The following is a 57,671-nucleotide window of genomic DNA, read 5'->3' as shown; positions in this document are numbered from 1 at the left end:
TTAAGTGAGCTTAGCCTTGCTGAGCTACAAAGCTTTAGTGACTTAATTCATGATGATGTCTTTGAGTGCTTGACGCTAGAAGGCTCGCTAAACGCCCGTGATCATATCGGTGGTACAGCGCCCAATCAAGTCAAAGCGGCGATTGCTCGTGGTCGTGAGCGGATCTAAGTTTGGTTTGATATAGAAATGAAAACCGTCATATGTGAGTGTGGCGGTTTGTTTTTTTAAAGGGTTGTGTGGGTGTGAAAGACCAAAAAAAAAGGGGGGCTGCTAAGTTTTTAAATAACAATCAAGCGACGGTTTTAGATGTATTTGTTATATTAATTTTAAATAAATAAATTTTTAAAAATCTTGCATTTTTTGCCACTTGGCATCAGGCATCTCCTGATCCCCGCTTTCCCACCGCGCCACTTGGCGAAAGCCAGATTTCAGCCCAAATTTTTCGGCAAGCTGGGTTTGGGTCAAGCCAAGCTTTTTACGCAGTGCGGCGATATTCTCTGGTGATTTGATCATAGCAACCGTGTCGGACAGCAAAAGCTTAATCACTACCATTAATTCGTCATTGTGCATCTGCACAAAATGGCGGTCATCGCTTGGTCTGATCCAGCCGTCTATGCGACTGTTTGATAGCTTAAGCTCGCTTGTTTTGATTTTGTCTTTTAGATCCTTAATATTGATGCCAAGCGTCTGCATGGCTTGGCAAAGCACATCATTAGCGCTAAATACATCATTGCTATCACGCAGCATCATGTGCGGTGCTTTGGCGCTAAGCACGCTCTCATCTTGCACTAGCTCGACTTTTTTGGGCTTGTTGACATAGTCACGGCAGACAGCTCGATAATTGGCGTATGCAGTAGCTTTGTCATTGATCACTTGGCTTGTCGCGCCATCGATGATGATTTTATAAGTCATAATTTTCGCAAATTTAAAGGTTTGTAATAGTGTAGCATAAAAGATCATTTTAAACTGAACCCAAAAGCCATACAGCCTTTGAAGGTTGTCAGCAAACTATTTTTGAACAACTTCTAGGGGTGTTAACTGGTATTATGTAAGTGATCGTTGCACAAGTACAGACAGCGTAGTGATCGCGTTTGCGATGCCTGTAGAAGCAATGACGATCACACGATAATATTTGTTTTTTTGTAGTTTCAAAGTTTCAGCCATCACTATCTGTGATTTTTTTGAAAAAAATCCAAAAAAATTTGCCACTTTTTGCTCGGCATATCTTGCTCGCCATTTTCGCATCGCCTTACTTGTCGATTGCCAGCCACGCCCACGATGTCAGCGACTTGTTGCTGAGTCAGCCCCAATTGCGATCTCATGCTTTTTAGGCCTTGTGCGGTAAAGCCAAGATTTGCCCGCTGTGATTTTGCTTGCGCGTATTGTGCCAAAATTGGCATCAGATACTCAAGCTCATCATTGTACATCTGTACAAATCGGCGGTTATCCTTGGGATAAAACCAGCCATCAATACGACTGTTTGACAGCTCAAGCTCACTATCTTTAATCAGCGATTTGACTTCTGGAAAACTTAAATCCAGCGTCTTAACGAGCGTCATCAAGACATCATTCACCGCGGCACTGTCGGGATGCTCCAGCAGCATTAGACCGCTTGGCTTTTGGTGCAACAATTCGGCATCGCTATATAGTTGCACATGATTCGGCTTATTTTCAAAAAGCCTGGCTGTCGCACGATACAAAGACCATGCGACAGTTGATTTGTCGGTTTGTTTGACAGTATTGCCGTTGATTTTAATGCTGTACATATGCGTGGCCAAAAATGATTTAGCTTGATTGTAGCACAAAGTGTGATAGCTTTGTGCGCTGATGCTAACTCAATTGTTGACTTGTGGCACTAATCAAATCTGTTGGAATGGCTGACACATCATTGATTTTGGTTTGACGGCTTGTCATTTACAGACTGAAGTAGATGCTATCAAAAAGCCGATGCTTAATAGGGTCTAAGCGACCTGTGCGGTCGTGAAGTAGCAAGTCAGCTACAAGCTGATGTCATGCAATTTCTAAGCGACCTGTGCGGTCGTGAAGCTTTGGGGTTTTGCGCCTCTGGTACATACAAATTTCTAAGCGACCTGTGCGGTCGTGAAGAGTATATGACTGAGCTGATGTACCAAGATACATTTCTAAGCGACCTGTGCGGTCGTGAAGTCGACCGCTGTTATCACCATTATTCGGCATCTTTTCTAAGCGACCTGTGCGGTCGTGAAGTGACAATATCGAGATCTTGGGACAATATTGGTTTTCTAAGCGACCTGTGCGGTCGTGAAGTCGGTGGTGCTGGCTGTAGCACTTGCACATTGTTTCTAAGCGACCTGTGCGGTCGTGAAGTGCCAAGTCATGAAACTGTGCCTTTTTGGCAGTTTCTAAGCGACCTGTGCGGTCGTGAAGTGGCCTATCCATCGGCTATAGCCTTGATAAATTTTCTAAGCGACCTGTGCGGTCGTGAAGATAAAAACCGTGCCAACGCCCTCAATCTCGGTTTTCTAAGCGACCTGTGCGGTCGTGAAGGAATATCAATTTTGGCAAACCACCAACCATGATTTCTAAGCGACCTGTGCGGTCGTGAAGAGACAGCTGACGGTCAAAGATTTGCGCGCCTATTTCTAAGCGACCTGTGCGGTCGTGAAGCAATGCGACAATGCTGCTTAATGATGTCTAGTTTTCTAAGCGACCTGTGCGGTCGTGAAGTTCATCTTTGATGTTCGCCAGCACGCCAATGTTTTCTAAGCGACCTGTGCGGTCGTGAAGAGCTTTAATGCGTTTTGTGATGAGCTGATACATTTCTAAGCGACCTGTGCGGTCGTGAAGGGCTATGACAAGCACGGCAATCCTTTTGATAATTTCTAAGCGACCTGTGCGGTCGTGAAGACTCTCCCCAGTTAGCATGTGCGACATCCACATTTCTAAGCGACCTGTGCGGTCGTGAAGAAGAAGTTCAGAGAATTATTAACACCGAATTTTTTCTAAGCGACCTGTGCGGTCGTGAAGTGCGGTTAGTTGTTTCATCGTAAAATCTCCTTTTTCTAAGCGACCTGTGCGGTCGTGAAGTGTGTCGTGCTTTTGACCGATTGGCGGTGATTTTTCTAAGCGACCTGTGCGGTCGTGAAGGATAGGCGTAAGCGTCGTTTTTCGTTTTGCATTTTCTAAGCGACCTGTGCGGTCGTGAAGCTGTTTTTGATAAGTCCAAGATGGCATCTTGTTTTCTAAGCGACCTGTGCGGTCGTGAAGGGGGATGTGTGCGTGCTATGCTGGGTGAGTGATTTCTAAGCGACCTGTGCGGTCGTGAAGGTTTGGATATTGCATCTTTTGCTGATGATTTATTTCTAAGCGACCTGTGCGGTCGTGAAGAATCCAATTATACCATCTGACTTGTCTTTAATTTTCTAAGCGACCTGTGCGGTCGTGAAGTGGGTGAACTATTTTAATGCTGACATTAGCAATTTCTAAGCGACCTGTGCGGTCGTGAAGGAATTGATTAATGGCGTAACCCAAGAAGTGTTTTTCTAAGCGACCTGTGCGGTCGTGAAGGAAAATTGGGCAAAGTTTATATCAGAGTTTAATTTCTAAGCGACCTGTGCGGTCGTGAAGTGGGTATTGCTGAAATGCTGATTTTAGAGTATTTTCTAAGCGACCTGTGCGGTCGTGAAGAGTAGATGGAGAGTTCTTTACTATCGATGGTATTTCTAAGCGACCTGTGCGGTCGTGAAGTTTATTATGAAAAAGTTTAAAGCTGGCGATAATTTCTAAGCGACCTGTGCGGTCGTGAAGATAGGGATATTTTAAAGCATTTACACGATTTATTTCTAAGCGACCTGTGCGGTCGTGAAGTCAATGAAGACCTTTCTAATGTTGTAGATATTTTTCTAAGCGACCTGTGCGGTCGTGAAGATCAGCAACCAATGCAACAAGCACCGCAACAATTTCTAAGCGACCTGTGCGGTCGTGAAGCGCTTAAAGTCTAGCATGATGATGGTAATGCATTTCTAAGCGACCTGTGCGGTCGTGAAGTTTCTTTTACTTGGCGTTCAGTGAAAGACAAATTTCTAAGCGACCTGTGCGGTCGTGAAGCAATCCACACACGCAAATGGCAAGACAATCAATTTCTAAGCGACCTGTGCGGTCGTGAAGGTAAAAAATTGGTATCTGATTTGGCAGCTGTATTTCTAAGCGACCTGTGCGGTCGTGAAGGGATTTGCCAGTTGCACAAGAGAATAAAAGCTTTTCTAAGCGACCTGTGCGGTCGTGAAGTGTGGCGTGAATTAAACTATTAACAGTAGAACATTTCTAAGCGACCTGTGCGGTCGTGAAGATCTTGATGCGACAGAGAGCCGTTACAGTCACTTTCTAAGCGACCTGTGCGGTCGTGAAGCTCACCGCTCCACCACGCCTGCAAATGACGATTTTCTAAGCGACCTGTGCGGTCGTGAAGGCTTTTGCCCTTGTACTGGTCTAGCTTTCGATTTTCTAAGCGACCTGTGCGGTCGTGAAGGATACAAGGTGCTAAAGTCAATGCAAGATGATTTTCTAAGCGACCTGTGCGGTCGTGAAGATTTGGGATTTGCCTACATTGTACCTTACAAATTTCTAAGCGACCTGTGCGGTCGTGAAGATGAACATCCAAGCGCTCGGCAATTTCGCTTTTTTCTAAGCGACCTGTGCGGTCGTGAAGACATTGACCGATGAAGAAAAAGAGATTTTGCATTTCTAAGCGACCTGTGCGGTCGTGAAGTGGACTTCATCGTCAAATCTGCACAAGTGTTCTTTCTAAGCGACCTGTGCGGTCGTGAAGATAACTATGTGAAAAAACTGGTCAACCATATTTTTCTAAGCGACCTGTGCGGTCGTGAAGATATTTACGCCATGCTTAAACGCTCTTTTATGTTTCTAAGCGACCTGTGCGGTCGTGAAGATGTTCATGAATTCTTCCCTATCGCAGTAGATTTTCTAAGCGACCTGTGCGGTCGTGAAGTCCAAGTTTGGCGAAGAGATGCCAAAAAATTTTTTCTAAGCGACCTGTGCGGTCGTGAAGGGCTCTACAACACCCTTACACGCTCTCACTTTTTTCTAAGCGACCTGTGCGGTCGTGAAGATGCGCTCGCTATATAGGCTCATTTGATAAGTTTTCTAAGCGACCTGTGCGGTCGTGAAGAATTATTCGCCTGATGTATTCTATAAACCACATTTCTAAGCGACCTGTGCGGTCGTGAAGGATAAGTCTAAAATTACATCTTTTGGCACTAGTTTCTAAGCGACCTGTGCGGTCGTGAAGTGGGTTAAGCAAATCAGCGATGCAACAGGGCATTTCTAAGCGACCTGTGCGGTCGTGAAGGTGGCTCAATGCAATTTCCGCTTGAGTATCATTTTCTAAGCGACCTGTGCGGTCGTGAAGCTGCTCCCTGTTCAGGCTCTTTGTAAATGTGCTTTCTAAGCGACCTGTGCGGTCGTGAAGTCTAGGGCATCTTTTGCAAAGTCGCTGAGCTTTTTCTAAGCGACCTGTGCGGTCGTGAAGAAAATAAATTTGGCAACCAAATTGGCATTGAGTTTTCTAAGCGACCTGTGCGGTCGTGAAGATAGACTGCGTGTATCAGTGATGGCATCCATACTTTCTAAGCGACCTGTGCGGTCGTGAAGTCGGCGGCGGTATCGGCAACCAAATCTTGGCATTTCTAAGCGACCTGTGCGGTCGTGAAGTCGCTTTTGCTTTTGGTTTTTAAGCTCGATTATTTCTAAGCGACCTGTGCGGTCGTGAAGTTACAGACAGCTCAGCTATGGGCAGTTGCATTTTTCTAAGCGACCTGTGCGGTCGTGAAGATGGCTAAAAAGAAACGCAATAAGCCACGCAATTTCTAAGCGACCTGTGCGGTCGTGAAGGCAAATCGCCTATATGCTGGCGGTGTGCCATCTTTCTAAGCGACCTGTGCGGTCGTGAAGTGAATTTCAATTCATGCGCCACTATTTTAATTTTTCTAAGCGACCTGTGCGGTCGTGAAGGTAACGATGGTAACGGTGATGGTAACACTATTTTTCTAAGCGACCTGTGCGGTCGTGAAGTAAAACACAATTATTATCTTTTGCGATTTGTTTTTCTAAGCGACCTGTGCGGTCGTGAAGGCCCATGAGATCGATTTGGTCGATGTCTCAATTTTCTAAGCGACCTGTGCGGTCGTGAAGTGTATATCGAAGGCTCAATCCACACACGCAAATTTTCTAAGCGACCTGTGCGGTCGTGAAGTATGCCTTTGCTTATTTATGGGCTTTTGGCATTTTTCTAAGCGACCTGTGCGGTCGTGAAGTCATTGTAATGGGATAAACAAAACCCCAAACGTTTCTAAGCGACCTGTGCGGTCGTGAAGTGGCAGAAATTGCACAGCAGTACCTGCGTAAATTTCTAAGCGACCTGTGCGGTCGTGAAGGGGTTGCGTATCGTTGCTCTTGCTGTTGCATTTTTCTAAGCGACCTGTGCGGTCGTGAAGAAATCCGAGCTAACCAAATGCAAATGCTAGGCTTTCTAAGCGACCTGTGCGGTCGTGAAGATCTTGCCAAGGGCTCGCAAGTATTTATTAGCTTTCTAAGCGACCTGTGCGGTCGTGAAGCCTTGTAAAAATTGGTGTAAAATTCCGCTTTTTTTCTAAGCGACCTGTGCGGTCGTGAAGTCCACCACTGCCAAGGGCGTGGTAGAAAAACTTTTCTAAGCGACCTGTGCGGTCGTGAAGGCTGACCGCCTAGCATTTGCATTTGGTTAGCTCTTTCTAAGCGACCTGTGCGGTCGTGAAGATCGCTTATTTTCAGCTGCTAAATGGCTATGATTTCTAAGCGACCTGTGCGGTCGTGAAGCGAAAAAAGCACAGCTGGGCAAATCGACAGACTTTCTAAGCGACCTGTGCGGTCGTGAAGTTTATTAATTTTAGCTTGTTTGCTGATAAAGTTTTCTAAGCGACCTGTGCGGTCGTGAAGCCTTTGCAATCTTGCCGTTTTTGTCAAAAATCTTTCTAAGCGACCTGTGCGGTCGTGAAGGATAACTATGTAAAAAAATTGGTTAATCAAATTTTTCTAAGCGACCTGTGCGGTCGTGAAGGGTTGGCATCCACTTTAGCGTTAGGCATTTGCTTTCTAAGCGACCTGTGCGGTCGTGAAGAATCGTGTACTAGAACCTTTCCAAACGATTAATTTCTAAGCGACCTGTGCGGTCGTGAAGAGTAATTATAACCGAAAAAATTAAGAAATAACAGTCATTTATGATGGATTGACCCTTTTTACCCAATCAAAATTTGACTAGTTATAACTTATTGATTTTATTAAGTTTTTAAATAGTTGAAAAAATAAAGGTTTTTTTACATCCATCATCATTTGACGGCAAATTTAGTATAGCATAAGTGATGTGGCAGATGAAAAATGTAAGCTTATCATTTGATCACATCATCGCTTGACAGGCTACAATGAGTGTGATTAAATTAAATTCATCATCAAGGAAATTGACGCCATGGATACGCTCAAACCCAAGGATCTCAAAGCGATTTTGCACTCAAAACGCGCCAATATCTTTTACCTAGAACATTGCCGTGTGATGCAAAAAGACGGTCGTGTGCTGTATCTGACCGAAACCAAATACGAAAATCATTATTATAATATCCCCATCGCCAACACCACCTGCATTTTGCTTGGCACAGGGACATCCATCACCCAAGCCGCCATGCGAATGCTTGCCAGCGCGGGTGTTTTGGTCGGATTTTGTGGGGGCGGGGCGACGCCATTATTTTCAGGCTCAGAAATTGAATGGCTCAATCCACAAAGTGAATATCGCCCGACTGAATATGTCCAAGGCTGGCTGTCATTTTGGTTTGATGATGCCAAGCGACTCACCATCGCCAAAGAATTTCAATACAAACGCATTGAATTTATTCAAAAAATTTGGTCAAAAGACAGGCAGCTACAAGAAGCAGGCTTTCATGTTGATGACTCTGACATTGTCGCAGCTTATACTTTCTTTAAAAATAAAATCCCCACGATCAGCACGGTCAATGAGCTGCTGCTCACCGAAGCAAATATGACCAAACAGCTCTACAAAGCTGCCGCCACACGCTGTCAGATCTCGTTTGAGCGCAATTTTGATGCAGGCGATCTTGCCAATAATTTTTTAAATCACGGAAACTACCTAGCTTATGGCCTCGGGGCGACGACGCTTTGGGTGCTAGGCATTCCGCATGGGTTTGCGGTGATGCACGGTAAGACTCGGCGAGGGGCATTGGTGTTTGATGTCGCGGATTTGGTGAAAGATGCGATTGTGCTGCCGTGGGCATTTGTGTGTGCCAAAGAAGAGTTTAGCGAACAAGAGTTTCGGCAAAAAATCTTGCAAAAATTCACCGAGCATAAGGCGCTTGATTTTATGTTCGAACAAGTGAAATTGGCGTCTCAGTTTTTTAAACAAGGGAAATAAAATGATTGTTACCTTTATTTCTCAATGTGAAAAAAAGGCACTCCCACGCACTCGGCGAGTATTAGATGCGTTTGCCAATCGGATTGGCGATAATACTTGGCAAACGGTCATCACCGAAGACGGTTTGGCAATGGTCAAGAAATTGCTATCTGCCACCGCCAGTAAAAGTACTGCGGTGAGTTGCTATCGTTTTCATACGCGTAAACATAGTGAACTTTTGTGGATTGTGGGCAATCGCCATAAGTTTAATGAATGGGGCTGGGTGCCTGTCAATCGCACCAAACGTAATATTTTGCATAGTGAGTGGCAAAATGATTGGCAATATATCAGTGCCATTCAAATTATGGCGACTTTATCAGCGTTATTGCATGATTTGGGAAAATCAACGCTTGGCTTTCAACATAAATTAACGCAAGGTAGCACACAGGGCGACCCGTATCGTCATGAATGGATTTCTTTAAAAATGCTGTTGTGGCTAACAAAGGATTGTCAAACAGATACAGCATGGTTAGAACGGTTTGTAGAAATTGATGATTGGTTGGCAAAACAAAAATCATCATTAACTCGTTATTTGCAAACGGATAAATTGGATTTTGCGGATTTGTCCAAATTACCGCCATTGGGCGGGTGGCTTTCTTGGTTGATTGTCAGCCATCATCGTTTACCGCCTTTGACGGATGTGTTTTTCGGTCATAAAGAGCGTCATCAATTTCAATATCACCCGACATCACGATTGTATTTTGAGCGGTCTTTAAGCAAAGTTTATGCTGAATTAAAAGCCCATAATTATTGGGTCAGAAATCCTAAAACATTGGATACTGGCGGCAGGCAGCTCAAAGATTTTTGGCAATTTGAAGAGCGCGTGATTGACAGTAAATCTTGGCAAGGTAGTGTCAAACGCTGGGCAAGAAAAGCCTTACAAGACCCGACACTACAAGCATTATCAGCAAAAAATCAGCCTGTTGATAATGCTATTTTGCTCTATTTATCAAGACTGTGTTTGATGGTTGGCGACCACAATTATTCATCATTAAAAGATAATGATGCTCGCCGTGTAGCAACCCAATCTGCACTTACCCTATTAGCCAATACCGACCGCAACACCCGAAAACCCAAGCAATATTTAGATGAACATTTGCTTGGGGTGGCGTCATTTACTGCACATTTTGCACGCCATTTGCCAATTATTAGCGAGCAATTACCCACACTCATCAAACATCGTCCATTAAGTAAAAATACCGATATTGACCGATTTGCTTGGCAAAATCATGCTTTTAAAATGGCAAAAAATGTACAAGCCGATAGTGATACACACGGCTTTTTTGGGATCAATATGGCATCTACGGGCTGTGGCAAAACGATTTGTAATGCCCGTATTATGTATGCGTTATCTGATGAGAAAAAAGGAGCAAGATTTACCATTGCGTTGGGACTTAGGGTTTTGACCTTACAAACAGGATTAAGTTTACGCAAAGATTTGCATTTAAATGACGAACAACTGGCAATTTTGGTGGGCGGTAGTCAAGTGCGTCAATTATTTGCGATTAATCAACAAGAACAGGCATTAGAGCAGAACACAGACGACCAATCAAGCACCACATGGGGTAGTGAATCGGCAGATGAACTGGTCGATGGGATTGTGGATTTTACCCCCAATTTCCATGCGTTAGATGAACTCAATATTGATACCTTGCTTGGCGAGCGTAAGGCACGAGATTTGTTATTTTCGCCTGTGGTTACTTGCACCATTGACCATTTAATGCAGGCGAGCGAATGCAAACGGGGCGGTGGATATATTGCTCCGATACTTCGCTTGTTAAGTAGCGATTTGATTTTAGATGAGCCTGATGATTTTGACCATCATGATTTGCCTGCATTGGCACGACTGGTGCATTTGGCAGGAATGTTTGGCTCAAAAGTGTTGCTTTCATCGGCAACACTGCCGCCCGATTTGATGACAGGATTATTTGAAAGCTATCTAGCAGGACGAAAATTATTTAATCAAAGTCAAAATAAACCTACACCACAGGTGGTGTGTGCGTGGTTTGATGAGCAAAAAAATGGTACGACCATTGCCCATTGTAGCGATACACAAAATTTTAATGAACATCATCAAACCTTTGTGCAAAAACGTGTGAAATTCTTGCACGAACAGCCCATTCGCCGTAAAGCAACCATTTTGCCTGTTGAGATTGCATATCATCAAGACAAAAAAGCCCAATTTTATACAGATTTGGGGCAAAAAATCATTGATGGTGCAATGGCATTGCATCAATCTTATCATACAGTCAATGAAAAAACAGGGCAATCCATGAGTATTGGCTTGGTTCGGATTGCTAATATCAAACAATTGGTACGGCTTGCATTTTATCTAAAAAATGCTCAAGTGGATAAGGATACACATATTCATGTGGCGTGTTATCACGCTCGGCAGTTATTGGTTTTGCGAAATCAGTTGGAATACGTATTAGATAAAGTCTTAAAACGCAATGAATATGATGAACAGGCGATTTTTGAGCATGAAGAAATCCGTCAGGCGATGGCTAAAAGCCCTGCAAAACATCATATTTTCATGGTATTGGCAACGCCTGTGGCAGAAGTGGGACGAGACCATGATTATGATTGGGCGATTGTTGAGCCAAGCTCCATGCGGTCAATCATTCAGCTTGCGGGGCGAGTATGGCGACATCGTCCTAAAAAACAGGCAATGAATAGCAATATCTTGATATTCAATCATAATATCCGTTATTTACAGTATCATGGCAAGCAGTTGGTTTTTACAAAACCAGGGTTTGAAACCGAGAAATATAAGCTTACAAAACATGATATGACTACGCTGATTGACAATAATACCTTAAATCAAATTGACGCTCGTCCACGCATTTGGACACAAGAAATCAAAGATAAGCCTGAAACATTGGCACAGTTAGAACATGGCTTGATGAACCATTTATTTCATCAAGACAAAACCAATTATGTCAATGCCTATTGGCGAGAAGTCGGCTCATCCAATCGGATACATACGCACCTGCAACAAGTATCGCCATTTCGCCATAGCGATGAGCAACAACAAGAATGGGTGCTTATTCCCAAGCAACTCACAGAAGAGCATGACGATGGCTTTTGTGTGTATGCCGTAGAAGATATTCAAAAAAATGGGTTAAGACATGCCAATACACAAAATGCTTATATTCAGACCATGAATTTTGATTATGAGCATTCACAAATCAGCACTTGGCTTGTGGGCAATGTATATGATGAATTGCAACAGTTACAAACGCATTTGCCTGAACAAAGTTTATCGTATCTGGCAATCCAATTTAGCCGAGTGATGTTACCAAGCGGACAAGGGTATGATAAATGGTATTTTTGCCCATTTTTGGGTATTGTGGCGGAGCGGTTAAGTGCCTAGCTATTGCTTTTAAAATATGATTTAATATGAAATTATAGAAATTAAGGAAGTTTTCGTGATGATAACAAACGACCTTGCTCAAATGGCAGTCAGTAGATTTTTAGAGCAACAGATTGACGCTAAGTCAGAAAAATTGCAAAAACAACTGATGAAAGCCCAAGAAGATGGCAATCATGCTGTCATAACAGAATGTCAGGCTCAAATTGACGAAATCAAACAGAAGTTTGAACGTACACATTGGCTAGATGTTGCTGTAAATAGCATGGCAAAACAGCTTAAATTTGGTACGCACATTTCCAAAGGCATTCACCCTGATGCCAAAGGTGATAATGTCAATTTTGTCCCCAAACAACAACGACCTAATACCTTGGTGGGCACACATAATCTTGCCAATCCTGCATTAGATGCTAATGGCAACGCAGCAGCCCTACCATTGGCATCATTTTTTGATTTTGATGTCGGGCAAGGCGTCAAAGTGCGTGATTTGATTTTGGCTGATAATGAGCAATTTATCGCGTCTTTGTCTGATGATAAAGAGACAGCAAGTTATTATCACGCCTGCTTTAAACAAGTCTTACAAAGCACAATGGAAAATCCAACAACCCATGAACGCAACAAGCAAATGCTTTGGACAGTCAATGATAATACAGCCAATCATTTAGATGAACTGCAATATATCAACATTATTCCGTTATATCCATCTGCTTTGTCTTATGAAGTTTACTTAAAAATTAATCAGTTAAGATATTCTGATGAAAATAAAAAAGCATTAGAAAATCGTTTTAAACTCAATGCCACGCATACACCATATGTCAGCATGAAAGATTTAGCGACCGTACAATTAGGTGGTTCAAAACCACAAAATATTAGCCAGTTGATGAGCCGACAAGGTGGTCGCAATTATTTATTGCCATCATTACCGCCGAAAATTGCACAAAGCCGTGAATTTGCGTTATCTAAATTTGCAGAAAATTTCTTTCATAGCAAAACTTTAAAATATCATATTCGTGATGATTTTGAATATGTCATTCAAGTGGTGAAAGATGCCAGAAACAATGTAGATGTGCGTGATAAACGCAAAGATGCAATAGACCGTATGTTGCATACCATTTTTGCCATTGCACATACATTGCAAGAAAAGTCCGCAGGTTGGTCAAAAGATTATGCTTTGCCACGCTCGCAAAAAATATGGTTAGACCCTTACCGTGCAGATTTGGACGACGAAGAAGAATTTGCCCAGCACAAAGATAAAAATGAATGGCAAAAAGAGATTTTGGAAGACTTTGCGTCATGGTTTAATAATGAGCTGAGAGAGCAATGCCAAAATTTAAAATATGATATTGCTGATGCAGAATTTATAGAGTGGAAACGAGAAATTGAAGATATGCAAGGGCATTATCAGCGTATGGGCAAGGGGGTGTTTTTATGAATGAAAAAATTCCAGTTGGTTACATCTATTTTCACAAAGTGGTGATTTGTGATGCCAATGCTATTTCTAGCCCTTTAACTTTTGGCTTTCCTGCAGTAACAGGCTTTACAGGTGCATTTCACGCTTTATCTCGCACCATGATGGCAGATGTCAGATTTGCTGATTTGGCATTGGGCGGTGTGTTGCTTGCGTGTTATGACTGTACGCCTAAAACCTATCGCACCAGTAAATACCGTGATTACACGTTTAATCAAACCCGAAATCCGCTTAAAAAAGATGGCAGTACAGCATCTATTGTGGAAGAAGGTAAATGTAATTTGGTGATGAGTTTTGCTCTAGAAGTATTGGCAAATGACCTAATTTCTGAACAACTAAGTCAGGAATTAACCCAATTTTTATCGCAAGCGATTTTCAAACAGCGAATTGCAGGCGGTAGTGTGATGGGCATTGCCAAAACAGACCCTGTACGATATTTTGATTTTGAAAAAATACAAGAACTTGTACCATTATTAATGCCTGCATTTGTATTGATGGACGCAAGTGTCGAGTTTAGCGAGTTGATTGCCCAAGCGCAAAGTCAAAACCCTAAAACGACACCGCTTGATGTGCTGTTAGATGTTTGCACACTACATCATATTCCTGAATTGGATATTGATGGCAATACCAAATGGCATACCCAGTCTATTAAAACAGGATATGGTTGGCTTGTCCCCATGCCGATGGGCTATCAAGCAATTAGTGAGCAGTTTGACGCAGGCAAAATGGCAAATGTGCGTAATCCTGAATATCCAAGCCAATATGTAGAAGCCGTTTATGGTTTGGGTAAATGGGTGTATCCACACCATTTAAAAGATAACATTGAAACCGCATTTTGGCGGCAACAGTATGATGAAACTGGACTGTATTTACTAACGCAAGCGACATCATCATAAATATTTTTAATGAAATTTAAGGAGTTTGTTTTATGAGCAAATTAACAACTGCAAGTGTATTGGCGTTTGAACGCAATTTGGACATTTCTGATGGTTTTATGGCACAAAAAAATAGCCAAGATGAAAAAAGCGTGGCGACTCCTGTGCGTATTCAAGAAAAATCCATTCGTGGCACAATCAGCAACCGTTTGAAAAATAGCATTACTGCTGACCCTGCCAAATTAGATGCCGAAATTGAAAAAGCCAATTTACAAAAAGTGGATTCAGCGTCTTTATTGGAAGAAAATGATACATTGATTGTATCATGGACGTGCAAAGTATTGCCTTTTGATGGCAAGCCAAATGTGTGTAATGACCAAGCCTATCAAAGCAAATTATTGGCAACAGTACAAGATTATTTACAAGAACACGGCGTTAAAGAATTGGCACATCGTTATGCGACTAATATTGCCAATGCTCGTTGGTTATGGCGTAACCGTGTGGGTGCAGAAAAAATTACGGTATTTGTAACGTGTAAAATTGCAGATAAAGAACACACTTTAATCTTTGATGCGAAAAACATTTCGGTACACGATTTTGCAACTAAAAATGATGAATTGGCCACTTTGGCAAATTGGATTGAACAGGGTTTAACCAATCAAGCTTTTGTGATTTTGAATATTAAAGCCGAAGCGATTGTCGGGTTTGGTCAAGAAGTGTATCCGTCACAAGAATTGATTTTGGATACAGGTAAAACCAAAAGCAAAGAGTTATACAAAATCAATGATAAAGCGGGTATGCATTCACAAAAAATTGGCAATGCCATTCGCACTATTGATACATGGTATCCAGATGCACAGTTTCCGATTGCGATTGAGCCATATGGTGCAGTAACGACCATGGGTACAGCTTTTCGTCAACCTAAACAAAAACAAGATTTCTACAGCTTATTTGATGGTTGGGTGTTGAAAGATGAAAAACCAAGCGTCGAAAATCAACATTATGTGATTGCAGTATTGATTCGTGGCGGTGTGTTTGGTGCAAGTGGGAAAGAATAATGCAATTTTATCAAGAAATCACCTTATTGCCTGATGTAGAGCTTAGTCCATATTTTTTATGGACTAAGGTTTACACCCAACTTCATCTTGCCTTTGTTGAACAGCAAGATGATGATGGCAAAATCGCCTACGGTGTCTCATTTCCGCAGTACCGCCTAAATGCCGATAAGCAAATTGGCTTTTTGGGGTTTAAAGTGCGTATTTTTGCACAAACAGAGCAGGCGTTGCAGACATTAAACCTCACAAAATGGCTGGAGCGGCTCACCGACTATGTGCATATGACCAGTATTCGTGCTGTGCCTCAAGATAAAATTACAGGTTTTTCACAGTATTACCGAGTAATTCCAAAAATGCCTTTGGATGAGCGTATCAGCCATCAGGCGGCTCGCCATGGTGTATCGCTAGAGGCAGCTGCCGAGCATCTAAAAGGCTATCAGACCCAAGCGACCATTGAGCCATTTATTCGTATGCCAAGCCAAAGCACAGGACATGACTTTGCCCTACGCATCGGCAAAAAGCCTACCGATGGCATTGGCGATGGCAAATTTGGCACCTATGGACTTGGTCGCAGTGCAGGCGTGCCTGAGTTCTAAGTCCATGATGTGCATTGATTGAGACTTGAAGGTCCACCTTCGAAAGGTGTAAACTTGAGCGCCGATTTAAGTCCAACTTTACCAATGGGTAAATAAACGATAGGTCTGCTGGCCTATCGTTTGTTTTGGAGTATTTAATATGCTGTTTATGCTGATGACAGCGCTAACGCCTATCGTTTTGATGGTGTTGCATCATCGATACACCCATGATTCTTTGCCGACATGGGCGCTGTTTTTGGTATGTGTATTTGCCACTTGGCTTGTCATTCAGCTTGGCGTGTGGATTGTTGAGATGCAGCGCGAAGCGCATTTAGCCAGCTTTGATTTGAATGGGGATGGGCTGTTTAGTGGTGATGAGCTGACCGCAGAACAGCATATGGCGATGATGGCAACAGCAAATGATACCGCTCAAGCACTTGCACCGGTGACGGGTGCGATTTTTGCAGTCGTGTATGTTGGTGGACTACTGATTGTGCGTCAGCTGATTCGGTTGATCAAAAATGTATAAAAAATGGTGGCGATGGCTAATGATCACCACCAATATAACCTGCTGATACCTAAATAAGCCGATTATTTGATGAGCTTAAAGACAATGATTTAAGCCAACGCATCCACAATTTTACCATGAATGCCTTCAAAGCCACCGTTTGACATGATAATGATGGCATCGCCTGCTTGAGCATGGGTTTGGATATGAGAGATGATACCATCAATGCTATCAAGCACCAGCTGATTTTTTGCATCGCCAATCGCATCCACCAAGCCCCAAGTCAGACCCTTTGGTTCATACCAAATCACCTGATCGGCAAGTGATGCTGATGGTGCTAAGCTGTCGCGATGACTGCCCAGTTTCATCGTATTTGAGCGGGGCTCAATGATCGCCCAGATACGGCGGCCTGCTAGACGTTTTTTGGCACCATCTAGCGTGGTCGTGATGGCGGTCGGATGATGGGCAAAATCATCAAAAACCAAGATATCACCCACATCACCGATCAGCTCCATGCGGCGTTTGATACCACCAAAAGCCGATAGTGCCGCACATGCAGCTTCGACACTCACGCCGATGTGATGAGCGGCAGCGATGGCGACCAGGCCATTATTGACATTGTGTAGGCCGCTCATACCCCAATGCACTTCACCACTCTCATCACCAAAACGCACACCAAACACTGAGCCATCCGCTTTCATCAGCGTTGCCTGCCAGTCGGCATCAGCGTCGATAGCGGTGCGTAGCACAGGTGTCCATACACCTTTGGCTAGTGTCTGTTCTAGGCTGTCGGTATCAGATGGCATGATGATCTGCCCTGAGCTTGGGATCATGCGAATCATATGGTGAAACTGTGTCTGAATGGCGTCTAGATTGGCAAAAATATCCGCATGATCGTATTCAAGATTGTTCAAAATCGCTGTCGTTGGGCGATAATGCACGAACTTAGAACGCTTATCAAAAAATGCCGAATCATACTCATCCGCTTCGATGACAAAATACTGCTCGCCCAAGTGGCTAGAATGGGCAAAAGCACGCTGTAGGCGCTCATCTTCGGTAGCAACCAATGGCACGCCACCAATCAAAAAGCCAGTATCAATCCCAGCGTGCTGCAAAATCCATGACAGCATGGTCGTGGTCGTGGTCTTGCCATGCGTACCTGCGACAGCAAGCACATGGCGATTTTTTAGCACTTGTTCATAAAGAAATTGTGGGCCAGATGTATAAGGCAAGTGCTGATCGAGCATATACTCTACCGCTTCCATGCCGCGCTTACAGGCATTGCCCACCACCACAAGATCAGGGGCAGGGTTTAGATGCTCAGCTTTGTACCCTTCCCAAATCTCCACACCAGCGTCCTGTAGTTGTGTGCTCATCGGAGGGTAGATGTTGGTATCTGAGCCAGTGACAGTATGACCCAGATCACGAGCCAGTAGGGCAAGCGATCCCATGAATGTGCCACAGATACCAAGAATATGAATGTGCATAATTGACCTTTAAAAAATATAAAACTGCAATATCGGTGTGGTTAAATTAGGGTTGGTTTTTTAAGATTTTTTTCAAAATAAACCCTTGTACCACCAAAGCAAAGACAAACATAATCAGCGCTTGAGCGGGGATGGATAGCCCAAGTACCGTCCAGTCGATGATGGTGCAGTCGCCAGGGGCTGCCAGTACTTTTGAGAAGACATCACCCATCGGCATGGTCTCAAGCATATAGTTGAGACCTGGGCCGCATTCGACCATCTCCATGGATGGGAAATAGTGAATCCAGGTATGGCGAGCGGCGACGCCAAGCCCCCACAGCGTGCCTGCCATACCACCGAGCCAAAATAGCAGACGCAATGTTTTGCCTTTTGGGTTAAAGATGGCTGCCAAAAACGCAAACACGCCCAAAATCCACAAGCCAATCCGCTGAAAGATGCATAGCGGACAGGGGTCAAGGAACAAATAATTTTGTAGATAAGCAATGACAAATACACTGACCACGACCGCCATGACGATCAGTAGGGCATTTAGGGTGCGATAACTTAGGTTCATGAGGCGCTCCAGTTAGCGATAAGCTTGTACATAATCATAAAAATCGACGGTATCTGCCGCTTCTAGGCGTGCTTGTTCGGCGACGGATTCGGCGGCGATGGCATCAAATTTGGCTTCATCTTCACGGCTTAACGCATGGCGTGATAGCTCGGCTTGATGCTTTTGCGCCAGTAGCTTGCCCAGCGCCCATGTGCCACCTGCTCGGCGTGAGTCGGCTTCGATTTGGGCTGACAAAGTAAAGTCAGGATTGGTGGCCTTGCCTTGCATCATCGCCAGTGCAGTGCGATAGTCATTGCCACCGTGATGCGCATCAAAGGCATCGGCGATGATTTGCATCTGAGTCAGATGATGGACGATCCACTCATGCAGGCAAGCATCGCCAGTCTCTGTACTGATGCTGATGCCATGCTTGCGACCGTGATTGACGACGGTTTCGATGTTTTTATTGAGCTGTTTTTCTTCATCTGGCAAGAGTGCAGGCGAGTCTGTGAGAAGGCAATACAACGCCAAGACTTCCAAAAAGCACGCCGTCGGCACGCTGATGCCGATATCGACATAGGGATCCAAATCGATCGCACGAAATTCCACATAAGCAATGCCGCGCGCTGCCAGCGCTGCCGTTGGTGTCTCGCCAGATTTGGTGGCTTGTTTTGGTCGGATGGGGCTGTAGTATTCGTTTTCGATTTGTAGAATGTGGCTATTAATCTGAATTGGGTTGCCGTTTTCATCATCGACGCCGATGGCCTCAAAGTCCTTAAACGGCGTACCAATCGCCTTACGCAGTCCTGCGATATATTCATCCAGATCATTATAGCGAATATCTAGATCTTCTTGGACGCTGTTGGTGTAGCCAAGCTTACCCATGCGTAGGCTGGTACCATTTGGCTGATAATAGCTGCAAGTCTCGCCAAGCTGCATCAGATGATGCGCACGACCACTCAAAAATGTCCCACAGACAGCAGGGCTGGCACCGAGTAGATATAGCACCAGTGGCGTTAGGCGTTTAAAGTTACGAATCAGTGCCAGATATTTGGCGTTTTTAAAGCTTGCCAAATCCTTGGTATCACCATCGGCAGCATGCCATGCCGTGAATAGGTCATCCCCGATGGATAAATTATAATGTAAGCCAGCAATTGTCTGCATCTTGCGACCATAACGCACGCCAAGCCCTGAGCGATATAGGGTTTTGAGCTTGCCGATATTGGATGTGCCATAGTCTGCCAGCGGGATGTCGCTGTCGGTATCGGACGACATACATGGCATCGACATCGGCCACATCAGCTCATTATTCTCCAGCGAGCGATGTACCAGCACATGTAGATCGCGAAGCATATCCAAAGCTTCTTTGATCGATGGCTTGGGATCGGTGATGAGCTCAAGCAGATTTTCGGAATAATCAGTGGTGATGTACGGATGGGTCAACTTTGAGCCAAGCTTGGTCGGGTGAAAGGTCTTGGCAGAATAGCCATCTGGCTGCATGCGTAGGCCTTCTTTTTCGATGCCGCGTTGCATCCCTGAGACCAGATGCGGGACAAACCAAGTAGGTAGGGTGAAGCTTGAGTGCGTCATGGTGTGATTCTTATATGGTGGTTGCTTGTTAATTAATGCTTGTTATTATAAAGACAAGCAAACCGCTTGGCAAAATAATTTGGAGTGTTATTGTGTGCTGCTTTTGCATATCAATAGGCAAAAACTGCACACAAGCGCTCAGATAGAGAACGATGAACCGCAGCCGCAGGTGGTGGTGGCGTTCGGATTATTGACAATAAAGCGAGAACCTTCAAGCCCTTCGGTGTAGTCGATGGTCGAGCCTGCCAAGTACTGATAGCTTAATGAATCCACCACCAGTATCTCTGTGCCGTTATCAAAAGTGGCATCATCATCGCCCAATTCTTCAGCAAAATCAAAGCCATAGCTAAAACCAGAACAGCCGCCGCCCGTCACATAGACACGCAGCATCAAAGCATCATTGCCTTCAGCGGCTTTGAGCTTGGCAAGTTTGGCGGCAGCATTGTCTGTCAAGGTGAGACCTGTATTCATAATTACCCTGTCATCCATCATCAAAAGTTGTCATTTAAATAAGACCGATTGTCAATTATACAAGGTTTTGGTGTGGAAAATAAGTGCTTTTTGGTAAACTTGGTAAGTGGTCATTGCAGAATCTGTCAGTAAATGAAGCTTGCCATCATCTATCTGCCATTGCATAAAACTGATTGATGGTTCTGCTTGGGCGGCGATCATTCATCAATCATGCAAAAAGCGGTGAAGTGGCAAGCTTCACCGCCGGTTAAAAGATGAATTATTTTATGAGTGATTAAACAAGCGTACCCATTTTGCCGCTGTGATAGTCCTCATAAGCTTGACGCAGGCGTTCTGGGGTATCCATCACAAAAGGGCCATCAAATAGGATCGGGCCTTCGGCAGGCGCACCGCCCAAAAGTGCCAACTCAACGGGCGCATCACCAGCGCTAAGCTTCACCGTATCGCCTGCGCCAAAGACCGCCAAGCCCTCAGAGCCAAGCAGCTCGCCATTACCAAGTGGCAGCTGCCCTTTGGTGACATACACGCCAAGCTCTTCGGCGTCGATGCTGAGCGCCACTGTGGTGTTCGCTGGCAGCTTGATATAAGCAAACACTGGCTCACTGACCGTCTGTAACGGACTTCTGATGCCATCGACCACCCCTGCGATGATGCGGATCTCAGCGCCGTTTTTATTGAGTTTGGGGATTTGGGCTTGGCGCAGCGAACGATAGCTTGGCTCGATGAGTTTTTTATTTGGCGGTAGGCTCGTCCACAGCTGTAGGCCGTGTCTTGGACTGGTTGGCTGTTCGGCATGGATGATGCCACGACCAGCACAGATGTACTGCGAGTCGCCTGCTTTGATGGTGTCAGAAAAGCCAAAACTGTCACGATGCGCCACGCCGCCCTCGATCAGATAGCTAAACACCTCGATGCCTGCGTGCGGATGTGGGCGATCGCCGATACCACGCAACCCTTCATGGCGATAATGGTCAATGAACACAAATGGCCCAAGCGATGTGCGCTGATGTAGCGGCAAGGCACGCCACAGCAACATCTCGCCATCATCGATGTGTTTGTTGGCAGAATAGATGGTGGTCAGTTGTCTTAGTTTCATGGTCATACTCCGTGTGATTTGTTAGTCATAGTGTAAGGGCTGATACGCCGCCGAACAATAGCACATCGGACAACAGCCAGTTGCAAAAATGCAAAGATAAATCCGAGGGCAAAGCAAAAAAATCGGTGAAGGGATAAGCTTCACCGGTGGAGTGTTCTAAGGTATGGTTATTATGGTTGTTTTTTGTTGTTATGGGCATAGTGTACGCCCAAGCATCACAGTGAACAAGGGGCAAATTTGCAACAACGACTTGCAAATTTGCAAAGTTGCTACCGTGTTACAATCCATCCCACGCCATTTGGCTAAAGTTGATGATTTTTGGATGGCTTGGACGCTCGCTCTGCTGTTGTAGTGCTTTACTGCGATGCACCAAAAAGTCCAAAAGATGATTGCGGATTTTATAATAATGCGCATGATGGTGGATATTATCCCTGTGGCGAGGCCTTGGAATGGTATTTTCTACAATCTCCGCCAAAAACGCCCGTGGGCCATTGCTCATCAAAAATATGCGGTCAGCCAGCAAAATCGCTTCATCAATATCGTGGGTAATCATAAACACCGTCTGCTGTGTTTCATCAACGATATTGACAAGCTCATCTTGAATCACCCCACGAGTCAACGCATCGAGCGCCCCAAACGGCTCGTCCATCAGTAGTAATTCAGGCTGTGTGGCAAAAGCACGAGCAATCCCCACACGCTGTTTCATACCCCCTGACAGCTGGCTTGGCTTTTTGTCTTTGACTTTGGCAAGTCCGACCATGTTAAGATAAAAATCAATTTTTTGAGCAAGGTCGCTTGTGCTGATGGTTGGCGTTTTGGCTTTTAGGGCAAAGCCGATGTTGTCGCCGACAGTCAGCCATGGTAGTAGCGCATGACTTTGGAACACCACGCCACGCTCAAGGCTGGGTTTCACCACTTCTTTGCCATTCATGAGGATACTGCCTGATGTGGCGTTTTCAAGTCCTGCCAAGGCATTTAGAATTGTTGATTTGCCACAGCCTGAATGTCCAATCAAGCAGATGAACTCATTTTTATAAATATCAAAATTGACATTTTCAAAGACATTCTCGCCATCGCCGTAGCGTTTGGACAGACTGCCAACTTCAATTAATTTGCCATCATTATTCAACATAGCTCACCTTTTTTTGTAGCACGCCAAACAGCATATCCAGCACCATGCCCACAAGACCGATGAGTAGCACAGCAAAAATCACATTGGCAAGCGATAAATTATTCCACTGATTCCACACAAAATAGCCAATGCCTGTACCACCCACGAGCATTTCGGCAGCGACAATGACAAGCCATGCAATGCCCATAGAAATGCGCATACCCGTAACAATGGTCGGTGCGGCGGCAGGAATGACAATCTTGGTCGCAGTCTGCAAGGGCGATAATTCCAGCGTCTTGGCGACATTACGCCATTCACGGCGGACAGATGCCACCCCAAAGGCGGTGTTGGTCAGCATCGGCCAAATAGAACAAATAAAAATCACAAAAATGCTCGATGCATTAGAATCCTTGATGGTATAAAGAGCAATCGGCATCCATGCAAGCGGTGAAATCGGCTTTAAAATCTGTACAAACGGTGTGGCAGCAGCGCCCAAAATCGGCGACATACCGATGGCATAGCCAAGCGGAATCGCCACCATCATCGCAAGCAAAAAGCCTAACAGCACTCGCCCGATAGAGTACCCAAGCTGAATGCCGATGCCCTTATCGTTTAGGCCGTTATCATAAAAGGGATTGGATAGGTGCTTGGCGGCTGTTTGCCCAAAGTCGCTCGGCGTAGGAAATTCGCTCTTTTGGCTTGCGACCAATGCACCAGGCTCGGTAAATTCAGGAATATCACCCATCAGTACGCTGTACTCAAGTTTGAGCGGGTCGGTCGGTGCATAGACCTTTTGTGGCAAGGTCGCCCATTGCCAGACGCCAAGCGTCGCAAGCACGATGAGCAGGGATAATAGATAGCCTTTGGTTTTGGTTGTCAGTTTCATACGCTCACCTTTTGACCGATGGCAAAGGAATTGATGTACTCATCAGGACGGCTTGCGTCAAAGTCTTTGCCCATCACGGTGATTTTCGGCTCGTTTTCTTTGACGGTGTAGCCCATTTCTTGCATTTGTTTTTTGGCATCGGTGAGCATAAACACTTGATTTGCGATGTCTTGATAATTGATGTTGTCTTTTAGATAGCCCCAGCGTTTCATTTGAGACAGCATCCACACTGCCACCGATTGCCACGGCATCACATCAAAGCCCATGCGGTCAGGGAAATCTTGGACATTGCCCACGCCATCAGCAAAACGCCCCATGATGGACTGGCGTAGCACCAATTCAGGCTGACCTAAGTATTTGGCAGGCGAGAGTAGTTTGGATAAGTCTTTGCGAATGCTTGGCTCATTTGCCATGACATTGGCTTTGATAATCGCCCGATACATCGCCAAAAAGGTCTGCGGATTTTCATTGATGAACGCCCCCGAAGTACCAAACGAACAGCACGGATGACCCAGCCAAATATCACGGCTAAGCGTGTGAATATAGCCTGCTTTATCCCAAACGGCACGCTGATTGAACGGCTCAGGTCCAAAAAAGCCGTCAATGTTGCCTGCTTTTAGGTTGGCAATCATATCAGGTGGTGTGGTAAGTCTTAGTTTGACATCTTTGTCAGGGTCCAGTCCATGCTCTGCTAGAAAATATCTGAGCAGATAATTATGAATGCTATGCTCAAAAGGAATGGCGAAGGTAAAGCCTTTCCAGTTGCGTGGGTCTTTATTATCAGCGTGCTTGAGTGCCATCACCAGAGCCTGACCGTTGGTGTTTTGGATGGCGGCGACTTTCATGTCTTGTTTGGCTGAGCCTAAGCCAAGACTGATGGCAAGTGGCATCGGCGCTAAAAAATGCGTCGCATCAAGCTCTCGGTTCATCATCTGGTCACGCACGAGCGCCCATCCCGCCCGCTTATGCAAATTGGCCTTGATGCCTTGCTCTTCATAATAACCTAAGGGGTCAGCCATGATGAGCGGTGTTGAGCACAAAATCGGCAAAAAGCCAATGTCCACGCTCTTTTTTTCAGGTTTTAGCACATCAATGGCGGCAGCTTCTTGTAGGCTTGACAGTGGCAAGACGCTGGCGATGGCGGCAAGGGCAGCGCCTTTACCCACCGATTTTAAGAACGCGCGACGAGTCGGCTCATGCGGAAACAGCGCCTTGACTACCACCGCTTCAATCATGTCGGTGGCGGTGTGTTCGCTGCGGCTGTCGTTTTGGACATGGGCAAATCGCTCATCGAGAAGCAAGCTTTGATTACACTCGCTTTGGCTTCTATGCTTGCCACACGAGCAGCCAAATTTGATCAGCTTATCATCAAAGGGGCGAAAAATATTAGGCATAATAAATACTTAGAATAAAAAAACAGCACCATGTTACACCGAGTAGGTCGGCATGGTAAATTCACTTTTAGGATATGGTTATAACTTCAGCTCAATCTTGGCAGTCGTCACGCCATCACGCTCTTGGGTCATCACAAACAGCGTGTCGCTATCATCAGTGATTTGCCAGTCGCAAGTTTTGTCAGGATTGCCTGTGACCGAGACGATGATGGACTTGGTCTTTAGGCGTACCAGTGGCGACTTGTGTTGATAGCCTGCGTGTGGCAAAGACAAGATTTCGTGGCTGATGGCGGCAGCTTGTTCACGCAGTGGCGCGACAAAACGGCATGGCTTACCGTCAATCACGATACAGTCACCGATGGCAAAAATATGTGGATTGGAGCTACGCAAGGTATGGCTATCGACGATGATACCTTGTGGGGTGTGCTCGATGTTCGCCATGCGTGCCAAGCGATTATCGGTAATAAGTCCTGTGCTTGCCACGATTTCATCGACAGTGATGATGGTGTCATCAAGCTTGATTTGATAGCCGTCCGCAAGCTTGTCGATGCCATGCACCGTGGCACTGCCATGATAGCGGATGCCGATGCCAGAGAGTGCGTCTTGGACTTTTTGCCCTGCAATCGGTGGCAGGATTTCGGCAAGAGGCAACTCATCACGGTTGATGAGTGTGACCTGATGACCTGCTTTGGCGATGTCTTCAGCAAGCTCCACGCCAATCATACCAGCACCGATGATGGCGATGTGTTGGTTTGGGCGGGCAGACAGTTTGGCTTGTAATTGACCAAACATATCAATGTGATTAATCCGCCAGACTTTATCAGCAGGCAGGCTTGGTGGTAAAAATGGTGTCGCCCCTTGAGCAATAATCAAATGGCGATAGCCAAAATCACCCCGTGTCGTGCGTACCAGCTGTTTATCGCTGTCAATGGCGGTGGCAAAGGTATGGGCAATCAGGTTGACATCGAGCGTTTTGGCAAGGTCAATCGCTTTTTTGGTGATGAGCACATCAGGCGTTTTGTTTTGGCTGATGGCAATGGACAGCTGTGGCTTCATATAACGGTCGCCACTGTCAGCGGTGATGAGCGTGATAGGGATGCAGTCATCAAGCTTGCGTAGCGCTTCAATCGCTGTCCAACCTGCCGTACCACCGCCGATGACGATGACGCCATTATCCGCACAGGGCTTGGCGATGACTGCCAAGGTTTCTCGCTGAACAAAGGGCTCAAAGTCTCGTTTGGTCACGCCACACAGTGGGCACATCCAGTCGTCAGGAATGTCTTCAAAGCGAGTGCCAGCAGGCAGTCCACCATCAGGGTCGCCCAATTTTTCATCATAAATCCAGCCACAAGCACGGCACAGATATTGTCGCCATGCGCCACGACCATCGGTTGGGTTGCCGTCTTTGTCCATGTTCATAGGTGCTATCATGTCACTCATTGCTCATTCCTTAGGTTGGTGATACATCGCTCATCAGCTGCTGCGATAGACTGCGTAGGTGCTTGATGGCAGGCGTGACAATCGCCACAAAATGCGCTTCACGAATACGACGCTGTGGTGCGGCAGTCATCAGATAGCCCTTTGCCCCTTGGTGTAGTAGCGCAGCTTGGGTGGCGGTGAGTGATAATTGTGCCCCTTGGATACGAGCATCTAGCACATCTAGGAAAAATTCTTTGTGCGACTCAAACGGTGTCTTGGCAAGGTCAAGCGTGCGTGCCACAAGCTTATCTAGCGACTCTTGCAATGTGCCTGCTTGGTCTTCTAAGTATTGATTGACATGGCAAAGCTGAGCATCAACAGCGGTGATGTCATGAATCGCCCCTTGGATGATGCCTGCACCAATGCCAAGTTGCATCAGTACAAACGCCCCACGAATACGCTCAATAAAGGCTTTGGCAGGGTCGGCGATGATGGTCTCTGTCGGCACAAAGTATTGATTAAGCTCAATTTGCCAAGTGCTTGAGCCTTCCATACCGCTAAAGGTCGGGCAGGCGTTCAGTTGCCATTGTCCACGGCGTGCTTCATCAAATTTAAGTAAGAAAAATACATCTTTATTTTCATCATCCACGCGAGCGATGGCACCGCAGTATTGGTTCGGCGCAATGTGGCTAATCCATGGCAGTGTACCCGACACCACATAGCCGCCATCGACTTTGGTCGCTCGCAAAATCATCGATTCGATATTGGCAAAGGTTTTCATTGGATTGGACAATGCCGTACCGCCAAAGCTGTCGCCCACGATATGACTTGGCAGGATATTCGCCTTTAAAGCGGTATTCTCTGATTGGTCAAGATACAGACCGCACACTTGATGACACCATGACAAAAAGCCTGTCGTGCCGCAGACTTCCCCAATCTTGGCAGTGGCAAGAATGGCATCGCCAAAGCGACTACCTTGGCTAGACAGATGTGCCGAAAACGCCCCAAGGCGAGCCAGCTGTGCCATCTCAGCAGTTGGATAATAGCCCTTATCAATGGCGATGGGGTCAAGTGATTGTTTAGCGCATTGGCTGATATTATTCAGAAAATCGGGTGATTGCCATGCCAAGATGGTATCAGTGGCGGGATTAATGGCTGAAGTGTCGGCAAAATATGAGTCAAACGAATGCATACAAGACCCCAAGTGGTGCAATGGCTTAAAATTTAAATAAACAGATTATTATAGACAGGTGCGTGGCAAATTTCTTATTCTGTTTTTGACTAAGGATAGGTATTTATCGGTACATCATTTGGATATCAATACAACTAAGTCTTATTTGGCTATTGAGTTGCCTACTTATCAGGGTGCGAAGTGTGGTTGCTTTTCTATGTCTGAATGTTTATGATAGCACCATCTGCAAACCAATTTATTGATAAGCAATGAAACAAATATTTTTAACCCCTCATCAATCAAAATATTACGCTTGGCTGCTCACCCGTCAGGCACAAAGCGGCAGCATGGATTCGCTGGCAAGCACTTTGGTTGATTCACAAGTGGATTTAAATCCGCATCAGGTTGATGCCGCTTTGTTTGCCTGTCAGAATCCTTTGTCGAAGGGCGTGATTTTGGCGGATGAAGTTGGTTTGGGTAAAACCATTGAGGCAGGTTTGGTGATTTTGCAGCGCTGGGCAGAGCGCAAGCGCCATATTCTGATTATCACCCCCGCCAATCTGCGTAAACAGTGGCATCAAGAATTGCAGGAAAAATTCGGTTTGCAAGGTATGATTTTGGAAGCCAAAAGCTATAACGCCGCCAAAAAAGAAGGCGGCAACCCTTTTCGCCAAAATATGCCGATTATCTGTTCCTACCAATTTGCCAAAGCAAAGGCACAAGACATCAAGGCAATCGGCTGGGACTTGGTGGTGATGGACGAAGCGCACCGCCTGCGCAACGTCTACAAAAAAGGCAATGTCATTGGCAAAGCCTTGCAAGAAGCGCTGGCAGATGTTTCCAGTAAAGTCCTGCTCACAGCCACACCGTTGCAAAATTCCCTGCTTGAACTTTACGGCTTGGTCAGCATGATAGACGGGCGCATTTTCGGTGATTTGGAGAGCTTCCGCAGCCAATTCGGCACCAGAGCCACCGAGCAAACCTTGGCAAGCCTGCGCCAGCGCTTAAATCCCGTGTGCAAACGTACCTTGCGTCGGCAGGTTCAGGCCTACGTTCCCTATACCCAGCGCCTTGCCATCGTGCAAAGATTCACGCCATCCGATCAGGAACAAGCCTTCTCTTCACTGGTTGCCGACTATCTGCGCCGCCCAAATCTGCAAGCCATGCCCGAAGGTCAGCGACAGCTGATTTCTTTGGTGTTGTGGAAATTGCTTGCTTCCAGCAGCCGCGCCATTGCAGGCGCTTTGGATACCATGAGCAAGCGCTTGCAAGGCGTGTTGGACAAATCCAAGCCACAAGATTTGGTGGAAATCCTCGATGAAGACTATGAAAGTCTCGATGAAACCGCCGAAGAATGGGAAGAAGAAACCGAAACCAATATCCTGACGGCAGACCAATACCAAGCCATTGCCGATGAAATCGAAGAACTCAAACACTTCAAACACCTCGCCGAAAATATCCGCGAAGACGCCAAAAGCCGTGCCTTATTAACCGCACTTGAACGCGCCTTTGCCGAACTTTCCCACTTGGGTGCCGCACAAAAAGCCATCATCTTTACCGAATCCAAACGCACGCAAGATTATCTGCTGCAATGCCTGTCTGAAACGCCTTACGCAGGCAAAAACGGCGAAGGCATCGTTTTGTTCAATGGCACCAACAGCGATGAAAAAGCGCAAAAAATCTATAAAAACTGGCTCAAACGCCACGAAGGCAGCGACAAAATCACTGGCTCCAAAACCGCCGACACCCGCGCTGCGCTTGTGGAATATTTCAAAGAGCAAGGCACGATTATGATTGCCACCGAAGCTGGCGCAGAAGGCATCAACCTGCAATTTTGCTCGCTCATCATCAACTACGATTTGCCGTGGAACCCGCAACGCATCGAACAGCGTATCGGTCGTTGTCATCGTTACGGGCAAAAGCACGATGTGGTGGTAGTCAATTTTGTCGATGAAAGCAACGAAGCCGACGTACGCGTGTATGAACTCTTGGAGCAAAAATTCCAACTCTTTAACGGCGTATTCGGTGCCAGCGACGAAGTATTGGGTGCCATTGGCTCCGGCGTGGACATTGAGCGACGCATTGCCGATATTTACCGACATTGCCGTCTGTCCGAAGACATTAAAGTAGCTTTCAATGAGCTACAACGTGGGCTATCGGATGAAATCAACCAAAACATGGTTAAAGCCCGCCAAACCCTTCTGGAAAATTTCGACGAAGAAGTGCGCGATAAACTGCGCATCCGCGACCAAGAAAGCCGTGATGCACTCAAAAAATACGAACGCATCCTGCTGGATTTAACCCAAAGCGAACTGGCGGAATACGCCGATTTTGATGCAGAAGGGTTTACGCTCAACAGTCTGCCTGAAAACCTTTCAGACGGCCTAGGCACCGTTGCGTTAGGGCGTTACGAGCTGCCGCGCAAAAGCGGTGAAGCCCATCTTTACCGCATGGGCCACCCCTTGGCGCAAGCCATCATCACCCAAGCCAAAAACCACGCCTGCCCGAGAGTGCGCCTGCAATTTGACTATCAGGCACACGGCAGTCGCATCAGCACGCTGGAAGCCTATCGCGGTCAAAGCGGGCAGCTTGTCGCCAAACTCATCAGCATCAGTGCATTGAAAGACACCGAACAGCATTTGCTGATTGCCGCCGTTACTGACAGCGGCGAAGCCTTGGCAGCCGACGACCCCGAAAAACTCTTGAAACTGCCCGCCCGTGTGCTTGGTGCAAGTGCACAAACAAGCATTCAGACGGCCTTATCCGCCGATATCGACCACCGCCGCCAACAACTGCAAAACGACGCAACAAACCGCAATCTGGGTTACTTTGAGCAGGAAGTACAAAAACTCGACGACTGGATGGACGACCTCAAACATGGCTTGGAGCAAGATATCAAAGAAACCGACCGCGAAATCAAAGAAGCCCGCCGCACCGCCGCCACCGCCGCCACGCTGGAAGAAAAGCTTGCTTGGCAGAAAAAACAGCGCGAACTGGAAAACAAACGCAGCAAACAGCGGCGCGAACTGTTTGACAAACAAGATGAAATTGAAAACCAACGCAACCGGCTGATTGAAGAGCTGGAAGAGCAGTTAAAGCAGCAGGTTGATGAAGAAGAATTGTTTTTTATTGAGTGGGAGATAATTTAAATGAGTAAACGAATTGAAATGCGAGGTTCAGTATGGAATCAATGGGATTTACATATCCATACGCCAGCATCTTTTCATTGGAATGGTGAAAAATTTAATGGCGATAAGGCTCATGATGATCAGTTGATTGATCAAATGATTGATGCGCTAAATAAAGCAGAGCCAGAGGTTTTTGCCATCATGGATTATTGGACATTTGACGGTTGGTTTAAATTAAAGAACCGTTTAAATGAACCTGATGCACCTGAATTGAAAAAGGTTGTTTTTCCTGGTATTGAATTACGTTTGGTTGCACCAATGAAAGGTCGACTTAATGCTCATGTGATTTTTTCTGACACAATTGAAGACCAAGACTTACAAAATTTTAAATCTTTCTTGAATGTTGCTATTTTAGACGAACCTCTATCGGATTTGGCATTGAAGAAATTGGCGAGACAAGCTGGAAGTGACAAAATCGCAAAGCATAGCCTTAATATGGATGAAATAAACGGTTCAGATGAGGAGGCTCTCAAAGCTGGTTCTATTATAGCTGAAGTCACAGCAGAGTCTTATAAAAAGGCAATTTCAAAAGTACCAAATTGTCAGGCTATCGGATTTATGCCATTTGATACTAATGATGGTTTAAGTGAGGTAGACTGGTCTGAACATTATGCTTACTCAATGTCTTTATTTCAAAGTTCGCCAATATTTGAGACGCGAAAACTTGACTTAAGAGATGCTTTTGTTGGAGAGAAGACAACAAATAATCAAAAATATTTTCGTAATTTTCAGGAGGCGCTTGGTAACATTCCTCGTCTAGCTGTTTCAGGTAGTGATGCACATTGTTTTATTGGGCAATCTGAGGATAATGACCGTAGGGGCTATGGAGATTTTCCATCAAATAAAAAAACATGGATAAAAGCGGATTGCTCTTTTGATGGGTTGCAGCAAGCCATTCTAGAACCTGCTAAACGCTCTTATATTGGTGAAAAACCTCCAAAACTTCAGGATATCGATTCTAATAAAACTTTTTATATTAACTCCATTGAAATTAATCGAACAGGTAACAAAACCAACATTGGTGATTGGTTACATGGGTGTGACATCCCTTTAAATCCTGATTTGGTTGCCATTATTGGGAACAAAGGAAGTGGAAAGAGTGCATTGGCAGATGTTATTGCTATGCTAGGTAATTCTAAACAATCGAAACATTTTAGTTTTCTAAAAAAAGATAGATTTTGTGGAAAATCTGGAGAACCGGCCAACCAATTTGAAGGAATGCTAACTTGGCGTGATATGAGTACGGAGTCAAGAAAACTTGACGAAAAACCTGCTGAAGAAAAGGCAGAACAGGTTAGATATATTCCGCAAGGTTATTTTGAAGAATTGTGTAATGAGCACACTTCGGGAAAATCAGATTTGTTTGAAAGAGAATTACGAGCAGTTATATTTTCCCATGCCGATGAAGAAACACGATTAGATGCACTTGATTTTGAGCAGCTTGTGGAAAAGCAAGAGCAAGTTCTTAGAAATAATTTGGCTGAATATAGAAAAGATTTATCTAATTTGAATCATAGAATTGTTCGTATAGAGGAACAGCTTCAGCCCGCAGAAAAGAAAAAATTAGAAGAGCTTATTTTGCTTAAATCTAAGGAAATAGACGAGCATGAAAAGATTAAACCCCAAGAAGTCGATTTGCCTTCAGGAGAAATGACGGAAGAGCAACGCCGAGTATCGAATGGAATAACTGAAATAACCCTTGAGCTTGAACAGTTAACTGGTGAGAAAAAACAGTTAGAGGGCAGGAATCTTGAATTGGCGAAAAAGAAAAGATCTATAGAGAATATTACAGAGCAGCTACGAATCATTAATCGTTCTATAGAGCAAGCAAAGCAAAGTGTATCTGATGATTTAATTAATCTAGAATTGGCTTGGAGTGATTTGATTGAAATCAATCTTAAACAGGATGTTCTTGAGCAGAAAGAGAAGAGAATTGTTGAGGAAAAATCATTTATCGGCATTGAACTTAAGAAAAATGTAGAAAAACAAGAAAGTCTGACTCATGAGAAGGGACAGCTAACTAATATGCTTAATGCTCCGCAGCAACAATACGAGAAATATCAAAAAGAGCTGGCTGAATGGAATGTTAAGATGGCACAGTTGCAAGGTTCTACAACAGAGCCCGATACAAAAATAGGCTTGGAAACAAGACTTAATCAGATTGAACAGTTGCCACAAAAACTTAAACAACTAAAACAAGACCGACTTAAATTAACGAAAGATATTTTTGATGCTTTGGATGCGCAGAGGAAGTCAAGGGAATCATTGTTTAAACCAGTTCAAGAATTGATTCAGAAAAATGAATTAATCAGAGAGGATTACCAATTAAAATTCCTAGCAACATTGGTTACTTCTGCAGAAATGGTATCAGATCAATTGTTTGCACATATTAAGCAAAATTCTGGTGAGTTTAGAGGTAAAGATGAAAGTATTGCTGTTGTGAAACAATTGTTTGATCATTATGAATTAAATAGTTCGCAAAATGTATGTGAATTTGCAACTGCATTAGCAGATAAGATTGAAACTGCATCGAAGGGAAGTAATTCTGATTCGGTTGGCATATTTAATATGCTAAAAAGCAATCAAACTGCAGAAGGTGTCTATGATTTGATATTTGGGTTAGGATTTCTGGAACCTAAATATTCACTACTCTTTCAGGAAACACCAATTGAACAACTTTCCCCTGGGCAAAGAGGAGCTTTGTTATTGATATTTTACTTATTGGTAGATAAAGGGAAAATGCCGATTATCTTAGATCAGCCTGAAGAAAATCTGGATAACGAAACGGTTTACCGATTATTGGTACCTGTACTCTCTGAAGCGAAGAAACATAGGCAAATTATTATGGTGACGCATAACCCAAATTTGGCAGTTGTCTGTGATGCAGAACAGATTATCCATGCGCATTTTGATCGAAGTAATAATTTTAAAATAACTTATCAAGCAGGCGCTATTGAAAATCCGACTATTAATCAGATGGTTGTAACCATCCTTGAAGGGACTAAACCTGCATTCAATAATCGTTCAGGAAAATATCACTCATGACTAAACAAAAACTAGAACTCACTTGGATAGGCAAGGACAAGCGCCCGAAGCTTGAAGCGCGGATTTTGTTGGAGGATGCGGAGAAGTCGTATCATGCGCCCACCCGTTCGGAGCAGGCGATTTTTGATAATCGGTTGATTTTTGGCGATAACCTGCTGGCGCTCAAGGCGTTGGAGCAGGAGTTTGCGGGCAAGGTGAAGTGTATTTATATTGATCCTCCATATAATACTGGAAATGCATTTGAACATTATGATGACGGGTTAGAGCATTCAATTTGGCTGGGGCTGATGCGAGATAGATTAGAAGTAATGAGAAAATTACTTAGTCCTTCTGGATTTATTTGTTGTCATATAGATGATTCCGAAGGTCAATACCTTAAAGTGTTGATGGATGAAGTTTTTGGCAGATCCAATTATCTTGTTACTTTGTATATCCAAGTTCGTTATGCAGATAAAACACTCAAGCAGGATATGGCTTTTCATAAGCAAATTGAGCAGATTCATATTTATAGAAAAGAATATGGAGCTGAACCAAATTTTAATGTGAAAGATTTATCTTTCGATAAATTTTGTTATTACATAGAAGAAACCGGTGAAGGAAAAGAAGTTATTTTGGGTGGTAAGAAAGTAACTATTTTTTCAGCTGATAATTGGTCTATAAGAAAAGGTGAGGGAACAGTTGATGGCTTAAAAGAAATATGGGCTACAGGATCAATTTTAGATGGTAATTCATCGGGGCGTTTCTTTAGAGATTATTTAACGGGTCGAAAATCAGAAGATGGTTTGGGGGTGTTATATAAGGTGGAAAATATAGGAGATGATGGTAGGGGATACCGTTATTTTTCTGGGCCAGCTAGAGCAACTGCAACAAAAGGAAAATACTATCAAGGGGTGCCTCTAAATAAATTGGAAGAGGATAGTCAACCACAAACCTTACCAATTGAAAATTTTTATGATTTAGCAGGAAGTTTTGGAAATTGCAGACATGAAGGTGGAGTTGATTTTAGATCTGGTAAAAAGCCAGAAGTGTTATTAGAAATTATTTTGAAGCATTTTTCATCAAAAGGCGACCTAGTCCTAGACTCTTTCGCCGGTTCTGGCACCACCGGCGCGGTTGCCCATAAAATGGGGCGGCGCTGGATTATGGTGGAGCTGGGCGAGCATTGCCACACGCATATTATTCCGCGTTTGCAAAAGGTGATTGACGGCACGGATCAGGGTGGGATTTCCAAGGCGGTGAACTGGCAGGGCGGCGGCGGTTTTCGTTATTACCGCTTAGCGCCGACCTTGATTGTGAACGATGCGTGGGGCAATCCGATTATCAACCCCGAATATAACCCTGAAATGCTTGCCGAAGCGCTCGCCAAGCTGGAGGGCTTTACTTACAAACCATCTGAAACCTTGTGGTGGCAGCATGGCTACTCCAGCGAGCGCGATTTTATTTATGTAACGACACAAACTTTGTCTGCCGAGCAGTTGCAGGCGCTGTCGGACGAGGTGGGCGAAAATCAAAGCCTCTTGGTATGCTGTGCCGCTTGGCGCGGTATCACGGCAGCGCAGGCGGCGGAGCGTTTCGCTAATCTTTCTTTGAAAAAAATCCCGAAAATGGTACTGGCACGCTGCGAATGGGGGCACGATGATTACAGTTTGAATGTTGCCAACCTGCCGATGGCGGAGCCTGAACCAATGCCGTCTGAAAAGCTGCCTGAAAACCGCGCCAAAACTGCAAAAGGCAAAAGTGCGGTCGAAAATCAGGAGGATTTGTTTGCGGGGGGAAGCGGGTGATGAGTAAAGAAACTCCGTTATTGCCCGCCGATTACGGGCAATGGCTTACTGAAATCAAAGGGCGGGTGCTGGCGACGCGGCAAAAAGCGGTTTTGGCGGCAAATGCCGAGCTGGTTTCCCTGTATTGGCATATCGGGCGGGATATTTTGGAGCGACAAGCGGCACAGGGCTGGGGCAGCAAAGTGATTGACCGCTTGGGGCGTGATTTGCGTGAAGCGTTTCCAGAAATGAAGGGGTTTTCGCGCGCGAACTTGCTGTATATGCGCGCTTTTGCCGAGGCTTGGACTGATGAACAAATTGTCCAACAAGCTGTTGGACAATTACCGTGGGGGCATAATGTATTATTGCTTAATCGGGTAAAAAATGCCGAAGCCCGTTTGTTTTATGTGCAAAAAGCCTTGGCGGAAAGTTGGTCGCGCGCCACTTTGGAAATCCATATCAAAAACCGTTTGCATGAACGGCAAGGGCAGGCGGTTACCAATTTTACCGCCCGCTTACCTGCGCCAACTTCTGCTTTGGCACAAGAAACCCTAAAAGACCCTTATTTGTTTGATTTTTTGGGTTTGGGGGAGGAAGCGCATGAGCGCGATATTGAGCAGGCATTGGTGCAGCATATTACCCGTTTTTTGTTGGAATTGGGTAGTGGTTTTGCTTTTGTGGGGCGGCAATATCGTTTGGAAGTCAACGGCGATGAGTTTTTTATTGATTTGCTGTTCTACCACACGCGTTTGAAATGCTATGTGGTGGTGGAATTAAAAGCCACGGCATTTAAGCCGGAGCATGCAGGGCAGTTGAATTTTTATTTGGCGGCGGTCGATGCACAAGTTAAAGCCCCTGATGACCACCCCACCATTGGTTTGTTGTTGTGCAAAACGCAAAACCGTTTGGTGGCGGAATATGCTTTGTCTGGTATCGATAAGCCGATAGGCATTGCCGAATATGAATTGGTACGAGCCTTGCCGGAACCGTTAGTAACTAATTTGCCGACAGTGGAACAGCTGGAAAGCGAATTGTCTGATTGGCAGGATGAAGACGGGCAAGTTTCCGAAATTTCCGGATAGTTCAAATAAAGACAAGAGATAAAAATGACCACAAGAATTCAAAACCATATTAACGGGCGCTTGTCATTGCGTGCGCCGCAGGCACAAAGTCTGGCGAAACTGAAACAAGCGCTGGATGCCGCGCCCCAAATGCTGAAACATGAGCGTGATGTCGCGGCGGTGCTTGAAACGCTAAAAGCCGAATTTCCGACCTTGCAGGAGTTTGAACGAGATTTTCCGTCGCTGTGTTTTGCCTTGGCAACGGGGGTAGGCAAAACCCGCTTAATGGGGGCGTTTATCGCCTATCTGCATTTGGCATATGGCATCAACAATTTCTTTGTGCTGGCGCCGAACCTGACGATTTATAACAAGCTGATCGGAGATTTTTCGCCCAATACGCCGAAATATGTGTTCAAGGGCATTGGCGAATTTGCTATCAATCCGCCACGTGTGATTACTGGTGATAACTACGAGCAGCAAAGCATCGGCATGGCGGATTTCTTCACCGAGGTGCGGATCAATATTTTCAATATTTCCAAAATCAATTCCGAAGTGCGCGGCGGAAAAGAGCCGCGTATCAAGCGGATGCGTGAAGTATTGGGCGATAGTTATTTCAACTATCTGGCGAATTTGCCCGATTTGGTGCTGCTGATGGACGAATCACACCGTTACCGCGCACAGGCGGGGATGCGGGCGATTAATGACTTGAATCCGCTTTTTGGGCTGGAGCTGACCGCTACGCCGTTTGTAGAATCCACTAGAGCGCCGATTCCGTTTAAAAACGTGGTGGTGGATTACCCTTTGGCGCGGGCGATGGAAGATGGTTTTGTAAAAATGCCAGCGGTGGTTACGCAGCGCAATTTCAACGCCAAAAACCATACACCAGAAGAGATTGAAAAAATCAAGCTGGAAGACGGTGTACGCCTACATGAAAGCACCAAGGTGGAGCTTTTAACCTTTGCGCGGGAAAACGGCGTGGCGGTGGTGAAACCCTTTATGCTGGTGATTGCCCGCGATACCACGCATGCGGCGCAGCTTTTGGCATTGTTGGAATCCGAAGCCTTTTATGGTGGACGGTATGCAGGCAAAGTAATTCAGGTGGATTCGAGTAAATCAGGCAAAGACGAGGAAGAGATGATTGCGCGGCTGTTGGCGGTAGAAAGCGTGGACGAGCCGACCGAAATCGTGATTCATGTCAATATGCTTAAAGAAGGCTGGGACGTTACCAATCTTTATACCATTGTGCCGCTGCGTGCCGCCAATGCGCGCACTTTGATTGAACAAAGTATCGGGAGAGGGTTACGTTTGCCTTATGGTAAACGCACTGGCATGGAAGTGGTGGATAGACTTAATATCGTGGCGCACGACCGCTTTCAGGAAATCATTGATGAAGCCAATAAAGGCGATTCGGTATTGCGCTTGCAGCAGGTGATTTTGGAGCCGGCGGGAGCGGATGAACAAAAAGTGAGCGTTACCGTATCCAGTGGCATAGAAAGTCGTTTGGGCCTGTCGGATAGGCCGTCTGAAAACGATGTTGCGCATAACGCAGAAGCGTATCAGCCGATATTTACCAGTGAGGCGGAAAAGCAGATTGCCCGCAAGGTGATGGAAGCTGCCGCCCGATACGAAGCCCGCCCGCAACAAGCGCCGACTTCGCAAGCCCTATTGAAAGCGGATATTCAGGCAAAAATCACCGAAGAGGTGAAACAGCAATTGCAAGGTATGCAAGATGAATTATTCGTAGATGAATTACCTGATGTTGCCGCGATTGTTGCCAGGACAACACAAGTGTTAGTGAGTCAAACTATTGATATTCCAAGGATTACTGTAATACCAAGTGGAGAGATTAGTACAGGATTTTATCCATTTAGCTTGGATGTGAGCAATCTACATTTACAACCAGGGGCACGCGAGATTCTGATTCACAACCTGCATACCGATGAACAAAGCAGTTTGTCTGCGGAGCTTGGTTTGGTTGAAAAACGTCCTGAAGACTATATTGTGCATGCACTGGTTGATTTTGAAGATATTGATTATTTTACTCAAGCAGAACTGTTGTATGATTTGGCAGGACAAATGGTACAGCATTTACGCAGTTATCTTTCCGAAACCGAAGTGCTGGATGTGTTGGATAAAAACCGCCGCCTGATTGCGCGGGAAATCCATGCGCAAATGATGGTACATTTCTGGGAAAAAGCCACGCATTATGAAGTAAATGTTAGTCGTGGTTTTACGGCACTTAAACCCTGCCATTACACCGCATCGGCAAATGAACCAGTACGTTTGGTTCGTGATACAGTGACGGATAAAAGCCGTATTAAACAAATGCTGTTTGGCGGATTTCAAAAATGTCTGTATCCATTACAAAAATTTGATTCCGATACTGAGCGTCGTTTTGCAGTAATTTTGGAACGTGATGCACAAAAATGGTTTAAACCCGCTTTGGGGCAGTTTCAGATTTATTACAAGCTGGCAGCAGTACAAGCCGAATACCAGCCCGATTTTGTGGCAGAAACACAAAACGATATCTTGATGGTAGAAACCAAAGCCCGTACCGATATGCAAAACGCTGAAGTGCAAGCCAAAGCCGAAGCTGCAACTGCTTGGTGCAAACAGGCAACAGACTATGCTGTGCAGCACGGCGGCAAACCGTGGAAATATCTGCTGATTGCCCACGATGAAGTGGATGAAGCAAAACGATTGGAGGATTTTTTGAGGTTTGAGCGAAAATATGACCAAAAATTGGGTATTTGATAGGCGACGCTTCAGCAAAGACAGCTTTGTTGTGTGGCATCGCATAAAATATGATTATTAAAAAACACCTTGGCCTTGAACCGCACCCCAAAAGTTAGACAACCTTTGGGGTGTTTTTTGGCATTCATCGCCATCAGCCATCACTGATGGATTATCCCAACTTATGGCGCATACGCCTGTAGTTCTGGGTTGATGTCGTTTTGGGCGACATTGTTGGCATAGTTGCACAACGTTGCTAGTGCCACGCCCAGCACCACATCTAGGATGTTTTGTTCGCTGTAGCCAGCTGCTTTGATAGCTGCCAATTCTTCATCAGACACTTTGCCACGCTTATCAATCAGCTGCATGGTGAACTGTGCCAAGGCTTGATATTTGGCGTTGTCTTCGATGGTGGTACGAGCACGCAGGGCGTTTAGCACGTTTTCAGGCATTTTTAGCTTTAGAGTACCGATTTTGGTATGACCTGCTACACAAAAATCACAGCCATTGTGCGCTGCTGCGGTGATTTGTACCACTTCGATTTCTTCAGGAGTTAGGCTGGTACGGCTGTTGATTTTGCTAACTTCTTGATACATTTCAAGTGCTTGTGGCGAGTTTGCCAACACGCCGATTAGATTTGGGATAAAGCCATTGGCTTTTTGCACCATTTCCATACGCTCTTTGGCTTGCTCTGGGGCGGTTTCTAGGGTGTTGACGGTTAGACGAGCCATCTTGTTTTCCTTATAAAAAGTTAAGTGAAAGATGGGCTTAGTATAGGGACGGTAATGGGCTTTTGCAAGGGGCACAGGATAAATTTATCAGTGATGGCGGTTTTGTTTATAAGGCAAATGTGCTAAAATAAGCCATTATTTACCAGTAGATACACAGCATGATTGAATTTAAAGATGTGGCGGTGCGCCGAGAAGGGCGACTGCTATTTAGCGATGTCAATTTACAATTACACAAAGGGCAAAAAATCGGTCTGACAGGCAATAATGGCACGGGCAAATCCACCTTGTTTGCCACCATCTTGGGTGAATATGCCACCGACCTTGGGCAAGTGTCGATGCCGTCGTCATGGCAGATCGCTCATATGGCACAAGAGATTCACGCCACCGATATGCTTGCCATCGACTATGTACTGTCTGGCGATGCCGAATGGTGGCAGCTCAATGACAAAATCAGCCGCCAAGATACGCTGTCTGCCGACGAGATTGCGCCGATTTATCAGCGTTTTGAAGAGATTGATGGCTATCGCACCCGTGCTAAGGCGGCGATGATTTTATCAGGGCTTGGTTTTGGCGAAGCTGAGCATACCAAGGCGGTGGCGATGTTCTCAGGAGGCTGGCGGATGCGTCTAAACCTTGCTCGCACCTTGATGCACCGCGCTGATGTGCTACTGCTTGACGAGCCGACCAACCACTTGGATTTGGATGTGATTTTGTGGCTTGAAGAATGGCTGCAAAAGTTCGATGGGCTCGTTTTGCTGATCAGTCATGACCAAGCATTTTTGGATGCGATTTGTGGGCATATTTTGCACATTGAGCAGGGAAAAATCACTTTATATACAGGCAATTATAGCCAATTTGTCCGTACGCGCGCCGAAAGACTTGCCCAAGAGCAACAAGCCTACGAAAAACAACAAGCCGTGCGCGCACACCTAGAAGACTACATCCGCCGTTTTCGTGCCAAAGCGACCAAAGCCAAGCAAGCCCAAAGCCGTATCAAACAGCTTGACCGTATGACTGAGCTGAGCCCTGTGATGGCGGACAGTGCGTTTAGTTTTAAGTTCTATGAGCCATCACACATGGCATCCCCGCTGATCAGTCTAGATAATGCGACCATCGGTTATGATGGCGTGCCGATGATTTCTAAGGTAAACTTACAAATCACTCCAAGTGTCCGCATGGGTATCCTTGGGGCAAATGGTGCTGGCAAATCCACCTTAATCAAAGCATTAGTCGGTGAGTTGCCACTGATTAGCGGTGTGCATAAGGTGTCAGAGACATTGAAGCTGGGCTATTTTAATCAGCATCAGATGGATAGCCTAGATGATGATGCCACGCCGATGGTGATGCTAAGACGCATTGCAGGGCAGACATCGGATGCGGATTTGCGGGCGTTTTTGGGCAGTTTTGATTTTCGGGGTGAGCGGATTGATACGGTCAGCCGACTGTTCTCGGGCGGTGAGCGAGCACGGTTGATGCTGGCATTATTGGTGTGGCAACGCCCCAATGTTTTGGTGCTCGATGAGCCGACCAACCATCTGGATTTGCAGATGCGAAATGCACTGATGCTTGCACTGCAAGACTTTGCGGGCGCATTGATTTTGGTGTCGCATGATCGTGATTTGATCTTGTCGGTGTGTGATGAGCTGTGGCTTGTGGCAGATGGTCGCTGCACTGAGTTTGTCGGTGATATGAGCGACTATGCCGAACATCTCAAAAAAGCTCGCCAAGAGCGACAGCTTGCCCACAAAGAACAAAAAGAAGTCGCTAAACCCGAGTGCGTCACACCACAAGCACAGACCCCTGCCAATGATGGGCTGAGTAAAGAAGAGCGACGCAAAAAAAATGCCCAAATCCGTGAGCAGACCGCACCCCTGCGTAAGCAGATTGCCAAGCTGGAAAGCGAACTTGAGATGCTAGGTAGCAGACTTGATGTCATCGAAAATGATCTGTCTGACAGCGGTCTGTATGATGATGCCAATAAGGCTAAATTATTAGAAAAACTGAACGAACAAAGTAAGCTTAAAGATGAGATTGAGACGGCAGAAGAAGCGCTTTTGATGGCGAAGGATGAGCTTGAGACGCTTGAAGCGGACTTGGCATAACAAGAAATGATGGAATAAGATGACAAAACATTCTGGGCAGTCTGATCATTTTATTGATTATTATCAATTACTTGGCGTGCCGAAGTTGGCAGATGTCGCCACCATCAAGCGTGCCTATCGCAGTCAAATCGCTCGCCATCATCCCGACAGAGCTGATGGCAGGCAGGATGATGAGATGGCAAGCCTGCTCAATACTGCCTATGCCACGCTCAAAGATGCCGATCTGCGACAACGCTATGATGAGCGGTGGCTTGAGCATCAAAGCAGACAGTGGCTACTCGCCAAAAAACAGCAGGTAGCAGATACGGTGGGTACATTTGCCAAACAGCAAGTTGATAAGCTTGGCAAAGTCGTCAAATCCAAAATGCCTACATCTGTACAAGACAATATCGCAAGCGGTGCAGGGCGTATCGCAGGGCAAGCCATCAAGCACGCCAAGCGACTGTGGCGACAGCTTAATCATACAAGCGAGCTACCCATTTGTCAGATTAGCCTACAGCTGGCCTATCATGGCGGCGAAGTGACCTTTACCGTGAATCATCAGACATGGCAGACGACGCTACCTAAGGGGCTGACCACAGGCGATACCATTCATCTGACTCGTGGTGCTGACACGGTCACGGTGCAGATTGCCATCAACGAGCCCAATGTCATCGTGCGTGGGCTGGATGTCTATTATACGGTCGCCTTGAGCCGTCACGACATCGATACAGGGGCACAGGTGCTCTTGCCACCGCCACTTTCGCTACAGCTTGGTGTGCCTGCTCATGCACATTATCCGACCAGTGTTCGCCTAAGCGGTCGGGGCTTGCCAAGTAGCGATGGCGCAGGCGATTTGGTGGTGGTCTTTGAAGTACAAGGCTAATGTATGCTCGATGCTGTATAAAATTTAGCCAAACAAATCATTCTGCCCTAGAAAAATCACCCCATCGCCACCATCAACAACCAACCGCACAATTTCCCACTGATTCAGAGATACCCATGCCGACACACTTTCATCCACCATTATGGCTAAAAAATCCCCACCTACAGACGATTTTGCCGAAATTTTTGGTCAAATTTGAGCCAAATTACACACGCACCCTAATCAAAGATTCACTCAATCAAAGCGATGTGGCGTTTGATTATCTTTTGACCGACGAAACCATCGGCGATGATGGTAAATATCACACGCCACTGGTGGTGCTGTTTCATGGCATGGAAGGCTCAAGCCAAAGCCACTATGCACGCACGCTAGCAAAGGCGGTGCAGGCGCAGGGCTATCATTTTGTGGTGGTGCATTTTCGCTCATGCGGTGGCGTGGCGGTGTCAGGCGATGTGTTTTATAACGCAGGCGACACCAAAGAAGTGCATCATTATTTAGAATATCTATCCAATCAATTTGCCACTATTTATGCCATCGGTGTATCGCTAGGCGGTAATGCCCTAGCCAAATACATGGGCGAATACGGCACATCGGCACTATGCCAAAAGGCGGTCGTCGTCTCGGCACCGGTGGATTTGGCATCGGCATCGGTGGCGATGGAGCGACTGCTTGGGCGGCACATCTATACGCCATATCTACTAAACCCCATCGTCAAAAAAGCACTGGATAACCGCCTAAGTGCCGATGAAATTGAGCTGCTCAAGCGTGCCAAGCGTATGGGCGACTTTGATGAAGCCTTTACCGCACCACGACACGGATACCGCTCAAAGAATGACTATTACCGTCAGGCGTCAGCACTGCCTTATCTGATTGATGTGGCGCATCCGACGCTGATTATCACTGCCAAAGATGATCCGTTTTTGGGCTTGACAGCGACGGCAGGCGATGTGTCGGCGGATGTCACTTTGCTTGATACCAAGCACGGCGGGCATATTGGCTTTTTGGATTATGATTATAAAACTCGTCAATTTGATCTGAGTTTCGTTGCCAATTCCGCATTATCATTTTTTAATAATAATTAATAACTATCCATAGGCAAAGCGTGATGCGTATCTTATTTATGGCGGTGATTGCCATCTTATTTCAGCTGTGCACCTATGCACTGGCATCAGGCGTGCAGTGGCTTGTGCGTCCGTGGGCGTCCGATGCGATGCTAAAGGCAGTGATGATTGGGCTGTTTGTCATAAGCAACATCATCTTGGCGCTACTCATCACAGGCTCGTTTCGCTTGGGCATGAGTTATCTTAGCATGATGTGGATTGCGGTGATGGCGATGGCGCTGACTTTGGCGCTAGGCTTTGTGGCGTCCAAAGCTGGCATCACGCTTGGGCATAGCCTGAGAGTCTTTGGCGTGGCAAGCTTTATCGGCTTGATTGCACTTGGTCTGTATAATGTCTATACGCCAACAGTTCGCCACCTGAGCATCAGCATTGATAAGCCGATGCCAGTGCCTGTGCGTATCGCTGTGGTGAGCGATTTGCATTTGGGTGAGCTGATCGGGATTGGTCATCTGGATAAGCTAGCTGGGATACTCAATGATGAACAAGTGGATCTGCTACTGATGCCAGGTGATGTGATGGATGATGACACGGTGGCGTATGACGCCCATGGCATGGCAAGTCATTTCAAGGCGGTGGTCGATGCGACAGGCTTTGGCGCGGTGGCAAGTCTTGGCAATCATGATCTATATCGCAGACAGGTGCAATCGGACATCGTGCACGCCATCACTGACACAGGCACGCTGCTACTCGATGACAAAACTGCCCAAATCGACATCCAAAAAGATGGCAAGACCACAAGTCTGTCCGTGATTGGGCGATTTGATGATCATGTTGCCGCGCGATTGCCGACTGCTGAGCTGGTCAAACAGGTCAAGACGGATCAACCAGTGATTCTACTGGATCATCGCCCAAGTCAAATCGATGAAAACAGCCAATTGCCCATCGATCTGCAAGTCTCGGGACATACGCATAATGGGCAAATTTTCCCTGCCAATTTCATCGTTGCGATGATGAATCGTATTGGCTATGGCTACGAACAGGTGGGTAATATGCACACGGTGGTCTCATCAGGCTATGGGCTGTGGGGTGTGCCGCTGCGTCTTGGGTCGCAGTCTGAAGTGTGGATCATCGATATGGTGGGTAGTACACCAAAATAACAACCTTGTCTTGAGCGAGCAAAATTGGCTTTACATTTTATAAAATCTCGCTAGAATGAATGGGCGTATTGTGATGATACGCCCAATTTTATTAAGGGGAATATGATGACCAAACTGTATGGGTTAAATGAGGCTGTCGTGCCAAACCAAGAGGGCTTATTTGGTGAATTTGGCGGTAAAATCGGCCATCCTGCACTTTCGGCAGCGATGCAAGAGATCGAAGATGGCTTTCGTGCGATGATTGCTGATGATGGATTTTTGAAAGAAATCGAAGTGCTGCAGCTACACTATGTCGGCCGTCCAAGCCCGATTTATCATGCACGCCGACTGTCTGAGCATCTGGGCGGTGCGCAGATTTATCTTAAGCGTGAAGATCTGAACCACACAGGCTCGCACAAGATTAATCACTGTCTGGGCGAAGTGCTACTTGCCAAACGACTTGGCAAGAAAAAAGTCATCGCTGAGACAGGTGCAGGTCAGCATGGTGTGGCACTGGCGACGGCAGCGGCACTGCTTGGGCTTGAGTGTGAAATCCACATGGGTGTCGTGGATATCGCTAAAGAACATCCGAATGTCTCTCGCATGAAGATTCTGGGTGCAACGCTGGTGCCTGTCTCTCGTGGCGCTGGCACACTCAAAGAAGCGGTAGATAGTGCGTTTGAAAGCTATTTGAATCAGCTGGATGACAGTATGTTTGCCATCGGTTCGGTGGTGGGGCCTGCACCTTATCCTGAGATGGTGGGGTATTTTCAGTCGATCGTCGGACATGAGGCGCGCCGTCAGTTTGGCGAATTGACAGGCGGACTGCCTGATGTGGTGACGGCGTGTGTGGGCGGTGGCTCGAATGCTTTGGGGCTGTTTAATGCGTTCTTGGATGATGAGTCAGTGCGTAAAGTCGGTGTTGAGCCAGCAGGCGAGGGGCTTGATAGTCATCATCGTCATGCAGCGACTTTGACTTTGGGCGTCAAAGGTGAAATCCAAGGGTTCAAATGCTATGTGCTGCTTGATGAGAATGGCGAGCCTGCACCAGTGCATTCGATTGCATCAGGTCTGGATTATCCAGGTGTCGGGCCGCAGCACAGCTATCTTAAGGACAGCGGTCAAGTGGAATATCAATCAGCCACCGACCAAGAGTGTCTAGATGCCTTTATGCTGCTATCACGCATGGAAGGCATCATCCCTGCACTAGAGAGCTCGCACGCGGTGGCGTTTGCTATCCGTGAAGCCAAAAAGCTTGGCAAAGACCAAAAAATCCTGGTCAATCTATCCGGCCGTGGCGATAAGGATTTGGATTTTGTATTAAGTCAGATTGAGGTGTGACTTGATAGATAATAAAAAAGCGGAAAAGTGAGTTTTCCGCTTTTGTTGTCTTAGCTATGTCAGTCTTTTAGTCCAAGCACATCTTGCATGGTATAAAGACCAGCTGGCTGTGTGGCGACCCACTCAGCAGCTCTGACCGCACCTGTGGCAAAGGTGGCACGGCTTTGAGCTTTGTGGGTGATGGCGATGATTTCACCATCCATGATGAATTCGACCGTATGCTCACCGATGATTTCACCACCACGGATGGCGTGCATACCAATATCCCCCGCTTGGCGTTTGGCAGCACCATGACGGCCGTGCACTAGGGTATTTGGCAGGTGCTGACCACGAGCGTCGGCGACGGCTTTTGCCATCATCAGTGCTGTGCCTGATGGTGCATCAATCTTGTGCTTGTGGTGGTGTTCGATGACTTCAACGTCAGCATCCATGCCCAGTACACGCGCGGTGGTTGCAAGTAGGTTTAGTGACAGATTGACGCCAGTTGAGTAGTTGCCCGCATAGACGATGGCGATATGTTCGCTGGCGGCCTTGAGCTTGGCTTCTTGGGCATCAGACAGACCAGTGACGCCCATCACCAATGGCACTTTGTGCGCAAGACAAGCATCAAGCACTTCATCGAGCGCTTCAGGTAGGCTAAAGTCAATCAGCGCCTGCACGCCATCAAGCTCAATGGTAGATAGCGGCACGCCTGTTTTATTCACTCCGATAAATTCCCCAGAGTCTGCACCGATTAGGCTTGAGATACTGCGCACAAACGCGCCTTTAAGCGCTGTATTGGGATTGTTCAGCGTAGCCTCAATAAGCATTCGACCCATACGACCTGATGCGCCCATGATACCGATATTGAGTTGACTCATAATGACATCCTTATGATGGTTGTTTTGATGCGTTTGATTATACCCATTTTAATTGGTTTTTTCATCCAATTTTAATACACTGAGCGCCTGATCGATATCTGCCATCAAATCACTGACATCTTCTAGCCCGATACAAAACCGCACCAGATAGCCATCGGCAAGATGGTGATGAGCAAGCCGACGCATTTTTTTGATGTCATACAGCATTACAAGACTCGTCGCTCCGCCCCAACTAAAGCCAATTTTAAATAGCTTTAGCGCATCGACAAATCGGCAGACATCCGCCCATGAGTAGCGCTTGTCCATGATGACACTGACTAGCCCTGCGCTTTTGGCAGTTGGGCAGTTTTGTCGCCAAAATTGATGGCTGGCATTGTCTGCCGCCGCAGGGTGTAGCACTTGGGCGATTTGTGGTCGATTTTTTAATAAATCTAATAATTCTAAGCAAGTCTCCGACTGCTTGGCATAGCGCATCGCCATACTTGGCAGGCTGCGATACACGGTGGCGCAGTCATCAGCGGAGACGCTGATACCTTGTCTTGCGTGCGTGAGTAGTAGCTTGGTGTGCAACGCCTTATCCTTGGTCACCACACTACCCATCAACACATCGCCGCCGCCGCTTGGGTATTTGGTCAAGGCGTGCACAGCAATATCCACAGCAAGGGCTTCATCACCGATAGCAAACGGACTAAAGGCAATCGATGCGCCCCAAGTGTGATCGATCGCTGTCAAGATGCCATGTGCTTTGGCTTTTTTGATGAGTCCTTGTAAATCAGGAAATTCTAGCGTCACTGAGCCTGCTGCTTCTAGCCAAATCAGCTTACACTGTGCCGATGGCTCAAATGTGCTGGCATCCAGTGGATCATAGATTTTTGGGATGATGCCATAGTTATTTCTTAAAAATTCTACATGATCAGAGTTTGGGCCATAGACATTATCAGGCAACCACACTTCATCACCTGTGCCCAAAAACGTGCTATTCACCAAATTAATCGCCGACAGACCACTTGGCGCAAGCAAGCAATACTCACCGCCATCCATCCGTGCGATCTGATCAGCCAATGTATAAGTCGTTGGCGTGCCATGCGTGCCATAGCTATAATCATAGCGATCTGTCCAATGACGGTTAAACAGCTGAGCGGTGTCCTTGAACACGATCGTCGATGCTCGATAGACAGGCGGCTGCAAGCTTTCAATCATTTGGGGTGCATGACGAGGATCGTGGATAAGTGTGGTTTGGTTTTTCATATCCGATTTGCCAAATTGACCAAATAAAAAGCCATCATACTGAGGTGATGATGGCTTTGTCAAATGCTTAGATGCTAAATACTTAGTCAAAATAATTAGTCAAACAAGTCTTTGACATCGTCTTTGAGTCTGTCAAAAAGACCTTTTTTCTGCTCGCCGCTATTTTTCTCGCCTAGGCTGGCTTGCAGCTGTCGCATCAGCTCTTTTTGTTCAGAGGTCAGATTAACAGGTGTCTGCACCACGATACGGCAAATCAAATCACCTTGCATATGTCCACGCACAGTGGTGACGCCTTTACCGCGCACACGCAGCAGCTTGCCTGATTGTGTGCCTTCAGCGATTTTGACTTTGATTTTGCCATCCAAGGTTGGCACTTCGACCTCATCACCCAATGCCGCTGTCACCATCGAGACAGGGACATCCATGTGCAGATCCGCCCCACGACGAGTGAATACATCATGTGGCTGCACACGCACCTCGACATACAGATCGCCATTAGGCATGCCGCTGTCGCCTGCTTCGCCTTTGCCAGCCAGACGCACGCGGTCGCCATCATCGACACCAGCTGGGATGGAGACTTCCAGCGTCTGCTGTTCGCTTTTTTTGCCTTCGCCATGACAGTCAGGGCAGGGGTTTTTGATTTGTTTGCCGGTGCCATGACACTCAGGGCAAGTCTGCTGCATGACAAAAAAGCCTTGTTGCATCCGCACTTGACCTTGACCATGACAAGTGCCACAGGTGACGATGTCGCTGTCTGATTTGGCGCCTTTGCCATGACAGGTGCCACAGGCGACGGATGTCGAGAAGGTGATTTGTTTTTTGCAGCCTTTGACCGCTTCTTCGAGGGTCAGGCTGATGTTGTACAACAAATCCGCACCACGGCTGGCACGACGACTTGAACCGCCGCCAAAGCCACCAAAACCACCTGCACCGCCAAAGGCTTGACCAAAAATATCACCAAAGATGTCATTAAAATCACCACCAGCAAAACCACCGCCGCCAAAGCCACCTGCGCCCATGCCCTGTTCATAGGCATGATGGCCAACGCGGTCATAAGTCGCGCGTTTTTCAGGATCGCTTAGGGTTTCATAGGCCTTGGAGGCTTCTTTGAGCTTTTCTTCGGCCTCTGGATTGTCTGGGTTGCGGTCGGGGTGGTATTTCATCGCAATTTTACGAAAGGCTTTTTTGATTTCTTTTTCGTCTGCGGATTTATCCACACCCAAAATGCTATAAAAATCTTTACTCATATCCAAAACTCAATAAAAAACACAAAAATATCCCTAAATATGGCGTTTGTTGCTTCATTTATCAAGGCAAATCAGGCAAATCTTATGTAAATTTGCCTGCCTTTAATGGATTAAATTCAGCGATCAAGCGATGGTGGCAGTTTGACTTATTAAGGGCGCGAAAGTTTATGCGCGGTATTAGGTTTCACATGAAACATCGCACCCAAAGACGGCATCTTAATATGACAAATCAAAAGCATCTGTCAGCGCAGACCTAAGAAATGATACAATGCCTCACCTTGTAGATCACCGGTGAATAGACTGCCATCAGCGCGATATACTGCAGGGGTCGCGGTGACATCGAGCGCCAAAATGTGCCTCGCGGTGTCAGCGAGTGGGTCGGTGCCTTGGCAGACAGCGCGGCTGGGCGTGATGCCTTTAAAGGCGGCAGACAGCAGGGCGCTGCGTTTGGCGTTGTCTGATTCGCACCAGATTTGGCGCATCGGCTCGATCGATTCATCATAGACTGGATAGCCGATGACCTTGGTGGTGATGCCTTGTAAGGACAGCTCTTCGATGCGATCGTGCAGGATTTTGCAATAAGGGCAATGGATGTCGCTGACCACATACAGTACGGCGCGTTCAGAAGTTTTGGCAGGATAAACAGCCATCATCGACGGCTGTAAGCTGCTTAGAATGTGTCGGTTTTTGGCGGCTTCAAATATCGGTGTATGTTCTTGAAATTTACCGCCTTTAAGGCTGGCCATCATCCCATCCATCAGATAACGGCCATCATCACTCACCAAAAAGGTGGTATCACCAAGACTTGAGATGCCCCAAAGTATGCCTTTAATGCCAGTATGATAAAAGGCGGCACCGTCGTTGATGTCACGCATCGCGGTCATGTTCGCTAACAGCGCTTGTTTATGGGCGGTGCTGACAGGGGTGCCTATCGGCAGCGTGCGACGTACTTCAGCGGCGATGGGCGTAATGGGACTTGGGTTGGCACTTGCTGTGCCTTGGATGAGGTAGCCCAGGTCATCACTGATCAAAAGCTGACTGCCGCCTGCCAAGGTGATCTGCCCAAAGCCTGTCAAGTCGCTTGGCTCAATGTGTGTGATGGGTGTGGACAGACCTGCTTGGCTCAATAGCTCTTTGATGTGACTGTGGTCGATGGTGTCGGCTAAGGCACTGCTTGAGGCGACAGACATCTGTAGGCATAAGGCCAGTGCTAGCGCATGTAATTTGTTCATTGTTTTATCATCAAAACTGTGCAATCTCATCAGGCTTTAGGAAGCGGCTTTCGCCCATCTCAAGCCCATCTAGGCTAATCTCACCGATGCTGGCTCGATGCAGCTCGATGACTTTATTACCAAAATACGCCATCATCCGCTTGACCTGATGATATTTACCTTCGGTCAAAATCAGTACGGCGTGTGTCTCATCGACGAATGATAATTCGGCAGGGCGAGTTTTTTCGCTTTCGCCTTCCAGTAAGATACCGTTTGCCACTTGTTTGATGGCGTGTGCTTGTGCGTCAGCATCCATTGGATCGGCGAGTGTCAGCTCATAGCGTTTTGGTTGATGGCGTTTGGGACTGGTGACACGGTGCAGCCAAGCACCATCATCGGACAGTAGCAGAGCGCCTGTGGTATCGACATCGAGCCTGCCTGCGATGCGTAGGCTATCGACTTCGGGCACGGCGATCAAATCGGTGACAATCGGGTATTCTTTGGCTTTGAGCGTACATTCAAAGCCGTCCGGCTTATACAGCAAGATATAGCGGTTGCCTTCAGCGACTGACAAAGGTTCACCTGCCCACAGTACTTCATCACAAGCGACATCGATGTGGTGGCTTGAGTCTTTGATGGTGATGCCGTTGACGCTGATTTCGCCAGCGTGCAGGACTTTTTTGGCGTCTTTACGGGACAGTTCGGTGGCTTTGCTTAAAAACTTATCCAAACGCATGAAATTTTCCAATGATAAATAATGCTAGTGTAGCATATTTTTGCCAAGCGTGCTGATGCTTGATGATTTGTACAAATCGCTAAAGTATGGGAAAATAAGGCAAATCCACCACCAAACTTATCCTTGTGAGCTACCAAACCCCAAGCGCACCGTGCGAAGCGGTCTATGAAATCAAAAAAAGCGAGTTTTTGGCATTCGCCTATCCCATCGATAGCCGTGAGCAGGCGATGGGTCATGTGGCGGATTTACGAGAGCGTTATCCTGATGCACGCCATCACTGCTTTGGCTATATCATCGGCGATCCCAATAACACCACCAGTGCAGGCTTTGATGATGATGGCGAGCCAAACGGCACGGCAGGCAGACCGATTTTGAATGTCTTACAGCATAAGGCAATCGGCAACTGCATCATCATCGTGGTGCGGTATTTTGGTGGGATTAAGCTTGGGGCAGGGGGCTTGACTCGTGCGTATGGTACAGCTGCACAGATGGCGGTGGATCAGATGACGCTGACGGCATTTGTACCAAAATCAACCATCAGCATCACGACCAACTTCGCCCATGAAGCCCAAGTTCGCTATCTGATCGGTGCGGTGGCAGGCGAGATCGTCTCGGTGGATTATGCGACGGATGTCATCATCGATGCGCAGATGGATGCAGCACGGGTGGATGAGTTTGTGGCAAGTCTTGGGGTGTATGGAGCGGTGGTGGATGACTGAATATACCGCTTGATAAAGCTTTATGACTACAGCTCCCAAAGCAAAAGCCACAAGTTCTCACTTGTGGCTTTTTTGGTGCATATCCTGCGTGCATCCTTACGGTGTTTCCATACTAACAGCTTACCATCCTTGCTTGATACATCCTGTATCGATTTCCGTTGCTGTTGTGCGTATTATGCCAAAATGGCAGTGTCAGTAAAAGTGGCAAAAATCGGCAATGTTTGTACGAAATTTCTTACACGCGACGAGCGGTCATATCGCCACCTCGGCAAACCCATCCAAAGGGCAAGGTAATGCTGGATGTCAAAGAAAATCAGTTGCCTTTTTGGTGTGATTGATGAATAATAAAAGCAAAATGAGATGATCGATAACATGATCTTAACACAGCTTTATGGCCAAAAACCAAAGGGAGAAACCTTATGCAAACCGACGCTTATAAACAAGCTCTGCTTGATCTGAAGCAAGAATACCAAGCACGCATCGACAAAATCAGCGATCACATCGCCCATCCTCAAGATCAGCTGCAGCAGCATTGGGATGACCAAGCCGTGGCAGCCAGCCGAGATGAGATGCGAAAAGCATTATTAGTCGAGGCAGAGCAAGGTTTGGTGCAGGTCAATGCTGCATTGCGTCGCATCGAAGAGGGTGAATACGGCAGCTGCATCGAGTGCGGTGAGATGATCGACGAAAAGCGTCTAAACGCCGTGCCATTCACCGCATACTGCATCGATCACGCACCACAATGAGCGATGCGCGCACCCTGATGCGTCAGGGCGTGTCACCAAGCAAGCTGTATCTGCCAAAGATCGACCCTGTGCCTGATTCGATCTTTGTCTATCTGTGCCAGCGCTTTGGACATATTGGCGAGGCGGTGTGGCGTCAGCGCTTTGATGATGGCTTGGTGATGGATGCTTTTGGCACGCCGCTGACGCTCGATGCGCGCTATCAGCACGGCACCAGCATTCATTACTATCGGCAGATGCCCGATGAGTCGGTCGTGCCGTTCGCGCATCGAGTGATTTTTGAGAATGAGCAGTTGATGGTGGTGGACAAGCCGCATTTTTTGACCGTTGCGCCTGCTGGTCGCTATGTGGCGCAGACCCTACTGACCCGACTCAAGGCACACACGGGCAATGCAGAGCTGTCGCCCATCCATCGGCTAGATCGCGAGACGGCAGGCTTGATTTTATTTGCCAAGACGGCATCGGCGCGCTCGGCATATCAGGCGCTGTTCGCCGATCGTGCCATCACCAAAATGTATCATGCCATCGCTCCATATCAAGCAGATCTGCAATTTCCGATGTCGCTGAGCCTACATCTTGAGCGTGGCGAGCCATTTTATACCATGAAAGTTGGTCAAGGCGCGCCCAATACGCATACCGATATTGCTCTGCTGCAGATCAGTGAATGCGGCCGATTTGCCAAATATGCGCTAAGCCCAACTACAGGCAAGCTGCATCAACTGCGCGTGCATTTGCATCATTTGGGTATTCCCATCGTGAATGACAGTTTTTATCCTGTGGTTGCGCATAAGGCTGAGGATGATTTTGGTCAGCCTTTACAGTTGCTAGCCAAACACTTATCCTTCATCGATCCTTTTAGCGGTGAGCCGATGGCATTTGAGTCAGGTTTTGAGCTTGAATTATCACAATTTATATGACCAAATGAAGAGGAAATTGGGCATTGTTTGACAAAATTACCCATAGATATTGACAAGTTTTTTGCATCATTGTACAGTAAATTGACGCAACCAAATTAAGGAGTGATGACATGGCAGTGACAGAGTTTGTGACTTGTGATTTGCTGGACGATAACAGTGATAAAGCCATCGGCGTGGTCAGTCCCTACATTGATGGCAAGAGTTTTAAGAATTATGGCGGCCGCACAAGCTTTGGCGGTCAGGCGGTGACGGTTAAGTGCTTTGAGGACAATTCGCGCGTCAAAGAGCTGCTTGCGACCGATGGCGATGGCCGAGTGCTGGTTGTCGATGGTGGTGGCTCAATACGCTGTGCGCTACTGGGTGACATGATCGCTGAATCGGCTGTCAAGCACGGCTGGGCAGGTGTGATCGTCTATGGCTGTGTGCGTGATGTCGATGCGATGCGCCAGATGGAGCTCGGTGTACAGGCCTTGGCGAGCATCCCCCAAAAATCCACCCGAAAAGGCATCGGTGAGGTGGGCGTGACATTGCAGTTTGGCGGTGTGACTATCCGCGATGGCGATTATGTTTATGCCGATAATAATGGTATTTTGGTCGCTGCTGAACCGCTGATTTGAATTTGACATGCTGTTGTCGGTTGTTTGGTGAATGAGCCTAGCCTGATTGCTCAGATTATTATCAGCGATTATTGATAATAGACAGATAACTATGCCCATCATGGCCGTGTGCGTGATGGGTTTTTTGTTGATGGCAGCTATCAAAGCCATGGAGCGCCAACTGGATTGAGCCAAACCAAAAGTAGGGCTGATCATTCCCAAATTATTGTAATATTTGTGCAACAAATTCTGACTTTATCTTTAAAAAGTGGTATAGTAGAGCAATTTATTATGGGCGATGCTCATTTGTTAATTAGGAGTCGTTATGCGTTCGATTGTGGATGCTTATTTGCGTTTGGGCCTGGTGCCGTTGATCATTTTGGCCTTGGTGGTCGGAACGATCATTGGCGTTGTTGCACCTGGTTTTGGCGTCAGTCTTGGCATTTTGGGTTCGATTTTTGTGGGGGCATTAAAAGCAGTCGCCCCTGTGTTGGTCTTTGTACTGGTGTTGGCAGCGGTATCGAATCAGCGCATTGGCGCTGATACGCGCATCAAGCCGATCATGCTGCTGTATTTGGTGGGTACTTTTTCAGCAGCATTGGTGGCGGTGGGTGCCAGCTTTATGTTCCCAACAGAGCTTGTGCTGGCCAATATGCAGGCAGCTGAGCAAGCAGCACCACAAAGCTTGCGCGAGGTGCTGACCAATCTGTTGATGAACCTTGTTGCCAATCCCATCAAATCATTGGCAGAAGCCAACTATATGGGCATCTTAACTTGGGCGGTGCTGATCGGTCTGGCGCTGCGCCATGTGACGGATACGACGCGCCAAGTGGTGTCTGATCTGGGTACGGCTGTAACCAGCGTGGTCAAATGGATCATCGCAGTGGCACCGTTTGGTATTTTGGGTCTGGTGGCCTCGACAGTTGCCGAAACAGGACTGGATGCGCTGCTTGGCTATGCGCGCTTATTGGCTGTGTTGGTGGGTGCGATGTTGTTCATTGCACTGGTGGTCAATCCGCTCATTGTCGCCATCATGACGCGCAAGAATCCTTATCCACTGGTGTTCACTTGCCTTCGCGAATCAGGCGTTACCGCTTTCTTTACGCGTTCATCAGCGGCCAACATTCCTGTGAATATGAACTTGGCGCGCAAGCTCGGTCTGAGCGAAGACACCTATTCGGTGAGCATTCCTTTGGGTGCTACCATCAATATGGCAGGTGCGGCGATCACCATTAATGTACTGACTTTGGCAGCGGCGCATACGCTGGGCATCGAGGTCAGCTTTGGCGCAGCCTTATTGCTTGCCATCGTTGGCAGCTTGTCAGCGTGCGGCGCTTCAGGCGTGGCAGGCGGCTCACTGCTGCTGATCCCACTTGCTTGCAGCCTGTTTAACATCCCAAATGACATCGCCATGCAAGTGGTTGCTATTGGCTTTATCATCGGTGTGGTACAAGACTCTGCTGAGACAGCGCTCAACTCATCGACCGATGTGCTATTCACCGCAGCGGCCGATCCGAAATTCGCGCATCGCGGCTGATGTGATTTTCTTAGAGCGCCCTAGGTTTTCCTAGGGCGCTTTTTTGCGCAGTTAAAAAAATTTTATGTAAAATTTGCCTAAATTTTAAACAATTTTTAAATTTAATTAATAAAATCAATATATTATAAAAATCGCCCAAAAATTTTCAATTTTTAAAAATAGTATACTATTTTTACTTGTTATTGACATAACAAGTAAAACAATCTCTGGTTAAAAATTTTGCCCAAGACGAGGACAGGTGCTATGACCAAAAAATCAGCCGTATATCAAGAATATCTGATTGCTCAAGATGCCAGCGGTAGCATCAAAGTGCTGCGTAAGTTTGACAATGTCAAAGCAAGCCTTCGAGCCATCGCTGATGAAGTGGGCTTTGAATACGATGATGCGTGGACGACTCGTCAATTTGGCACAAAACTTATCAAAGAATATGGCGAAAATGGCATCGCTCAGATTGGTGAATATGGTGTACAGGTGCTTGATAGCGGTAGCATTGAGAGCTTTCAGCTGTATGATAATACCAAAGCGGCACTGCGTGAAATCGCTGATTCGATTGGCTTTGAATATGACGATGGGTGGAATACTCGCCAATTTGGCTCAAAGCTGATTGATGCTTTGGCATAAATTGGCAGATAAATTTTTAGCAAACATCACAATAGGAAATCAATCATGAGTAAGAAAATTATCAAAGCACAAGTCACGGGCAAGCATCAAAACCGTACAGCACTTGGCATGATGACGGCTTTTGTCGCTATGCATCCATCAGTCAATACATCAACGCTCAAAGAGATGTTCACCACCAAAGATGTCTGCCCTGACGCAGGCATCAGTCAGCTATTTTATAGCAAAAGCGAAATCGAGCAAGAGCAAGCCAATGGCAACGAATGGTTCATCAATGATAATGCTTGCTTTACCAAAGATGGCGAATGGCTAACTTTGGGCAATGGTCGTAAGCTTGCGTTCAATAAAGTGTGGACAGCAAAAAGTCTAGAAAAACTACAAACTGCATTGGCGGACTATGGCATCACAGGTGAGGTCGGCACGGTGGATAAGTCGGCAGTAGCAGGCTTTGAGATTTGCTTTGAGTCTGTGGAAGTGCAAGTCACTGGTAAATTCCAAAACCGTACGGCGCTTGGCATGATGGCGGCGTATGTTGCACTAAATCCATCATTGACCGCAGAAGAGCTAAATGAACAATTCCCAATGAAAGAAATCTGGTGGTGTTTCAAAAAGTATGCTGACATTAAATGAAGCCATTATTGATGTAAAAAAAGGTTAAGTCGAAAGCTTTAAAATGGTTTTCAATCTTTTTTGAAAAATTACAACTCCTTCTAA

General features: G+C 46.4%; 43 protein-coding genes, 1 pseudogene and 1 CRISPR repeat array (1 of these 45 running past the window's edge). Of the genes and pseudogenes, 25 read left to right on the top strand and 19 right to left on the bottom strand.

The features are described 5' to 3' along the window. Positions 1 to 168, top strand: the 3' portion of a protein-coding gene (gene argH, locus AZ602_RS05925; protein WP_103034141.1) for an argininosuccinate lyase. It extends 1,215 nt beyond the left edge of the window; 168 of the gene's 1,383 nt are visible here — the last part of the coding sequence; the start codon falls outside the window, past its left edge; the stop codon is at positions 166 to 168. A 174-nt stretch (positions 169 to 342) separates the two neighbouring features. On the opposite strand, the gene AZ602_RS10135 is transcribed toward argH, so the two are convergent. Further along, the gene (locus AZ602_RS10135) at positions 343 to 912 is read right to left on the bottom strand and encodes a DNA-binding transcriptional regulator (RefSeq protein ID WP_199174096.1); all 570 of its coding nucleotides are present in this window, start codon (positions 910 to 912) and stop codon (positions 343 to 345) included. Between the two features lie 254 nt (positions 913 to 1,166). Continuing rightward, on the bottom strand, positions 1,167 to 1,766 hold the full coding sequence (locus AZ602_RS05915; RefSeq protein WP_103034140.1) for a helix-turn-helix domain-containing protein: 600 nt from the start codon (positions 1,764 to 1,766) through the stop codon (positions 1,167 to 1,169). Positions 1,767 to 1,958: 192 nt separating this feature from the next. After that, positions 1,959 to 7,213: direct repeats of the CRISPR family, unit length 28 nt; unit sequence TTTCTAAGCGACCTGTGCGGTCGTGAAG. Positions 7,214 to 7,498: 285 nt separating this feature from the next. Here AZ602_RS05915 and cas1f point away from each other — a divergent pair. From cas1f to AZ602_RS05880, 7 genes are all read left to right on the top strand, one after another. Beyond that, the gene (gene cas1f, locus AZ602_RS05910; RefSeq protein WP_103034139.1) at positions 7,499 to 8,452 is read left to right on the top strand and encodes a type I-F CRISPR-associated endonuclease Cas1f; all 954 of its coding nucleotides are present in this window, start codon (positions 7,499 to 7,501) and stop codon (positions 8,450 to 8,452) included. Position 8,453: 1 nt separating this feature from the next. Continuing rightward, entirely contained in the window at positions 8,454 to 11,864 is a 3,411-nt protein-coding gene (gene cas3f / locus AZ602_RS05905; RefSeq protein ID WP_103034138.1) for a type I-F CRISPR-associated helicase Cas3f, read from the top strand. Positions 11,865 to 11,922: 58 nt separating this feature from the next. Continuing rightward, positions 11,923 to 13,293 carry a type I-F CRISPR-associated protein Csy1 gene (gene csy1, locus AZ602_RS05900; protein WP_103034137.1) on the top strand — a complete coding sequence of 457 codons (1,371 nt, stop codon included), beginning with the start codon at positions 11,923 to 11,925 and terminating at the stop codon, positions 13,291 to 13,293. Next, positions 13,290 to 14,225 (top strand): type I-F CRISPR-associated protein Csy2, encoded by a 936-nt coding sequence (csy2, locus tag AZ602_RS05895; RefSeq protein ID WP_103034136.1) that lies wholly within the window; start codon positions 13,290 to 13,292, stop codon positions 14,223 to 14,225. The genes csy1 and csy2 overlap by 4 nt, the downstream gene beginning before the upstream one ends. Positions 14,226 to 14,257: 32 nt before the next feature. Further along, positions 14,258 to 15,262 carry a type I-F CRISPR-associated protein Csy3 gene (gene csy3 / locus AZ602_RS05890; protein ID WP_103034135.1) on the top strand — a complete coding sequence of 335 codons (1,005 nt, stop codon included), beginning with the start codon at positions 14,258 to 14,260 and terminating at the stop codon, positions 15,260 to 15,262. Continuing rightward, positions 15,262 to 15,855 (top strand): type I-F CRISPR-associated endoribonuclease Cas6/Csy4, encoded by a 594-nt coding sequence (gene cas6f / locus AZ602_RS05885; protein WP_103034134.1) that lies wholly within the window; start codon positions 15,262 to 15,264, stop codon positions 15,853 to 15,855. Before csy3 ends, cas6f begins: the two co-directional genes overlap by 1 nt. A 139-nt stretch (positions 15,856 to 15,994) precedes the next feature. Then, complete coding sequence (locus tag AZ602_RS05880) at positions 15,995 to 16,363, top strand: hypothetical protein (RefSeq protein ID WP_103034133.1); 369 nt, start codon at positions 15,995 to 15,997, stop codon at positions 16,361 to 16,363. An 89-nt stretch (positions 16,364 to 16,452) separates the two neighbouring features. Here AZ602_RS05880 and mpl read toward each other — a convergent pair whose 3' ends face one another. The 10 genes from mpl to AZ602_RS05830 all read right to left on the bottom strand — a co-directional run bounded on the left by mpl (position 16,453) and on the right by AZ602_RS05830 (position 27,520). Further along, positions 16,453 to 17,829, bottom strand: coding sequence for a UDP-N-acetylmuramate:L-alanyl-gamma-D-glutamyl-meso-diaminopimelate ligase (mpl, locus tag AZ602_RS05875; protein WP_103034132.1), 1,377 nt, complete (start codon positions 17,827 to 17,829; stop codon positions 16,453 to 16,455). Between the two features lie 46 nt (positions 17,830 to 17,875). Then, positions 17,876 to 18,382, bottom strand: a complete 507-nt coding sequence (locus AZ602_RS05870; protein ID WP_103034131.1) for a disulfide bond formation protein B — start codon at positions 18,380 to 18,382, stop codon at positions 17,876 to 17,878. A gap of 12 nt (positions 18,383 to 18,394) precedes the next feature. After that, on the bottom strand, positions 18,395 to 19,951 hold the full coding sequence (gene gshA, locus AZ602_RS05865; protein WP_103034130.1) for a glutamate--cysteine ligase: 1,557 nt from the start codon (positions 19,949 to 19,951) through the stop codon (positions 18,395 to 18,397). Positions 19,952 to 20,089: 138 nt separating this feature from the next. Beyond that, complete coding sequence (erpA, locus tag AZ602_RS05860; protein WP_103034129.1) at positions 20,090 to 20,422, bottom strand: iron-sulfur cluster insertion protein ErpA; 333 nt, start codon at positions 20,420 to 20,422, stop codon at positions 20,090 to 20,092. A 274-nt stretch (positions 20,423 to 20,696) separates the two neighbouring features. Further along, positions 20,697 to 21,518, bottom strand: a complete 822-nt coding sequence (locus AZ602_RS05855; protein WP_158245118.1) for a pirin family protein — start codon at positions 21,516 to 21,518, stop codon at positions 20,697 to 20,699. Positions 21,519 to 21,795: 277 nt separating this feature from the next. Beyond that, entirely contained in the window at positions 21,796 to 22,650 is an 855-nt protein-coding gene (locus AZ602_RS05850; protein ID WP_103034127.1) for an ABC transporter ATP-binding protein, read from the bottom strand. Continuing rightward, positions 22,640 to 23,515 (bottom strand): nitrate ABC transporter permease, encoded by an 876-nt coding sequence (gene ntrB, locus AZ602_RS05845; protein WP_078254576.1) that lies wholly within the window; start codon positions 23,513 to 23,515, stop codon positions 22,640 to 22,642. The genes AZ602_RS05850 and ntrB overlap by 11 nt, the downstream gene beginning before the upstream one ends. After that, positions 23,512 to 24,909 (bottom strand): CmpA/NrtA family ABC transporter substrate-binding protein, encoded by a 1,398-nt coding sequence (locus AZ602_RS05840; protein ID WP_103034126.1) that lies wholly within the window; start codon positions 24,907 to 24,909, stop codon positions 23,512 to 23,514. The genes ntrB and AZ602_RS05840 overlap by 4 nt, the downstream gene beginning before the upstream one ends. Before the next feature lie 78 nt (positions 24,910 to 24,987). Beyond that, positions 24,988 to 26,349, bottom strand: a complete 1,362-nt coding sequence (locus AZ602_RS05835) for an FAD-dependent oxidoreductase (RefSeq protein ID WP_227525189.1) — start codon at positions 26,347 to 26,349, stop codon at positions 24,988 to 24,990. 10 nt (positions 26,350 to 26,359) lie between these two features. Continuing rightward, positions 26,360 to 27,520: an acyl-CoA dehydrogenase family protein gene (locus AZ602_RS05830; protein WP_103034124.1), complete on the bottom strand. Its 1,161-nt coding sequence runs from the start codon at positions 27,518 to 27,520 to the stop codon at positions 26,360 to 26,362. 248 nt (positions 27,521 to 27,768) lie between these two features. On the opposite strand from AZ602_RS05830, the gene AZ602_RS05825 reads away from it, so the two are divergent. Genes AZ602_RS05825 through AZ602_RS05805 form a run of 5 tightly spaced genes read left to right on the top strand, consistent with a single transcriptional unit; the run spans position 27,769 to position 39,310 of the window. After that, entirely contained in the window at positions 27,769 to 30,648 is a 2,880-nt protein-coding gene (locus AZ602_RS05825) for an SNF2-related protein (protein ID WP_103034123.1), read from the top strand. Beyond that, the gene (locus AZ602_RS05820; protein WP_103034122.1) at positions 30,649 to 33,732 is read left to right on the top strand and encodes a TrlF family AAA-like ATPase; all 3,084 of its coding nucleotides are present in this window, start codon (positions 30,649 to 30,651) and stop codon (positions 33,730 to 33,732) included. Continuing rightward, positions 33,729 to 35,516, top strand: coding sequence for a site-specific DNA-methyltransferase (locus AZ602_RS05815; RefSeq protein ID WP_103034121.1), 1,788 nt, complete (start codon positions 33,729 to 33,731; stop codon positions 35,514 to 35,516). Before AZ602_RS05820 ends, AZ602_RS05815 begins: the two co-directional genes overlap by 4 nt. Continuing rightward, entirely contained in the window at positions 35,516 to 36,577 is a 1,062-nt protein-coding gene (locus tag AZ602_RS05810) for a YhcG family protein (protein ID WP_103034120.1), read from the top strand. The genes AZ602_RS05815 and AZ602_RS05810 overlap by 1 nt, the downstream gene beginning before the upstream one ends. Positions 36,578 to 36,601: 24 nt before the next feature. After that, a complete protein-coding gene (locus tag AZ602_RS05805) occupies positions 36,602 to 39,310 on the top strand; it encodes a DEAD/DEAH box helicase (protein WP_103034119.1) in 2,709 nt (902 codons plus the stop codon). 161 nt (positions 39,311 to 39,471) lie between these two features. On the opposite strand, the gene AZ602_RS05800 is transcribed toward AZ602_RS05805, so the two are convergent. Beyond that, entirely contained in the window at positions 39,472 to 40,020 is a 549-nt protein-coding gene (locus AZ602_RS05800; protein ID WP_103034118.1) for a carboxymuconolactone decarboxylase family protein, read from the bottom strand. 158 nt (positions 40,021 to 40,178) lie between these two features. On the opposite strand from AZ602_RS05800, the gene AZ602_RS05795 reads away from it, so the two are divergent. The 5 genes from AZ602_RS05795 to trpB all read left to right on the top strand — a co-directional run bounded on the left by AZ602_RS05795 (position 40,179) and on the right by trpB (position 46,525). After that, positions 40,179 to 42,122, top strand: a complete 1,944-nt coding sequence (locus AZ602_RS05795) for an ABC-F family ATP-binding cassette domain-containing protein (protein ID WP_103034117.1) — start codon at positions 40,179 to 40,181, stop codon at positions 42,120 to 42,122. A gap of 19 nt (positions 42,123 to 42,141) precedes the next feature. Beyond that, positions 42,142 to 42,987, top strand: coding sequence for a DnaJ domain-containing protein (locus AZ602_RS05790; protein WP_103034116.1), 846 nt, complete (start codon positions 42,142 to 42,144; stop codon positions 42,985 to 42,987). Between the two features lie 116 nt (positions 42,988 to 43,103). Continuing rightward, on the top strand, positions 43,104 to 44,069 hold the full coding sequence (locus AZ602_RS05785) for a YheT family hydrolase (protein WP_103034115.1): 966 nt from the start codon (positions 43,104 to 43,106) through the stop codon (positions 44,067 to 44,069). Between the two features lie 23 nt (positions 44,070 to 44,092). Next, entirely contained in the window at positions 44,093 to 45,205 is a 1,113-nt protein-coding gene (locus AZ602_RS05780; RefSeq protein WP_103034114.1) for a metallophosphoesterase, read from the top strand. 105 nt (positions 45,206 to 45,310) lie between these two features. Beyond that, on the top strand, positions 45,311 to 46,525 hold the full coding sequence (gene trpB / locus AZ602_RS05775) for a tryptophan synthase subunit beta (RefSeq protein ID WP_103034113.1): 1,215 nt from the start codon (positions 45,311 to 45,313) through the stop codon (positions 46,523 to 46,525). Positions 46,526 to 46,584: 59 nt separating this feature from the next. On the opposite strand, the gene dapB is transcribed toward trpB, so the two are convergent. The 5 genes from dapB to AZ602_RS05750 all read right to left on the bottom strand — a co-directional run bounded on the left by dapB (position 46,585) and on the right by AZ602_RS05750 (position 51,827). Continuing rightward, on the bottom strand, positions 46,585 to 47,385 hold the full coding sequence (gene dapB, locus AZ602_RS05770) for a 4-hydroxy-tetrahydrodipicolinate reductase (protein WP_103034112.1): 801 nt from the start codon (positions 47,383 to 47,385) through the stop codon (positions 46,585 to 46,587). Positions 47,386 to 47,433: 48 nt separating this feature from the next. Beyond that, positions 47,434 to 48,633, bottom strand: coding sequence for a PLP-dependent transferase (locus AZ602_RS05765; RefSeq protein ID WP_103034156.1), 1,200 nt, complete (start codon positions 48,631 to 48,633; stop codon positions 47,434 to 47,436). 95 nt (positions 48,634 to 48,728) lie between these two features. After that, positions 48,729 to 49,880 (bottom strand): molecular chaperone DnaJ, encoded by a 1,152-nt coding sequence (gene dnaJ / locus AZ602_RS05760; protein ID WP_103034111.1) that lies wholly within the window; start codon positions 49,878 to 49,880, stop codon positions 48,729 to 48,731. 242 nt (positions 49,881 to 50,122) lie between these two features. Continuing rightward, on the bottom strand, positions 50,123 to 51,112 hold the full coding sequence (locus tag AZ602_RS05755) for a DsbC family protein (protein WP_103034155.1): 990 nt from the start codon (positions 51,110 to 51,112) through the stop codon (positions 50,123 to 50,125). A gap of 10 nt (positions 51,113 to 51,122) precedes the next feature. Next, positions 51,123 to 51,827, bottom strand: a complete 705-nt coding sequence (locus AZ602_RS05750) for a pseudouridine synthase (RefSeq protein WP_103034110.1) — start codon at positions 51,825 to 51,827, stop codon at positions 51,123 to 51,125. A 125-nt stretch (positions 51,828 to 51,952) separates the two neighbouring features. On the opposite strand from AZ602_RS05750, the gene AZ602_RS05745 reads away from it, so the two are divergent. The 7 genes from AZ602_RS05745 to AZ602_RS05715 all read left to right on the top strand — a co-directional run bounded on the left by AZ602_RS05745 (position 51,953) and on the right by AZ602_RS05715 (position 57,587). Then, positions 51,953 to 52,546: a YigZ family protein gene (locus tag AZ602_RS05745; RefSeq protein ID WP_103034109.1), complete on the top strand. Its 594-nt coding sequence runs from the start codon at positions 51,953 to 51,955 to the stop codon at positions 52,544 to 52,546. A gap of 419 nt (positions 52,547 to 52,965) precedes the next feature. Further along, positions 52,966 to 53,292: a TraR/DksA family transcriptional regulator gene (locus AZ602_RS05740; RefSeq protein ID WP_103034108.1), complete on the top strand. Its 327-nt coding sequence runs from the start codon at positions 52,966 to 52,968 to the stop codon at positions 53,290 to 53,292. Next, on the top strand, positions 53,289 to 54,206 hold the full coding sequence (locus AZ602_RS05735; protein ID WP_199174095.1) for a pseudouridine synthase: 918 nt from the start codon (positions 53,289 to 53,291) through the stop codon (positions 54,204 to 54,206). The genes AZ602_RS05740 and AZ602_RS05735 overlap by 4 nt, the downstream gene beginning before the upstream one ends. A gap of 110 nt (positions 54,207 to 54,316) precedes the next feature. Further along, the gene (rraA, locus tag AZ602_RS05730; RefSeq protein WP_103034107.1) at positions 54,317 to 54,823 is read left to right on the top strand and encodes a ribonuclease E activity regulator RraA; all 507 of its coding nucleotides are present in this window, start codon (positions 54,317 to 54,319) and stop codon (positions 54,821 to 54,823) included. 304 nt (positions 54,824 to 55,127) lie between these two features. Then, positions 55,128 to 56,339, top strand: coding sequence for a serine/threonine transporter SstT (gene sstT / locus AZ602_RS05725; RefSeq protein ID WP_103034106.1), 1,212 nt, complete (start codon positions 55,128 to 55,130; stop codon positions 56,337 to 56,339). 243 nt (positions 56,340 to 56,582) lie between these two features. Next, positions 56,583 to 56,960 carry a hypothetical protein gene (locus AZ602_RS10130; protein WP_199174094.1) on the top strand — a complete coding sequence of 126 codons (378 nt, stop codon included), beginning with the start codon at positions 56,583 to 56,585 and terminating at the stop codon, positions 56,958 to 56,960. A 45-nt stretch (positions 56,961 to 57,005) separates the two neighbouring features. After that, a complete protein-coding gene (locus AZ602_RS05715) occupies positions 57,006 to 57,587 on the top strand; it encodes a hypothetical protein (RefSeq protein WP_103034105.1) in 582 nt (193 codons plus the stop codon). Here the strand turns inward: AZ602_RS05715 and AZ602_RS05710 are convergent. Further along, positions 57,580 to 57,671 (bottom strand): annotated as a pseudogene (locus AZ602_RS05710) (IS1 family transposase); the annotation flags it as partial. The gene AZ602_RS05715 and the pseudogene AZ602_RS05710 sit on opposite strands and share 8 nt — an antisense overlap.

It is taken from the genome of Moraxella sp. RCAD0137 (assembly GCF_002894025.1).
Classification (GTDB): Bacteria; Pseudomonadota; Gammaproteobacteria; order Pseudomonadales; family Moraxellaceae; genus Moraxella; species Moraxella porci.
Note: the sequence above shows the minus strand (reverse complement) of the source record. Positions and strands in the feature narration are given on the sequence as shown.

Coding starts and splice junctions, on each gene's coding strand:
- AZ602_RS10135 (WP_199174096.1), bottom strand. CDS start 912: ATGACTTATAAAATCATCATCGATGGCGCGACAAGCCAAGTGATCAAT.
- AZ602_RS05915 (WP_103034140.1), bottom strand. CDS start 1,766: ATGTACAGCATTAAAATCAACGGCAATACTGTCAAACAAACCGACAAA.
- cas1f (WP_103034139.1), top strand. CDS start 7,499: ATGGATACGCTCAAACCCAAGGATCTCAAAGCGATTTTGCACTCAAAA.
- cas3f (WP_103034138.1), top strand. CDS start 8,454: ATGATTGTTACCTTTATTTCTCAATGTGAAAAAAAGGCACTCCCACGC.
- csy1 (WP_103034137.1), top strand. CDS start 11,923: ATGATAACAAACGACCTTGCTCAAATGGCAGTCAGTAGATTTTTAGAG.
- csy2 (WP_103034136.1), top strand. CDS start 13,290: ATGAATGAAAAAATTCCAGTTGGTTACATCTATTTTCACAAAGTGGTG.
- csy3 (WP_103034135.1), top strand. CDS start 14,258: ATGAGCAAATTAACAACTGCAAGTGTATTGGCGTTTGAACGCAATTTG.
- cas6f (WP_103034134.1), top strand. CDS start 15,262: ATGCAATTTTATCAAGAAATCACCTTATTGCCTGATGTAGAGCTTAGT.
- AZ602_RS05880 (WP_103034133.1), top strand. CDS start 15,995: ATGCTGTTTATGCTGATGACAGCGCTAACGCCTATCGTTTTGATGGTG.
- mpl (WP_103034132.1), bottom strand. CDS start 17,829: ATGCACATTCATATTCTTGGTATCTGTGGCACATTCATGGGATCGCTT.
- AZ602_RS05870 (WP_103034131.1), bottom strand. CDS start 18,382: ATGAACCTAAGTTATCGCACCCTAAATGCCCTACTGATCGTCATGGCG.
- gshA (WP_103034130.1), bottom strand. CDS start 19,951: ATGACGCACTCAAGCTTCACCCTACCTACTTGGTTTGTCCCGCATCTG.
- erpA (WP_103034129.1), bottom strand. CDS start 20,422: ATGAATACAGGTCTCACCTTGACAGACAATGCTGCCGCCAAACTTGCC.
- AZ602_RS05855 (WP_158245118.1), bottom strand. CDS start 21,518: ATGAAACTAAGACAACTGACCACCATCTATTCTGCCAACAAACACATC.
- AZ602_RS05850 (WP_103034127.1), bottom strand. CDS start 22,650: ATGTTGAATAATGATGGCAAATTAATTGAAGTTGGCAGTCTGTCCAAA.
- ntrB (WP_078254576.1), bottom strand. CDS start 23,515: ATGAAACTGACAACCAAAACCAAAGGCTATCTATTATCCCTGCTCATC.
- AZ602_RS05840 (WP_103034126.1), bottom strand. CDS start 24,909: ATGCCTAATATTTTTCGCCCCTTTGATGATAAGCTGATCAAATTTGGC.
- AZ602_RS05835 (WP_227525189.1), bottom strand. CDS start 26,349: ATGAGTGACATGATAGCACCTATGAACATGGACAAAGACGGCAACCCA.
- AZ602_RS05830 (WP_103034124.1), bottom strand. CDS start 27,520: ATGCATTCGTTTGACTCATATTTTGCCGACACTTCAGCCATTAATCCC.
- AZ602_RS05825 (WP_103034123.1), top strand. CDS start 27,769: ATGAAACAAATATTTTTAACCCCTCATCAATCAAAATATTACGCTTGG.
- AZ602_RS05820 (WP_103034122.1), top strand. CDS start 30,649: ATGAGTAAACGAATTGAAATGCGAGGTTCAGTATGGAATCAATGGGAT.
- AZ602_RS05815 (WP_103034121.1), top strand. CDS start 33,729: ATGACTAAACAAAAACTAGAACTCACTTGGATAGGCAAGGACAAGCGC.
- AZ602_RS05810 (WP_103034120.1), top strand. CDS start 35,516: ATGAGTAAAGAAACTCCGTTATTGCCCGCCGATTACGGGCAATGGCTT.
- AZ602_RS05805 (WP_103034119.1), top strand. CDS start 36,602: ATGACCACAAGAATTCAAAACCATATTAACGGGCGCTTGTCATTGCGT.
- AZ602_RS05800 (WP_103034118.1), bottom strand. CDS start 40,020: ATGGCTCGTCTAACCGTCAACACCCTAGAAACCGCCCCAGAGCAAGCC.
- AZ602_RS05795 (WP_103034117.1), top strand. CDS start 40,179: ATGATTGAATTTAAAGATGTGGCGGTGCGCCGAGAAGGGCGACTGCTA.
- AZ602_RS05790 (WP_103034116.1), top strand. CDS start 42,142: ATGACAAAACATTCTGGGCAGTCTGATCATTTTATTGATTATTATCAA.
- AZ602_RS05785 (WP_103034115.1), top strand. CDS start 43,104: ATGCCGACACACTTTCATCCACCATTATGGCTAAAAAATCCCCACCTA.
- AZ602_RS05780 (WP_103034114.1), top strand. CDS start 44,093: ATGCGTATCTTATTTATGGCGGTGATTGCCATCTTATTTCAGCTGTGC.
- trpB (WP_103034113.1), top strand. CDS start 45,311: ATGACCAAACTGTATGGGTTAAATGAGGCTGTCGTGCCAAACCAAGAG.
- dapB (WP_103034112.1), bottom strand. CDS start 47,385: ATGAGTCAACTCAATATCGGTATCATGGGCGCATCAGGTCGTATGGGT.
- AZ602_RS05765 (WP_103034156.1), bottom strand. CDS start 48,633: ATGAAAAACCAAACCACACTTATCCACGATCCTCGTCATGCACCCCAA.
- dnaJ (WP_103034111.1), bottom strand. CDS start 49,880: ATGAGTAAAGATTTTTATAGCATTTTGGGTGTGGATAAATCCGCAGAC.
- AZ602_RS05755 (WP_103034155.1), bottom strand. CDS start 51,112: ATGAACAAATTACATGCGCTAGCACTGGCCTTATGCCTACAGATGTCT.
- AZ602_RS05750 (WP_103034110.1), bottom strand. CDS start 51,827: ATGCGTTTGGATAAGTTTTTAAGCAAAGCCACCGAACTGTCCCGTAAA.
- AZ602_RS05740 (WP_103034108.1), top strand. CDS start 52,966: ATGCAAACCGACGCTTATAAACAAGCTCTGCTTGATCTGAAGCAAGAA.
- AZ602_RS05735 (WP_199174095.1), top strand. CDS start 53,289: ATGAGCGATGCGCGCACCCTGATGCGTCAGGGCGTGTCACCAAGCAAG.
- rraA (WP_103034107.1), top strand. CDS start 54,317: ATGGCAGTGACAGAGTTTGTGACTTGTGATTTGCTGGACGATAACAGT.
- sstT (WP_103034106.1), top strand. CDS start 55,128: ATGCGTTCGATTGTGGATGCTTATTTGCGTTTGGGCCTGGTGCCGTTG.
- AZ602_RS10130 (WP_199174094.1), top strand. CDS start 56,583: ATGACCAAAAAATCAGCCGTATATCAAGAATATCTGATTGCTCAAGAT.
- AZ602_RS05715 (WP_103034105.1), top strand. CDS start 57,006: ATGAGTAAGAAAATTATCAAAGCACAAGTCACGGGCAAGCATCAAAAC.